The organism is Pseudomonas sp. TH39(2020) (genome assembly GCF_016650715.1).
Classification (GTDB): domain Bacteria; phylum Pseudomonadota; class Gammaproteobacteria; order Pseudomonadales; family Pseudomonadaceae; genus Aquipseudomonas; species Aquipseudomonas mandelii_C.
On record NZ_JAEKFF010000007.1, the window covers coordinates 231,867 to 288,622 of the forward strand.

Sequence of the window (56,756 nt, forward strand, 5' to 3'; positions counted from 1 at the left end):
TTTCGGTCAGTTCCAGCTCCAGGCACGCCGGCGGCAGGCCGGTTTCCTTGAGAATATTGGCGATTCGCGTGCCGAGCTGGCCGTCGGAGAATTGCCGGGCCGAAATATTCACCGACACCTTCGGCACCCGGACCTTGGCCTGATGCCAGGTCTTGAGCTGACGGCAGGCCTCGCTGATCACCCAGTCACCGACATCCACCACCAGGCCGAGCTCTTCGAGCACCGGAATGAAGTCTCCCGGCGGCACCAGACCGCGTCGCGGATGGCGCCAGCGCAGCAAGGCTTCGGCGCCGGTCAGGCGTTTGCCATCGCCGCTGAACTGCGGCTGGTAATACAGCACAAATTCGTCTTGCTCCAAGGCATGACGCAAGTCGCTTTCCAGCTCCAGACGCTCCAGGGCGCTGGCGTTCATGTCGGCCTGATAGAACTGGAAGTTGTTCTTGCCACGCTCCTTGGCGTGATACATCGCGGTGTCGGCGTTTTTCATCAGCTGGCTGAGTTCGTTACCGTCCTGAGGGCTCAGGGCGATGCCGATACTGGCGGTGACGAAGAACTCGCGGCCTTCAAGCACAAACGGTTTCACCAGGCTGGCGAGAATCTGTTCGGCCACATGAATCGCCCGGTTCAAGGCAATTTCACGGTTGGCCCGCGGTTGCAGCAGCAAGGTGAATTCATCGCCGCCCATGCGCGCCACAGTATCGTCATCATCGACACAATCGAGCAGGCGCGTGGCCATTTCCTTGAGCATGCGATCGCCGGCGGCGTGGCCCAGGGAGTCGTTGATCGGTTTGAAGCGGTCCAGGTCGAGGAACATCAGCACTACCCAGGACTTCTGCCGTTCGGCCGATTGCAGCGCCGAGTGCAGGCGATCCTGGAACAGCGTGCGGTTGGGCAAGTGGGTCAGCGCGTCGTAATAGGCGAGGCGGTGAATCCGCTGCTCACTGGCCTTGCGTTCGCTGATGTCGCTGAAGAAGCACACGTAGCTGGCCAGATCGCCTTCGTCATCCAGCACCGCCGTGATCCCGACCCAGGCCGGGTAATGCTCGCCATTGCGTCGTTTGAGCCAGACTTCGCCTTCCCACGTGCTGTGCTGATGCAATTGCTTGAGCACGTACCGCAGATGGGCTTCCTGCTGCTCGTCGACGGTCAGCATGTTCGGCAACTGGTCGAGCACCTGCTCCACCGCATAACCGCTGACACGGCTGAAGGCTTCGTTAGCCTGGACGATGTAGCCGGCCGGGTCGGTGATCAGGATCGCAGAAGTCGAGTGCTCGAATACTGTCGCGGCCATGCGCAGGTCTTTTTCGGCCCGGCGTTGCTGGCTGATGTCGCGACCGACGCCCAGCACGCCTTCGAATGCACCGTGTTCATCCCAGACCAGCACCAGTCGCAGTTCGATAGGAATCTTGCGCCCGTCGGCCCGCAGGCAGTCGAACAAAAACAGTTGGGTCTGCACCTGGCTGCGCAACAGCGCCAGTTGGTCGGGTTTATTCAGCGCTTTGCTGACCCGGTCCATCAGGTGGTAAATGCCGGTCAGCTGTTGCGGGTTGGCGATGGTCGACTGCCAGCCGTTCTGGAAAATCCAGTCGGCGTCGTAGCCCAGCACGGCTTGCACCGACGGGCTGACGTAGTTGAGCGCCATCTTGCTGTCAGTCGAGAAAATCACGTCGCTGATGCTTTCGGCAAGCATCCGGTAGCGCTGCTCGCTGTCGCGCAGGGACTCACTGGCTTCAATCTGTTCGGTGATGTCCTTGGCCACGCCGATGATTCGCGTGACCTGATCGTGCTTGTCCCGCGCCAGCGCCTGTTCGCGGATGTCGAAGCGCCGCCATTTGCCGTCCCGGTGGCGGAAGCGCAGCTGGCATTGCATCAATTGTCTGTAACCGGCCTGCCGCTGGGTCTGGCGTGAGCGGTGGTAGAAGTCGGCATCTTCGGGGTGCAGCAGAATTTCCCAGAAATACTCGCCCATCTGGTGCAGTTCGGTACGGTTGTAACCGAGCGTCTGGCCCAGGTGGTGGTTGCTGAAAATCATTCGCTGGCTGATCACGTCTTGCACGTACAGATGATCCGGCACGGTGCGTACCACGTCGGACCAGAATCCTTCACGTTCCAGCAGGGACAGTTCGACGAGCTTACGACTGGTGATGTCGGTGATGCTCAGGATCACCGCTTTATAGTCGTCCTGGTCTTCCGGCAGACGCAGGACCAGCCACAAGTGCTGGTCGCGGCCATTGGCGTCTTGCAGTTTGATTTCCAGTTCAAGCTGTTTCTGCTGGTTGAGCACCGCGTCGAGCACTTGATCGCCGATGGCGGTGCCGTCCTGCGGGTTGCCGTCGATCAGCAGTTTCCAGGCTTGATCGCACGTGTTGACGTTGAGCAGTTGCAGGGCGACCAGGTTGACTTCGGTGATGCGCAGTTCCTGCAGCAGGTGCTGGCGTTGTTCCGGTGTATCGAGCCAGGCCTTCAGGTGTTCGCTGCTGTGCAACTGAGCCTTGTCGAAGAAGCTTTTGAGCCCGGACACATCGAGCACACACAGGGCGACGCCAGTGCCTTCGAAAATATCCTGATAGCGTCGACGGCCTTCGTGCACCTGGCGTTGGCGGCGGCGCATGTTCAGCAGGGCGATGAACGGCAGCAGCGAGAAAGCCAGGCCCAGAAGGCATTTGCCGATGAGCGCCGGCAGCAAGTGTTCGATCACCCGTTGCCGGTCGAACAACCCGCGCAGTTGCCAGTCGCTGCTGCTCAGGGGCACGGTCAGCACGCTGTTGGCCAGTTCATCCGCTGTCATCAACGACGGAGTGGCCAAGGGCTGCGCATCGTCGCGGCTGACGATCTGGTGATTGACGCGGTTTTCCACCAGCCACAGCGGGCGAATACCGGTTTCGTTTTGTTTGGTCAGCGACGAGAAAAATGTCGGCGTCAGGCGTAGAACCCAGTAGCCGCGGGTGTTACCGCTGGCCTGATGCAGGAGCAGATGCACCACCGAACCGTCATTGGCGTTGCTGAAATAATGGGCCTGGGCGTGACTGCGCCGGACCAGTTCGCTCAGATACTCGGCGTCGTCGCTGTCGTCGCCACTGTCATTGAGAACTTTCCCGGAAGGGCTGAGCAGCGCGAGGCTGAGCAGGTCCGGCAAGGACTTTTGCAGTTTGCGCAACAGCGCCTGCTGTTCGTCGGCGCTTTGCGGTTGTTCGACGATCGGTAGCAGGTTGAGGGCGATCTGGGCGTTGAGCGCCATGTTCAGGCTGACTTGCGAGGCCAGATCGGCGGTGTAGTCGATGGTGTACTGACGCTGGTTTTTCTGGGTTTCGCGAAGCTGATCCAGCAACTGCCAAAACAGCAGCGCGAGCAGCAGCAGGACGAGCATCGCCAGCGCGCCCTTCAAGGAGCCACGCAGGGGTGAGCCAGTCGCAGGATTGAGTGCGCTCACGGAAGAAGGTGGGGAGACATTAGACAAACTGTAATCCTGCGGTTTGGCTGGACTGGCGCGACGTGCACTATAAGCCGGACGCCCGAAGGGCGGCTAGCATGCCCTGAGTTGTGGCAAAGTGCCAGTCCCGCTCGGCTGGACTGCCTTCCGTCAATCAGGTAGCTTTGCCGGTTACGCGGGAGCGTTCCAGCTCCTAGAATCAGGCTTTTTTAGCGCGCACGCATTGATACCTATCAATCGGACGACGCGCACGGCCTGGCCGGGCATCGCCCGCGCCCCAATCATTCATCGTTCACTGACCCTAGGTTCTCCATGGCTCAATACGTATTCACCATGCATCGGCTGGGTAAAGTTGTTCCGCCGAAGCGGGAAATCCTGAAAAACATTTCGCTGTCGTTCTTCCCGGGCGCCAAGATTGGCGTACTCGGCCTTAACGGTTCGGGTAAATCCACCCTGTTGAAAATCATGGCGGGCGTCGACACCGAGTTCGACGGCGAAGCCCGTCCGATGCCGGACCTGAACATCGGCTACCTGCCGCAAGAACCGATCCTGGACCCGACCAAGACCGTGCGTGAAGTGGTTGAGGAAGCGGTCAGCGTGATCAAGAACGCCCAGGCTCGCCTGGACGAGGTCTACGCGGCTTATGCTGATGAAGATGCCGACTTCGATAAACTGGCCGCCGAACAAGCCAAGCTCGAAGCCATTCTGCAAGCCAGCGACGGTCACAACCTGGATCGCCAACTGGAAGTCGCCGCCGATGCGCTGCGTCTGCCGGCCTGGGATGCCAAGATCGAATTCCTGTCCGGTGGTGAGAAGCGTCGTGTGGCACTGTGCCGCCTGCTGCTGTCTGCTCCGGACATGCTGCTGCTCGACGAACCAACCAACCACCTGGACGCCGATTCCGTCGCCTGGCTGGAGCACTTCCTGCACGATTTCCCGGGCACCGTGGTCGCGATCACGCACGACCGCTACTTCCTGGACAACGTTGCCGGCTGGATCCTCGAACTCGACCGCGGCGCAGGTATCCCGTACGAGGGCAACTATTCGGGTTGGCTCGAAGCCAAGTCCGATCGTCTGGCTGCCGAATCCAAGCAGCAGTCGGCTCACGAAAAAGCCATGAAGGAAGAACTGGAGTGGGTGCGTAAAGGCGCCAAGGCCCGCCAGTCCAAATCCAAGGCTCGTCTGCAACGCTTCGAAGAAATGCAATCGCAGGAATTCCAGAAGCGCAGCGAAACCAACGAGATCTACATCCCGGCCGGTCCACGCCTGGGCGACAAGGTCATCGAATTCAAAAACGTTTCCAAGGGTTATGGCGATCGCGTGCTGATCGACAACCTGTCGTTCTCCATGCCTAAAGGCGCCATCGTTGGCGTGATCGGCGGTAACGGTGCCGGTAAATCGACCCTGTTCCGCATGCTGATGGGCAAGGAAACACCGGATTCGGGCAGCATCGAAGTCGGCGAAACCGTGCAACTGGCGTGCGTCGATCAGAGTCGCGAAGACCTGGACGGCAGCAAGACAGTGTTCCAGCAAATCTCCGACGGTTCGGATCAGATCCGCATCGGCAACTACGAGATCCCGTCGCGCACCTACGTCGGTCGCTTCAACTTCAAGGGCGGCGATCAGCAGAAGTTCGTCAAGGACCTGTCCGGTGGTGAGCGCGGTCGCTTGCACCTGGCCCTGACCCTGAAAGAGGGCGGCAACGTCCTGCTGCTCGACGAACCGTCCAACGACCTCGACGTTGAAACCCTGCGTTCCCTGGAAGAAGCCCTGCTGGACTTCCCGGGCGCTGCCATTGTGATCTCTCACGATCGGTGGTTCCTTGACCGCGTCGCGACTCACATCCTGGCGTACGAAGACGACTCGCAAGCGGTGTTCTTCGAAGGTAACTACACCGAATACGAAGCCGATCGCCGCAAACGCCTGGGCGAAGCCGCAACTCAGCCGCATCGTGTACGGCACAAGAAACTGGCCTGAATCAGGTTGGTTGCATAAAAAAACGGAGCCCTCGGGGCTCCGTTTTTTTTGGGTTTTCCAGTGAGACCGCGGCGCGGCCTTCGCGAGCAGGCTCGCTCCCACAGGGGAATGCATTTCAAGTGTGGGAGCGAGCCTGCTCGCGAAGGCGGCCTAATGGTCACTCAATATCTATATTCAAAACCTCAATCACCAAATCCCCCACCGGCCGCTTCCAGACCACCTCATCTCCGACCTGCGCGCCCAACAGTGCCCGACCCAATGGCGAACCCCAGTTGATCAAACCAGTGGCGGCGTCCGCCTGATCCTCGCCCACCAACTGCACGCACTGTTCATTGCCCTGTTCATCGGCGAACGTCACCGAGCCGCCAATCTGTACCTTGTCGGTCGAGGAGGCCGGGACGACTAACTGGGCGCTTTGCAGTCGCTGATTGAAATACCGCCAGTCACGCTCAAGGTCGGCCTGGCGCTGTTTGTCAGCCAGTTCACCTTTTGCACTTTGTTCATTGAGCAGGTTTTGCACCTCGGCGAGTTTCGCTTGAAGCTGGGCGAGACCGGCCGGCGTGACGTAATTGGGCTGCGCACTGACTTGCCGTTCGACGGGCTGATCGGCTTGCGCGGCGGCGTTATCTTCATTGACGAAGGCACGACTCATGGTTTTCTCCCGTTATAGGGTTTGGGCCATGGTCGCAGGCTTTTAGTTTCGACAGATATCTGTCAGCGACTTATTGCGAGCGAAAAGCACGAGCGGCGTCCTGGTCCTTCTGCTGCTGCCAGGCTTTGTCCCGGTCGTCCCAATGGTGGCTGCGATAATCCTCACGGTCCTCGCTTTCGCGCATCGCCTGACACTGACGGAAGCCATCGCTCCAGCCCTCGGCGTACTGCTTGTCCTTGAGGTAACGCGCAACGTTTTTACGAAACTCTCCGGTGAATGCTCCCGCCGCTTGCCGGCCACTGCTGCAACCGTCATCGAAGCCATCGGCGAAGGCCGGTGGATAACCCTTGGCGATCAGATCCTCGTGGGTCGTCTGGCAACCCGCGATCAACATCAGCAAACCCACCACACCCACGCAACGCCACATCTCAGACTCCCAGACCGTCAACGGCCTATAGGAGAAGTCTAGGAGTGGATTCGTGAGGTGTTTGTGGAAGGTCTGTGAAAAATCTATTGATCACCACAAAACAACTGTGGGAGCGAGCCTGCTCGCGAAAGCGGTGGATCAGCCAGCGTTGATGTTGACTGACACTGCGCATTCGCGAGCAGGCCCGCTCCCACAAGGGAATAGCGGTGCTTATGGGTTAGTAGTGATACCACTTCACCTCAAGCATCACTTCGTTCTCGGGCGAAGCCAGGTGACTGAATTCTCGCTGGGCACTCAGGCGCAAACCCAGGTTGCGCGACAATTCCCATTGCTGATTCAGACTCACGCTACGGCGCACTTCGCCGTTGGTGAAAAAGTCGCCCTTGGCTTCCAGGCTGAGGTTGCCCAATGGGTTTTTCCACAGCAAACCGCTGTTGAAACCCGCCGCCGGGGCGATGAAGCCAGCAAAGTCGTTGTTGTGTTCAATGCGCACGGTGCCCAAAGCAAAGCCGAGCATGTCGTCGCCCAGTTGCCAGGTCCCGCCGCCACCGCCATTGACGTGGCTGACCAGGGTTTCGTCGTCATGCTTACCCGGCACGCGCTCCAGGCCGCCGGTGACTTGCCACGACAGTGGCTGCAGCAATTCATTGCGCGGGGTCAGGGAGCGGATGGTCGCCAAGTCCAATTGCTGCAACTGCCAATGATTGCCCTCGTACTGGCGCAGCTTCATTTGCAGGATTTCGATCTGCGCGCCGAGGGGGAAGCTCTCGGCGTTGTCGTTGAGGTCGTGATAAGCCATACGCAAGCCATACTCGCCAAACGCCTTGTCGCCTCGAGTGCCGATACCGGCCTGCCAGGTGCGCGATTCATGGCCGTCCTCGGGCAGGCCGGGTTGCGGGATGTCCAGTTCCGGTGCCGGGTTCTGGTTGATCGCCCGCAGCAGTTCGAAACTGCGCTGCGCCCGTTGCGGATCACGCTCCTGGCCGTTGGCGCGGTAGCGCTCCAGGCGATAGGCAGCGTCGATGATCAACGCCTGACGATCCTTGGGTTGAGCCTTGAACGCCGGCTCTTGCAGTTGCTTCTGGTCGGCGCTGACTTTCAGCACCCAATCCTGTTCCTCAGTGGTCAGCGGCTCGGCGCGGCTCAGCAGTTCACGTTCGCGAGACGGTCGGTACTGAATGGATTCCACCAGTCCGGCTTCTTTCACCGCTTTGACGGTGTCCGTAGGAATCGCGGTCAGCGGGAATTGTTCGGTCAGTCGCAGGCTCGGGCGGGCCACTTGCAGCAGTTCCAGCAGACGATAAGAGCAGTTTTCGTCGAAGAAAAAATAATCGAACTGGATCTGTTTGAGCTCCCAGACGTGCTCGACCATGCGCTCGGTTTCTGCCTGGGTCAGATTGAGGCGGTACTCCCATAGATCGCGGTTCTCGAGACTGCGGTATTCCGAGAGTTTTTCTTGATAGGGCACCAGCGCAAACAAACCGGGATAGCCGCCCATCAAGCCTTTCCAGGCATACAGGATGCTGTTGTCCGAGCCTTCGATGTACGCGCCGAAGTTGATCGCATAACTGAGCAGGGCGGTTTGATCGGTCTGCACATTGGCCTGGTCGATGCGCAGCAACGTATGGCCGAACATCGACGACGGACTGTTCAGATACGCTGCAGGGAAAATCATCACCGCACTGTGGGGCGAAACATCCTTGAACCATTGCTTGAATTCAGTGCAGTCGAGCGTCGGCAGATCGGTCAGGTTGAGCTGTGCCTTGAGCCAGCGGGCGCGAGCCGGGTAGACGCATTGCGCATGTTTTTCGCCAGCACTGGCCGGGGCGTACAGCGCTTGCACGGTCGCCGCCAGCTCGCGGTCAGGATGTTCATTGCCGTCGGCGGCGAGGAAGAATTTCTTGTCGCTGACATAGCTGCGCCAGCCGCCGAGTTTGGCGGTTTCGTAGTGGCCCAGGGAAATCCAGAAGGGGTCATTGGCCAATTGCTGCAAACGTTGATTGTCGATTTTTGGCGTGGCAGACAGCGGGGCGCAGACACAGAGCGCCAGCCAGGCAAGGCGTTTGAGCATAGTGGGCAACTTAAGTCGAAAGAAACAAAGACCCAAAGGGGCAGGCCAAAAGGGCCAGGTTCAAAAAACAAAACCCGCTCCCCGAAAGGAGCGGGCGGGTCGAGCTTAAGCTTGAGTGGCGTACTTGGCCAGACGCGGATCGCTCTTCAGAACGGCCAGGGTGTTGGTATGCACGTCGTCAGCGGTCACGTCAGCCTTGCTGAAGATCTGCTGGAAGTGCTCATGAGTGACGGCGGCGAAATGCGCACGGTCTTCCGGCGCCACGCCCAGTACCACAGCGTAAGTGGTCAGCGCTTCGCCCTGACCCTTGGCCATGTCTTCGGACAGCTCGTTCATCATGCCATTCATGGCAATCCAGGATTTGCCGCCATAGGTCAGCGACGCATTAGTCGCGCAACCGTTGGTACCGGAGGTCATACCGAACGTTGCGTTGCCGGAAGTGCCGTTGGTGGTGGATGCCAGGAAATGAGCCGGGGTGCCACGCTGACCTTCGAACAGCATGTTGCCCCAACCGCAATCCGGGCCGCCTGGCGCCTGAGCCATGGCGTTGATGGATACAGCGGTGAAGAGAGTACCGAGAAGAATCCGTTTCATAGCTTTGTTCTCTTTATGTGCATACCAATGGACAAGGGGTCTGGCCCAATCCGGCGCCAGTGGGCCAGTTATTAATCCAGCCGCGCAGTTTGGAGTTTAGGCACGATCCCGGGGTTCCGTGATTTTTTGCAAAACATTCATTGAAAACATTGATTTGGCCCCGGCCCGCCTGGGGATGTCGCTTTGTCTATGCTTTGGCTAGAGGCGCGCCTTGCAAGTGAGGTATGGGCAGCGCCAGAATGCCGCTATCTGCCCCGCCTGATGTAAGGAAGCCCGATGCCTGATCCTGTTGCTGCCAGCTTGCGTCTAGCGCCCGAAGCGCTGACCCGTCCGTTTTCCGCTGAACAGTTCAGCTTCTCTACCACCAATGATTTGGAGCCCTTCCGCGGTGTGCTTGGCCAGGAACGTGCGGTCGAAGCGCTGCAGTTCGGTGTGGCGATGCCACGCCCCGGTTACAACGTATTCGTCATGGGTGAGCCCGGCACCGGCCGGTTTTCGTTCGTCAAACGTTACCTGAAAGCCGAAGGCAAACGCCTGCAGACCCCGGCGGACTGGGTCTACGTCAACAATTTCGATGATCCTCGCGAACCTCGTACCCTGGAGTTGCCATCGGGTACCGCCGGTGCCTTTATCGATGACATCAACGGCTTGATCGACAACCTGCTGGCGACTTTTCCGGCGGTGTTCGAGCACCCGTCCTACCAGCAGAAGAAAAGCGCCATCGACCGCGCCTTCAACCAGCGTTACGACAAGGCGCTGGACGTGATCGAGCGCCTGGCGCTGGAGAAGGATGTTGCGCTGTACCGCGACAGCACCAATATCGCCTTTACGCCGATGAGCGAAGGCAAAGCGGTGGACGAAGCCGAATTTGCCCAGTTGCCGGAAGTCGATCGCGAGCGTTTTCACGACGACATTTCGTGGCTGGAAGAGCGGCTGAACGAAGAGCTCGCCAGCCTGCCGCAGTGGAAGCGTGAGTCGAGCAATCAAATGCGTCAGCTCAACGAAGAAACCATCACCCTGGCCTTGCAGCCCTTGCTCGCGCCGCTGTCGGAAAAGTACGCGGAAAACGCCGGCGTTTGCGGTTACCTGCAAGCGATGCAGGTATATCTGCTCAAGACCGTGGTCGAGCAACTGGTGGACGACAGCAAGACGGACGCCATCGCCCGCAAGCTGCTGGAAGAGCAATACGCACCGAGCCTGGTGGTCGGTCATCCGTTCAGCGGCGGTGCGCCAGTGGTCTTTGAGCCGCACCCGACTTACGAAAACCTGTTCGGCCGCATCGAGTACACCACCGACCAGGGCGCGCTCTACACCACGTATCGACAGTTGCGTCCGGGTGCGCTGCACCGCGCCAACGGCGGCTTCTTGATTCTTGAAGCAGAAAAAATGCTCAGCGAGCCGTTCGTGTGGGATGCGCTCAAACGCGCGCTGCAATCACGCAAATTGAAAATGGAATCGCCGCTGGGCGAGATGGGCCGTTTCGCCACCGTGACCCTGACACCGCAACACATTCCGCTGCAGGTCAAAGTCGTCATCATTGGCGCCCGGCAGTTGTACTACACGCTGCAGGACCTCGATCCGGACTTCCAGGAGATGTTCCGTGTACTGGTGGACTTCGATGAAGACATCCCGATGGTCGACGAAAGCCTGGAGCAATTCGCCCAGTTGCTCAAGACCCGCACTTCCGAAGAAGGCATGGCGCCGCTGACCGCCGATGCGGTGGCGCGTCTGGCGACTTACAGTGCTCGCCTGGCTGAGCACCAGGGGCGTTTGTCGGCGCGGATCGGTGATTTGTTCCAATTGGTCAGCGAGGCGGATTTCATTCGCCAACTGGCCAGTGACGAAATGACCGACGCCGGGCACATCGAACGTGCGCTCAAGGCCAAAGCCACGCGTACCGGGCGCGTCTCGGCGCGGATTCTCGATGACATGCTGGCCGGGATCATCCTGATCGACACCGCAGGTGCGGCGGTCGGCAAGTGCAACGGGCTGACAGTGCTGGAGGTCGGTGACTCGGCGTTCGGTATACCGGCGCGGATCTCCGCCACGGTCTACCCGGGTGGCAGCGGCATCGTCGACATCGAGCGCGAGGTCAACCTCGGCCAGCCGATTCACTCCAAAGGCGTGATGATCCTCACCGGGTACCTGGGCAGCCGATACGCCCAGGAATTCCCGCTGGCGATTTCCGCGAGTATCGCCCTGGAGCAGTCCTACGGTTACGTCGACGGTGATAGTGCATCGCTGGGCGAGGCTTGCACCTTGATTTCGGCGCTGTCGAAAACCCCGCTCAAGCAGTGTTTTGCGATCACCGGCTCGATCAACCAGTTCGGTGAAGTGCAGGCGGTGGGCGGGGTCAACGAGAAGATCGAAGGCTTCTTCCGACTCTGCGAAGCGCGCGGGCTGACCGGTGAGCAGGGAGCAATCATTCCCCACGCCAACGTTGCCACGCTGATGCTCGACGAGAAAGTGCTGACGGCGGTGCGCGCGGGGCAGTTCCACGTCTACGCCGTGCGCCAGGCTGATGAAGCCCTGAGCCTGTTGGTCGGCGAGCCGGCCGGTGCGCCGGACGCCGATGGCCAGTTCCCTGAAGGCAGCGTTAACGCGCGGGTGGTGGAACGCTTGCGGGTCATCGCAGAAATGATCAGCGAAGAGGACCTCAAGGAAGCCGAGAAAGAGATGGCGCAGGAAGCCTTGGTGGAAACCAAGCCCGCCTGATACAGAAACAATTTGAGGATCAGATAGATCCACTGTGGGAGCGAGCCTGCTCGCGAAGAGGGAGTGCCAGTTGACGTCAATGTCGCCTGACACACCGCTTTCGCGAGCAGGCTCGCTCCCACATTTGTATCCGGCGCACTCCGAAAAAGTGCCATCAGTCTGGCGTCAATATTCACACAATGACCATTCGGCGCCTTCTGGTCCCACTTGACGTGCTAGTCAGACTTTTCCTCTATTCTCAGGTCAAGGATATCGACAGTAATCACTGGATCGAGACAGCCCTCCCGTGGGGGCTGAATACCGGCTCTACCGAGGGTCGCCGCCATGTCGCGCAACCTCTGCCTCACCCGTCAATGCCTGGGCCTTGTGACCCGTATCGAGTGTGCCATCCGCCCATTGGCGGGGGATACGGGCATGTGGACCTTGCTCTTCGCCGCCGGAATGGCCGGCGAACAACCTTCTGCCATCAAAGCCCAGGGCCCGTTTCATGGTCCCTTTGTGGCTGAGTCGATCCTCGACACCATCGTTGAAAGCCTCACCCTGCACGGCTATGAACTGGCCGATGATCCGCAAATCTGGTGCCTGCACCTGCAAGCTCAGCTGCGGGAAATCAATGGTGGCCGCTGCCGCAACCCTGGAGGTTTCGAGTTTCGGCCCGAGCACTGAACAGGCTATTGAGCAAGGTTGGACGTGTCCGCCTTGTCGAGTTTGACCTCGAAGCCATATTGCACGGTGGAGAGATCGGTTCGTTGATAGGTTTCCAGGCGGGCAGGCTGCCCGTAGAAGTAATGCACCCCCAATAATGCCGGGCCTTCTGCGCTCGCATCGTGGCTGACCGAAAGAATCTCCTTCAGATAATTGCCGCTATCGTCCTTGGCGAAGAAACGCCAGTCCTGGGCGGGAAACTGCTTCAGATCAACCACCAGCGCATTGCCTTTGAGCGCCAGGCCTTTGGGCAACTGGTGGGCGTCGATGGTTTTCTTTTCGACGGTGGCGAGAAACAGCGGCATGGAGCCCACCGCGAAAGCCGGGGTTTCCGGAAACAGGTTCAAGTCGTAGGTGATGATGCCGCGCAGGGGATCGACCTGATGAGCCTCTGGCGGCAATTCGATCGGCCCATCGCGTTTGCCGTTACCGTCCTCAGTAAAGAAACTGACCGGGCTGTCACCGGGGGTGAAGGAGGTGCCGAGCAGCTCATCATTGAAGCTTTTGGGGTGATCGAACTCGATACGCGCGGCGCTGGGGTCTTCGACCGACTGACTGATGCTGACGCTCTTTTTCAGTTGTTCCTCGCCAAGTGTGGCGCCCTTGAGCCAGGTCGGGGCCTGATCGTCGTACACCACCACCGGCAGCGTCAGTGGCTGGATGGTCTTTTGCGTGGTGTGTGAGTCGAAGCGAAGTACCGGCAGGTTCAGGTCCTTGCGGGTCACCGTGACGGTTGAAAAGTCCAGTACGCTGACCTCAAGAGTTTCGATCGGCCCGTTGAAGTACACCTTTGAATAATGGTGGCTCTGCTGCTGCTCAAAGGCGCGCTGCTCTTCATCGATCTGTTTCTCGAAGCTCTCGCTCCAGGCTTTCTGCTGTTGCATTTTCGCCAGTTGCTTTTGATAGAAGGCTATTTGTGTGGCGGTTTCGTTGATCGAGCCTGAGCGCGAGAGAAATTGCCCGGTGCTGTCCTTGGCCTGGACGATCAGCGGGTTCAGCGGTGTTTCGCCGACCTCGGGGGCCAGTGGTGCGCTGTTGTTGAATTCGATTTCGGCGAAGTTGTTTGCAAGGTTCAACAGGTTGACGCTGAGGTTGTCGTTGGTGCGGGTCTGGCCAACATCCTTTTTCGTCAGGTCGAAGCTGTAGAGCCGGCGCGGCGCGATGACTTCCACCTTGCCTTGCAGACTCACCGGTTGTGGCTGGTTCTTTTTGTCCACGTCCAGGCCGTCGATGAATGGATAGGTCACCGTCAGGTCTTCGGGGTTGGTCAGGTTTGAGCTCGATGGGCTCAGTTGAATTCCAGGATCGGTTTCTGACCATTCCGGCTGAAACGGGATGACGCGTTTGTTGCTCAAGGTCACCGATTGCCATTCAAGATTATGGGGAAAGAGAAACGCGACTGGAATGTTGAAGTTGAAGGGGAACACCGGTTGCAGATCGGTCAGGTAGTCGGAACTGGAATCTTTGTGCAGCACGAACAAGCCGTTGATGTACGTGTCGACCAAGGCCTGGGGCGTCGGATAGTGCTTGAGGACGGCGAGGGCGTCTTCGCCATATTCTGTTTCCACCGGTTTGCTGTCGAGCTTGAGTTGCGCACGCTCGAGCAACAACAGTGAGCCGCCGAGTTCAGCCACGGCATCCTTGAGTTTTGGGTCCTGAATCGCATCCAGAGACTTCTCGAACTGCGCCGTCTTTTCCTCGAGGCTGACCTGGCGCTTCTCATCGCTGGGTGAGCAGGCGCTCATCAGCAAAGCCAAGCAAATTCCGGCGCTCGTCAAAGGCAATCGCACATCCATTTCCCGTCTTCCTGTCCGATGTCGCTGAGCTGTCAATGCTTTGGACACTAGCAGAAAAACCTTGTCACACACGCGCAGGTTGCGGATTTCCCAACGGTTTCTGGGTGTAACAGGTGGCTGATATACTCGCGGCCATTTCCAGGCCTTGTGTGAGATTTAATGGAACGCTTTATCGAAAATGCAATGTACGCCAGCCGCTGGCTGCTGGCGCCGATCTACTTCGGTCTGTCCCTTGGGCTACTGGCCCTGGCGCTGAAATTCTTCCAGGAAGTCTTCCACGTCATCCCTAACGTGTTCTCGATGGCCGAGTCGGATCTGATTCTGGTGCTGCTCTCGCTGATCGACATGGCGCTGGTAGGCGGTTTGCTGGTGATGGTGATGATTTCCGGTTACGAGAACTTCGTTTCCCAACTGGACATCGACGACGACAAGGAAAAGCTCAACTGGCTAGGCACCATGGATTCCTCTTCATTGAAGATGAAGGTGGCCGCTTCCATCGTGGCCATTTCGTCCATCCACCTGCTGCGGATTTTCATGGACGCCAAGAACGTCGATCCCGAGCATTTGAAGTGGTACGTGATCATCCACATGACCTTCGTGATTTCGGCGTTTGCCATGGGTTATCTGGATAAGCTGACCAAGCACTGATCGCTTTTTATCGCTCTACCCAACCGCCCGCCTGTTGCGAAACAGACGGGCGGTGTTGTTTGTGGCTTGTACTTTGATGCGCCGAGGCCTATGCCTGTAAGGATCTTGGCTCGCCACTGTGTGAGGTGTGTTCATGAACCTGCAAGAGTTGAATGCTTATGCCATCGCCGGGAAGGTCGATGAGCTCAATCTGATTTCAATGGAAGGTGGGATCTACCTGTTGGAAGCGCGGATGCATGGCGCGGCGTACCCATTGAGTGATGCCCGCGGCCAGATGTTTCATTTGCGGTCGGTCGAGCATGCACGTGAAGTGCTTCATGCCTTTCCCAGCTTGCCGTTCAACCTTGTACACGTTTCGGTGCATGACGAGATGTGTGGACTCGGTGTTAGCTCCGAGGGAAGCCTGAAGGTACCAATCGCGTGGCAGCACTGACGGCTCTCATCAACCCAATGACATCTGTGCTAGTCTGCTGGCCCTTTTGGTTCCGGGCGCTCCGGGACGCGCTGTGTACGCACGGCAAGTTCCAGGGCCGTCCGCACAGCGGAGCAGTGTCATGTCCGAAGTAAATCTGTCCACCGACGAAACCCGCGTCAGCTACGGTATTGGCCGTCAGCTGGGCGATCAACTGCGCGACAACCCGCCACCAGGTGTTAGCCTGGACGCGATCCTGGCGGGTCTGACCGACGCTTTCGCCGGCAAGGAAAGCCGTGTGGGTCAGGAAGAAATGTCCGCGAGCTTCAAGGTTATTCGCGAAATCATGCAAGCTGAAGCCGCTGCCAAAGCTGAAGCCGCTGCTGGCGAAGGCCTGGCATTCCTGGCTGAAAACGCCAAGCGTGATGGCATCACCACCCTGGCTTCCGGCCTGCAATTCGAAGTGCTGACTCAGGGTGAAGGCGCCAAGCCAACCCGTGAAGATCAAGTGCGCACTCACTACCACGGCACCCTGATCGACGGCACTGTGTTCGACAGCTCCTACGATCGTGGTCAGCCTGCAGAATTCCCGGTTGGCGGCGTGATCGCTGGCTGGACCGAAGCCCTGCAACTGATGAACGCCGGCAGCAAGTGGCGTCTGTACGTGCCGAGCGAACTGGCTTACGGCGCTCAAGGCGTTGGCAGCATTCCGCCGCACAGCGTACTGGTATTCGACGTCGAACTGCTCGACGTTCTGTAAGACCCGGCTCGATATCACATCGGGCTAATGTGGGGGCGAGCCTGCTCGCGAATTCGGTCTGACATTCAACACTGATGTTGTCTGACACACCGCCTTCGCGAGCAGGCTCGCTCCCACAATTTTTTTGCGCTGATTTTCATATTTCGATCTTGTGGTGCAGTTCGCTTGTCGGGCGCAATGCCCGGGCATAGCAGAACAGAAACAGATTGCGCACCAGTTCCTTGAGCACCACCGGCTCGCTGGAACTCAAGCCGTTGACGTCCAGATCACCCTGATCCTGCAGCTCGCTCAAGGCTTCTTCTTCAAGCACCGCACAGACTTCCCCGGTTTCCCGATGCAGGATCCTGAGGTAAGGGTGTGGGCGGTCCAGCCAGGCATCGATCAAATAAGTCATGGGTCTCATCTCCATTGATTGGTTTCAATGAGAATAATTCTTATTCATCAAATAGCAAGGACCTATTGGCGGTTTGTGTTTTTTTAAGGGCGAAGGTTGCGTAAGGTCAAAACGGCTGGCGTTTGGCTATTGCGAGGGATTGTTGGGCGAAGCGGGGGAGGGTGAAGCACCATCCCACGCCGGGCGCGGGATGGAAGACAGCAGGCTCAGACTTTTCTGACGAACTCGGATTTGAGCTTCATCGGGCCGATGCCGTCAATCTTGCAGTCGATGTCGTGATCACCATCGCACAGGCGGATGTTCTTGACCTTGGTCCCGACCTTGACCACCAGCGACGTGCCTTTGACCTTGAGGTCCTTGATCACGGTGATGGTGTCGCCGTCCTGCAGGACGTTGCCGACCGAATCCTTTTTCACGGTGTCATCGGACACCGCTTCGGCTTCGCCGCCGGCGGACCACTCGTGGGCGCACTCCGGGCAGATCAGCTGAGCGCCGTCTTCATAGGTGTATTCGGAATTACATTTTGGGCAGGGTGGCAACGTGCTCACTAAAGCTCCTTGGATTCAGGATCGCTAAAAAGCGCACATTGTATAGGGTTTTAGGCCGGAGAGGGCCGGACGCTGATAAACCTGTGGGAGCGAGCCTGCTCGCGAAAGCGATACGTCAGTCAACATCGATGCTGACTGGCAGATTGCATTCGCGAGCAGGCTCGCTCCCACAGGGTATTGCGGTGCAGTTAGTGCGTGCGTGCGACCGCAAACTCGCTCAACTCGACCAGTGCATCGCGGTATTCGCTGGCAGGCAGCGCGTCGAGGCATTTGATCGCGCGGGCCACGTAGTCACGGGCCAGCTGGGCGGTGTAATCCAGCGAACCAGACGCTTCCACGGCTTCGCGGATGCTTTCCAGGTCTTCGATGCCGCCTTTCTGGATCGCCTTGCGCACCAGTGCAGCCTGCTCCGGCGTGCCTTCGCGCATGGTGTAGATCAGCGGCAGGGTCGGTTTGCCTTCGGCCAGATCGTCGCCGACGTTCTTGCCCAGGGTTTCGGCGTCGCCTTTGTAGTCCAGCAAGTCGTCGACCAGTTGGAAAGCCACACCCAGGTGATCACCAAACGTACGCAGAGCTTCTGCCTGTTCCGATGTAGCTTCGCAGAGCGCTGCAGCACTGTGGGTCGACGCTTCGAAGAGCATCGCGGTCTTGCCGCGGATGACTTCCATGTAGGTTTCTTCGGTGGTGCTGGCGTCACGAACCTTGGACAGCTGCAACACTTCGCCTTCGGCGATGATGCGCGTGGCTTGCGAAAGGATTTTCATCACCGGCATGGAGCCCAGTTCGACCATCATTTCGAAGGACCGCGAATACAGGAAGTCACCCACCAGCACGCTAGGGGCGTTGCCCCACATGGCGTTGGCGGTCGAGCGGCCACGGCGCATGCCGGACATGTCGACCACGTCGTCATGCAGCAGGGTCGCGGTGTGCAGGAACTCGATGGTCGCGGCCAGCAGGCGCAGGTCATCGCCTTCGCGACCCAGTGCCTTGCCACACAGCAAAACTAATAGAGGGCGCAGGCGTTTACCGCCAGCCGAGGTAATGTAATCGCCGATTTTCGATACCAGCGGCACTCGGGAAGTCAGCTGCTTCTTGATGATGCCGTCGACGGCGCTAAAATCGTCCGCCACCGCGCGGTAGAAAGCTTGGGGTTGCATCAGCGACAGTTGCTCCAGAAGGGTTGCGCGGCATGCTAGGACCCGCGTCGACGGGTGTCAAGGTACGATGGACGGCCTCTTGCATAGCCTCGGTAGCTTGCGTACAATCGCGCACCCTGAACTTCCTGGGCAGCACCTGCCTTACGCAATTGCAAACAGGCCTTCCAGCCTTATGCAGCCATGCCAGCCAATACCTCTTCTTATAAAGAGCTGGGTGAGCAGGATTATCGGAGAAATACCATGTCGTACGCAGTAATTGTTACTGGTGGCAAGCAATACAAGGTCGCCCCAGGTGAATACCTGAAGATCGAAAAACTGGAAATCGCTACCGGCGAATCCGTTACTTTTGATCGCGTTCTGTTGGTCGCCAATGGCGATGACGTGAACATCGGCGCTCCAGTTGTTGCAGGCGCTACCGTTGTGGCTGAAGTGATCTCCCAAGGTCGTCACGATAAAGTCCGCATCATCAAGTTCCGTCGTCGTAAGCACCACATGAAGCGTATGGGCCACCGCCAGTGGTACACCGAGATCAAAATCACCGGTATTCAGGCTTAATTTCAGCCTAATTCCTCACTAGGAGAATTGACTCATGGCACACAAAAAAGCTGGTGGTAGTACCCGTAACGGTCGCGACTCAGAAGCCAAACGCCTTGGCGTGAAGATGTATGGCGGCCAGGTTATCATTCCGGGCAACATCATCGTGCGTCAGCGCGGCACCCAATTCCACGCCGGTTACGGTGTCGGCATGGGTAAAGATCACACTCTGTTCGCTAAAATCGACGGCGTGATCAAGTTTGAAGTAAAAGGCGCTTTCAACCGCCGTTACGTGAGCATTGTCCCGAAGACTGAAGTCGTCGCGGCATAATTACGTAGTTGCTGGAAAAGCCCTGTCTCGCGACGGGGCTTTTTCGTTTGTGGGGTGAGTCTCTTGCAAAGCTGTTTGTGATGGGCTCCAGCGCTGGATTTGCGGTCGTTGATTGAGGTCGCTGCGCTCATTTTTGCAAGAGTCTTATGTCTTAGTTTTTTCGGCTCGTCCGTATGACGAGAGGCGTTTTGTTATGAAGTTTGTTGATGAAGTATCGATTCGAGTAAAGGCCGGTGACGGCGGCAACGGTTGCATGAGCTTCCGTCGCGAGAAATTCATTGAAAACGGCGGCCCGAACGGCGGTGATGGTGGTGATGGCGGCTCGGTCTACATGATCGCCGACGAAAACCTCAACACCCTGGTGGACTACCGTTACACCCGGCACTTTGATGCCGAGCGTGGTTCCAACGGCGGCAGCACTGACTGCACCGGCAAGAAAGGTGAAGAGCTGGTCCTGCGTGTTCCGGTCGGTACTACCGTCATCGACTCCGCCACTCAGGAAGTGATCGGCGACCTGACCAAGGCTGGCCAGAAACTGCTGGTGGCTCACGGCGGCTGGCACGGTCTGGGTAACACCCGTTTCAAATCCAGTACCAACCGTGCTCCGCGTCAGACCACTCCGGGTAAGCCGGGTGAGGCGCGTGATCTGAAGCTGGAAATGAAGGTGTTGGCTGACGTCGGCCTGCTGGGCTTGCCGAACGCTGGCAAAAGTACCTTCATTCGTTCGGTGTCGGCCGCCAAGCCGAAAGTCGCCGACTACCCGTTCACCACGCTGGTGCCGAACCTGGGTGTGGTCAGTGTCGATCGCTGGAAAAGCTTCGTGGTTGCGGACATTCCGGGTCTGATCGAAGGTGCTTCCGATGGCGCAGGCCTGGGGATTCGCTTCCTCAAGCACTTGTCGCGTACGCGTCTGCTGCTGCACCTCGTGGACATGGCGCCGCTCGATGATGCCAGCGCCCCGGATGCTGCGGAAGTGATCGTCAGCGAGCTGACCAAGTTCAGCCCGTCCCTGGCTGAGCGTGATCGTTGGTTGGTGCTGAACAAGTGCGACCAGATCCTTGAAGAAGAGCACGATGAGCGCGTCAAGGAGATCGTTGATCGCCTGGAGTGGACTGGTCCGGTCTACGTGATCTCGGCCATCTCCAAGCTGGGCACCGAGCGTCTTTGCCACGACATCATGCGTTACATGGAAGATCGTGCTGATCGCCTGGCTAACGACCCGGTTTACAAAGAAGAGTTGGCCGAACTCGATCAGCGCATCGAAGACGAAGCCCGTGCTCAGCTGCAGGCCCTGGATGACCAGCGTGCCCTGCGCCGTAGCGGCGTGAAGTCGGTCCACGACATCGGCGACGATGATTGGGACGAAGAAGATGTGGATGACGAAGACGGTCCGGAAATCATTTACGTGCGTGACTGATTCGTTGCAGTAAACTTAAGCGCCGCTCAATCGAGCGGCGTTTTAGTATCTGGAAATCGATCGTTGGTCAGCAATAACCACGATTAACGTCACGGGCAGTGCCAGGTCGCGCTGTCCTCAAGCTAAGGTTGAAGATGATGCGGAGCAAGGTGACAGGTGCGCAGCGTTGGGTCGTGAAGATCGGCAGCGCTTTGCTGACGGCGGACGGCAAGGGCCTGGATCGCGCGGCAATGAGTGTTTGGGTCGAGCAGATGGTGGCTTTGCATGAGGCTGGCGTCGAGCTGGTGCTGGTGTCCTCCGGGGCGGTGGCGGCCGGCATGAGCCGCTTGGGCTGGACCGTACGACCCAGTGCGATGCACGAGTTGCAGGCCGCTGCCGCCATCGGTCAGATGGGGTTGGTGCAGGCTTGGGAGTCGAGCTTTGCCGAGCATGGCCGGCATACCGCGCAGATTCTCCTGACCCACGACGACTTGTCCGACCGCAAGCGCTACCTGAACGCCCGCAGCACCTTGCGCGCGCTGGTCGAGCTGAAAGTTATTCCGGTGATCAACGAGAACGACACCGTGGTCACTGATGAAATACGTTTCGGCGACAACGACACCCTGGCGGCGCTGGTGGCCAACCTGGTCGAAGCTGACTTGCTGGTGATCCTTACCGATCGCGATGGCATGTTTGACGCCGATCCGCGCAACAACCCCAACGCCAATCTGATTTACGAAGCGCGCGCCGATGATCCGGCGCTGGATGCGGTGGCGGGCGGTACGGGTGGTGCGCTGGGTCGTGGCGGTATGCAGACCAAATTGCGTGCTGCGCGACTGGCGGCTCGCTCCGGTGCGCATACCATCATCGTTGGCGGGCGTATTGACCGTGTGCTGGATCGTCTCAAGGCGGGCGAGCGCATCGGCACCTTGCTGTCGCCTGAGCGCGGCATGTTGGCAGCGCGCAAGCAATGGCTGGCCGGGCACCTGCAAACCCGCGGCACGCTCGTGCTGGATGCCGGTGCGGTGACGGCGCTGTCCCAAGGCAACAAAAGTTTGCTGCCCGTGGGTGTCAAGCTGGTCCAGGGCAGCTTCCGTCGTGGCGAGATGGTGGTTTGCGTGGCGCCGGATGGTCGTGAAATCGCCCGAGGCCTGGCCAATTACAGCGCGCTGGAGGCACAAAAAATCATCGGTCAGTCGTCTGAGGCGATTGTCGGTCTGTTGGGTTACATGGCGGAGCCGGAACTGGTTCACCGCGATAACCTGATCCTGGTCTGAGGGAATACCTGAATGCGCGTGGCAAAAGGATTGTTGGGTCTGCTGTTGGCGATGCCGCTGCTGGCCTCGGCCGAGGAGATTGGTCAGGTGTCGACGGTGTTCAAGTTTGTCGGTCCGAACGACCGCATCGTCGTCGAAGCGTTTGATGATCCAAAGGTTGAGGGTGTGACTTGCTACCTGTCGCGAGCCAAGACGGGTGGCGTGAAGGGTGGTTTGGGATTGGCTGAGGATCGCGCGGAAGCGTCTATCGCTTGTCGTCAGGTCGGGCCGATCAGCTTCAAAGGCGAGTTGAAGGATGGTGACGAGGTGTTCAAGGAGCGCACGTCGCTGGTGTTCAAGACCATGCAGGTAGTGCGATTCCTCGACAAGAAGCGCAATACGCTGGTGTACCTGGTCTATAGCGATCGTGTGATCGAGGGTAGTCCGCAGAATGCGGTCACCGCCATCCCTATCCTGCCGTGGGCGAACGCTCAATAAGCTAGCGAAGATCCAAATTGTGGGATCGAGCCTGCTCGCGAAGAGGGAGTGTCAGTCGGCATTAATGTCGTCTGACACGCCGCTTTCGCGAGCAGGCTCGCTCCCACATTTTTTTTGCGGTGCTTTTGCCAAATCGCAGGCAATAAAAAACCGACCCTGAGGTCGGTTTTTTAACAAGCTTATCGCTTATGCGGCAACAGCAAGGTTCAGAGCCTTGACGTGACCGTTCAGGCGGCTCTTATGACGAGCAGCCTTGTTCTTGTGGATGATGCCTTTATCGGCCATACGGTCGATAACTGGCACGGCCAGAACGTAAGCAGCTTGAGCTTTTTCAGCGTCTTTTGCGTCGATGGCTTTAACTACATTCTTGATGTAGGTACGAACCATGGAACGCAGGCTGGCGTTGTGGCTGCGACGCTTCTCAGCCTGTTTTGCACGTTTTTTGGCGGAAGGTGTGTTGGCCACCGTCGAGCTCCTCGAAAGACTTTTTAGGAAATAGCAAACAAAATAGGCCGCGAATCATGCCGATGAGTTGATGTCTTGTCAAGGGCGGTTGAGACGTTCCGCTAAGTGGTAGGTATAAAGAGGCGGGATATTTATTTCCGGCGCTTGACCTGTAAACTCGCGAGCTTTGGCTCTGTGCTGCTGCGGCGCGGAGTATCGCATAAGTAGGCGCTTTGTTCGCCTGCTGTTTATCGACAGGCACAAACTCTTTCAATGAATCTGCTCAAATCGTTGGCCGCCGTCAGCTCTATCACGATGCTTTCCCGGATTCTGGGGTTCGTTCGTGACACCCTTATTGCACGTACATTTGGTGCGGGGATGGCGACCGACGCCTTCTTTATCGCCTTCAAATTGCCCAATCTGCTGCGACGGATCTTCGCCGAGGGGGCTTTTTCCCAGGCATTCGTGCCGATTCTTGCTGAATACAAAAGCCAGAAGGGCGAGGAGGCGACGCGAACCTTCGTTGCCTATGTCTCGGGCCTGCTGACGCTGGTTCTGGCGTTGGTCACCGCTTTGGGCATGATCGCTGCGCCGTGGGTCATTTGGGCGACCGCGCCGGGCTTCACCGATACGCCGGAAAAATTCGAGCTGACGGCCAGCCTGTTGCGCGTGACCTTTCCTTATATATTGCTGATCTCCCTGTCTTCATTGGCCGGGGCGATCCTCAACACGTATAACCGCTTCTCGGTGCCGGCCTTCGTGCCGACCCTGCTCAACGTCAGCATGATCATCTTTTCGGTGTTCCTGACGCCGTACTTCGATCCGCCGGTCATGGCGCTGGGTTGGGCGGTTCTGGCGGGCGGTCTGGCGCAATTGCTCTATCAGCTGCCGCACCTGAAAAAGATCGGCATGTTGGTGCTGCCGCGCCTGAACCTGCGTGACAGCGGCGTCTGGCGGGTCATGAAACAAATGCTGCCGGCGATTCTCGGCGTGTCCGTGAGCCAGATTTCTCTGATCATCAATACCATTTTCGCCTCTTATCTGGTCGCCGGTTCCGTGTCCTGGATGTACTACGCCGACCGTTTGATGGAGTTGCCGTCCGGTGTTCTGGGTGTGGCGCTGGGTACGATACTTCTGCCGACCCTGGCCAAGACCTACGCCAGCAAGGATCGCCAGGAATACTCGCGAATCCTCGATTGGGGGCTGCGCCTGTGCTTCATGCTGGTGTTACCGTGCTCCCTGGCGCTGGGGATTCTCGCCGAGCCGCTGACGGTTTCTTTATTCCAGTACGGCCAGTTCAGCGCGTTTGACGCCTCCATGACCCAGCGGGCGCTGATCGCTTATTCTGTCGGTTTGCTCGGGATAATCGTGATCAAAGTGCTGGCGCCGGGCTTTTATGCGCAACAAAACATCCGCACGCCGGTAAAAATCGCGATTTTCACGCTGATCGTTACCCAATTGTTCAACTTGGCGTTGATCGGCCCGCTGGCTCACGCCGGCCTAGCACTGGCCATCAGCATCGGTGCGTGCATTAACGCCGGCCTGCTGTTCTATCAACTGCGCAAGCAGCAGATGTATGAGCCGCAACCGGGTTGGGCGAAGTTCGGCTTCAAGCTAGTGATTGCAGTGTTGGTGATGTCTGCTGTGTTACTGGGCGGGATGCATTTCATGCCAGCCTGGGATCAGGGGCATATGCTGGAGAGGTTCCTGCGTCTGGGCGCATTGGTCGTTGCCGGTGTGGTGGCTTATTTCGGCATGTTGCTGTTGATGGGCTTCCGTTTGCGCGACTTCAATCGCAAAACGCTGAGCTGAGGTCACGACCTTGATAAACACGGGCGAATCGACGGTTTTGTCGGCTCGATCACTTTGGGTTACGGTGTTGCCTGTCGTCGGCCGCCGGGTGTGGTTATAATCGACCACTTTATGAGCAAGAAGCGCGTTATGCAGCTGGTTCGAGGCCTCCACAACCTGCGCCCCCAGCATCGGGGCTGTGTCGCCACTATTGGCAACTTTGACGGTGTTCACCGTGGCCACCAGGCTATCCTGGCGAGGCTCCGTGAGCGTGCGCTTGAGTTGGGCGTGCCCAGCTGCGTGGTGATTTTTGAGCCGCAGCCGCGAGAGTTCTTCGCGCCGGACACGGCGCCGGCCCGTCTGGCCCGGCTGCGGGACAAACTGCAGCTGCTGGCCGAGGAAGGTGTCGACCGGGTCCTGTGCCTGGCCTTCAACCAGCGCTTGAGCAAGCTCAGCGCCAGCGAATTCGTCGATACCATTCTGGTGGACGGCCTCGGTGTGCAACATCTTGAGGTCGGCGACGATTTCCGTTTTGGTTGCGACCGGGTAGGGGATTTCGATTTCCTGCAACAGGCCGGCGTTCTGCAAGGCTTTACCGTCGAAGCGGCGCAAACCGTGGAGCTGGACGGTATTCGCGTCAGCAGCACCCAGGTCCGCAATGCATTGGCCGCTGCCGATTTTGCCTTGGCCGAACGACTGCTCGGTCGTCCGTTCCGGATTGCCGGGCGGGTCCTGCATGGTCAGAAGCTGGCGCGCCAATTGGGTACGCCCACGGCCAACATACAACTCAAGCGTCGTCGCGTGCCGCTGACCGGGGTTTACCTGGTCAACGTCGATATCGACGGCAAGACCTGGCCAGGCGTCGCCAATATCGGCGTGCGGCCAACGGTCCAAGGGGATGGCAAAGCCCACCTCGAAGTGCATCTTTTAGATTTTGCCGGCGATCTGTATGACCGGCGTTTGACGGTGGTTTTCCACCACAAGCTGCGTGAAGAGCAGCGTTTCGCCTCTCTGGAGGCGCTTAAGACGGCGATCAATGCGGATGTTGCCGCCGCCCGTGCCCTGTCGCACCTAGCGCCAATCGCTAATGAAGAGCCTTAAATGACCGACTATAAAGCCACGCTAAACCTTCCGGACACCGCCTTCCCAATGAAGGCCGGCCTGCCTCAGCGCGAACCGCAGATTCTGCAGCGCTGGGACAGCATTGGCCTGTACGGTAAGTTGCGCGAGATTGGCAAGGATCGTCCGAAGTTCGTACTTCACGACGGTCCTCCGTACGCCAACGGCACGATTCACATCGGTCATGCGCTGAACAAGATTCTCAAGGACATGATCATCCGCTCGAAAACCCTGTCGGGTTTCGATGCGCCTTATGTTCCGGGCTGGGACTGCCACGGTCTGCCGATCGAGCACAAAGTCGAAGTGACCCACGGTAAAAACCTGGGCGCGGACAAAACCCGCGAACTGTGCCGTGCCTACGCCACCGAGCAGATCGAAGGCCAGAAGTCCGAATTCATCCGTCTGGGCGTGTTAGGCGACTTTGCCAACCCGTACAAGACCATGGACTTCAAAAACGAGGCCGGCGAAATCCGTGCCCTGGCTGAAATCGTCAAGGGCGGTTTCGTGTTCAAGGGCCTGAAGCCTGTGAACTGGTGCTTTGACTGCGGTTCGGCCCTGGCTGAAGCGGAAGTCGAGTACGAAAACAAAAAGTCCTCGACCATCGACGTGGCGTTCCCGATTGCCGACGAAGCCAAGCTGGCTGCCGCTTTCGGTCTGGCGTCGCTGGCCAAGCCTGCTTCGATCGTGATCTGGACCACTACCCCGTGGACCATCCCGGCCAACCAGGCGTTGAACGTTCACCCGGAATTCAACTACGCCCTGGTCGACGTTGGCGACAAACTGCTGGTGCTGGCTGAAGAGCTGGTCGAGTCGTGCCTGGCCCGTTACAGCCTGGAAGGCTCGGTCGTTGCGACCACCACCGGTAAAGAGCTGGAACTGATTAACTTCCGTCACCCGTTCTACGATCGTCTGTCGCCGGTTTACCTGGCCGACTACGTTGAGCTGGGCGCCGGCACGGGCGTGGTTCACTCCTCGCCAGCCTACGGCGTGGACGACTTCGTGACCTGCAAGAAGTACGGCATGGTCAACGATGACATCATCAATCCGGTACAAAGCAACGGCGTTTACGTACCGTCGCTGGAGTTCTTTGGCGGCCAGTTCATCTGGAAGGCCAACCCGGCCATCGTCGACAAGTTGACCGAAGTGGGTGCGCTGCTGCACACCAGCATCATCGAACACAGCTACATGCACTGCTGGCGTCACAAGACCCCGCTGATCTACCGCGCCACCGCGCAGTGGTTCATCGGCATGGACAAAGAACCTGTGACCGGCGACACCCTGCGCAAGCGCGCGATCAAAGCCATCGAAGAGACCAAGTTCGTCCCGGCCTGGGGCCAGGCGCGCCTGCACTCGATGATCGCCAACCGTCCGGACTGGTGCATCTCCCGTCAGCGTAACTGGGGCGTGCCGATTCCGTTCTTCCTGAACAAGGAAAGCGGCGAGCTGCACCCACGTACCGCCGAGCTGATGGAAGAAGTCGCCAAGCGCGTCGAAGTCGAAGGCATCGAAGCCTGGTTCAAGATGGACGCCGCCGAGCTGCTCGGTGACGAAGCGCCACAGTACGACAAGATCAGCGACACCCTGGACGTCTGGTTCGATTCGGGCACCACGCACTGGCATGTTCTGCGCGGTTCGCACCCGATGGGCCACGAGACCGGTCCACGTGCCGACCTGTACCTGGAAGGTTCGGACCAACACCGTGGCTGGTTCCATTCGTCGTTGCTGACCGGTTGCGCCATCGACAACCACGCGCCGTACCGCGAGCTGCTGACTCACGGCTTCACCGTCGACGAGTCTGGTCGCAAGATGTCCAAGTCCCTGGGCAACGTGATCGCGCCGCAAAAGGTCAACGACACCTTGGGCGCCGACATCATGCGTCTGTGGGTGGCTTCCACCGATTACTCGGGTGAAATGGCGGTTTCCGAGCAGATCCTGCAGCGCAGTGCGGACGCCTACCGGCGGATCCGTAACACCGCGCGCTTCCTGCTCTCGAACCTGACCGGCTTCAACCCGGCCACCGACATCCTGCCCGCCGAAGAAATGCTGGCGCTGGACCGTTGGGCCGTGGACCGCACCTTGCTGCTGCAACGCGAGCTGCAAGAACACTACGGCGAATACCGCTTCTGGAACGTCTACTCCAAGATCCACAACTTCTGCGTGCAGGAGCTGGGCGGTTTCTATCTCGACATCATCAAGGACCGTCAGTACACCACTGGCGCCAACAGCAAGGCCCGCCGTTCGGCGCAAACCGCGCTGTACCACATCTCCGAAGCGCTGGTGCGCTGGATCGCGCCGATCCTGGCATTCACCGCTGACGAACTGTGGGAATACCTGCCGGGCGAGCGTAACGAATCGGTAATGCTCAACACCTGGTACGAAGGCCTGACCGAGCTGCCGGAAAACGTCGAGCTGGACCGCGCCTACTGGGAGCGGATCATGGCGGTGAAGGTTGCGGTCAACAAGGAAATGGAAATCCAGCGCGCGGCCAAGGCCGTCGGTGGCAACCTGCAAGCCGAAGTGACGCTGTTCGCCGAAGAGGCGCTGAGCGCCGACCTGGCCAAGCTGAGCAACGAACTGCGCTTCGTATTGATCACCTCGACCGCCACCGTTGCACCGTTCGTTCAGGCGCCGGCCGATGCCGTGGTCACCGAAGTCACCGGTCTGAAACTGCAAGTGGTCAAGTCGAGCCACGCCAAGTGCGCCCGTTGCTGGCACTGCCGTGAAGACGTCGGCGTGAACCCGGAGCATCCGGAAATCTGCGGTCGTTGCGTCGACAACATCAGCGGCGCTGGCGAGGTTCGTCACTATGCCTAATGCGGCTGGCCGTTTCGGACGGCTGAGCTGGCTCTGGTTGAGTTTGCTGGTCCTGGTCATCGACCAGGCCAGCAAGTTCTACTTCGAAGGCAAGCTCGAGATGTACCAGCAAATCGTGGTGATCCCCGATTTGTTCAGCTGGACCCTGGCCTACAACACAGGCGCGGCGTTCAGCTTCCTGGCCGACAGCTCCGGCTGGCAGCGCTGGCTGTTTGCCCTGATCGCGGTCGTGGTCAGTGCGGTGCTGGTCGTGTGGCTCAAACGTCTGGGGCGCAACGAAACCTGGCTGGCCGTCGCTCTGGCGCTGGTGCTGGGTGGCGCGCTGGGTAATCTGTATGACCGCATTGCCCTGGGCCATGTGATCGACTTCATTCTGGTGCATTGGCAGAACCGCTGGTATTTCCCGGCGTTCAACTTTGCCGACAGTGCAATCACTGTCGGTGCCGTAATGCTTGCACTGGACATGTTCAAAAGTAAGAAAACCGGAGAAGCCGTTCATGACTGAACAGGTATTGGCTGAGCAACGCATCCGCCAGAACACGGAAGTCACCTTGCACTTTGCACTGCGCCTGGAGAACGGCGACACCGTCGACAGCACCTTCGACAAAGCCCCGGCGACCTTCAAGGTCGGTGACGGCAACCTGTTGCCAGGGTTCGAAGCAGCGCTGTTCGGCTTCAAGGCTGGCGACAAGCGTACGCTGACGATTCAGCCGGAAAACGCTTTTGGCCAACCCAACCCGCAGAACGTACAGATCATCCCGCGCTCGCAGTTCAAGGACATGGAACTGTCGCCTGGCTTGCTGGTGATCTTCAACGATGCGGCCAATACTGAGTTGCCCGGCGTGGTGAAGGTATTCGATGACGAGCAAGTGACCATCGACTTCAACCACCCGTTGGCCGGCAAGACATTGACCTTTGACGTCGAGATCATCAACGTCAAATCGCTATAACTGACCGGACTCGGTTAGAAATGTGGGAGCGAGCCTGCTCGCGAAGGCAGCCTGATATTCGACATTGATGTCGTCTGACACACCGCTTTCGCGAGCAGGCTCGCTCCCACAGTGGTTATTCGCTATTTCTTGCGCGCAAGACACGAGGCACAGCATGCAAATCAAACTCGCCAACCCCCGTGGCTTCTGCGCCGGTGTGGACCGGGCGATCGAAATCGTCAACCGCGCCCTGGAAGTCTTCGGGCCGCCGATCTACGTGCGCCACGAAGTGGTCCACAACAAATTTGTCGTCGAAGACCTGCGTGCTCGCGGGGCGATCTTCGTCGAAGAGCTGGATCAGGTGCCGGACGACGTCATCGTGATCTTCAGTGCCCACGGTGTTTCCCAGGCCGTGCGCACCGAAGCTGCCGGCCGTGGCTTGAAGGTGTTCGATGCCACCTGTCCGCTGGTGACCAAGGTACACATCGAAGTGGCACGCTACAGCCGCGACGGCCGTGAATGCATTCTCATCGGCCACGCCGGTCATCCGGAAGTCGAAGGCACCATGGGGCAGTACGATGGCAGCAATGGTGGCGCGATCTATCTGGTCGAAGACGAGAAAGACGTCGCCGCCTTGCAGGTGAACAACCCTGAAAAACTGGCGTTCGTGACCCAGACCACCCTGTCCATGGACGATACCAGCCGCGTCATCGACGCACTGCGTACACGCTTCCCGGCGATCGGTGGCCCGCGCAAGGACGACATCTGCTACGCCACGCAAAACCGTCAGGATGCGGTCAAGCAACTCGCCGACGAATGCGATGTGGTCCTGGTTGTCGGTAGCCCGAATAGCTCCAACTCCAATCGCCTGCGTGAACTGGCCGAGCGCATGGCTACCCCGGCCTACCTGATCGACGGTGCCGAAGACCTGCAAAAGAGCTGGTTCGACGGTGTCGAGCGAATCGGCATCACCGCTGGCGCCTCCGCCCCGGAAGTCCTGGTGCGTGGCGTGATCCAGCAGTTGCAGGCTTGGGGCGCTACCGGTGCCGATGAACTTGCCGGTCGCGAGGAGAACATCACCTTCTCCATGCCTAAAGAGTTGCGCGTCCGCTCCCTGCTTTAACGCTTTTGCCCCCTGGGCACAGCGCCTGCTCAGCCTTATGGCTGCGCAGGCTGACGCGGCCGGTCGCGGCCAGCACCACTTGGAGCTGAGTGACCGGTTCGCGGGCTGCGCAAATGTGCAGTGTCCCCGCTTGAAAGGCCCGTCCGGGCATCTGTGGCTCGCCGATACTGTTGAAACGTATGTATCGCCTGACCGGCCAATTGCCGACAATCGGCACCTGAGTGCCACTCGTGCGTTCAACCAACAGCGGATTGCTGGCGTCCTCCGCCCCTTTACCACTGATATCCAGAATAATCCGCCAGCCCTGGCTCCAGTCGCCGTTGATAGCGTGAATCACGACGCTCTGGTTGCCTGTGATGGCAACGGTTCTGGCGTTGCGTATACCGCTGATAAGCGACTCGGCCACTTGCTCGCGATGGTTCGATTCAGTCAGTGCAGCAAACGCCGGACTGACCAACAGCAGAACAATCCCGACAATTGTCAGTCCCATGAGCAGTTCGATCAGGCTGAAACCTCGCTGATGCATGTCATCTCCCTCCCTGGAGTGCTGCGGCCCGCGCGATCCCTGCGCGAGTAATGGCAAAACAACCGTACATCCGCCGGTCGAATGTTCTAGCGTGTAGAAGCAGGTATAGCCGACGGCAACGGAGGGCACCGATGGATCATCGTACAAAAGGTTTCACGCTGATCGAGTTGCTGATCGCGCTCGCGGTTTTTCTGGTCCTGATCACTCTGGCCGTACCGGCGTTTACCCGTTCGGTGCAAATCACCAAGGCCGACACCGAAATCGGTGATCTGCAACGGGGTCTGAATTTCGCCCGGCTTGAGGCGATCGACCGGGGGATCACCATCCGGGTTCGTCCGACAGCGGGCGGCAGTGTCTGGACCGGGGACCTGGCGGTCTATGAAGGTACTGGCAATCCGGCCAATGTATTGCGGGTTGTTCCAGCGATGAGCAGCGGAGCGACTCTGACGCTACCCTCAGGAGTGACCGCCATTGATTTCAACAATCTGGGCGGGTTGTCGGCACCGTCCACGGCGTTAGTGATCAGCTATGTACTGGGGGCGCAAAGCAGGACGCTGAATGTGTGTTTGAACGGACGAATTCTATTGGGTGGAAATTGCGGATGAGGGGATGGAGCAAGCGTGCACAGGAGGGCATGACGCTGATCGAAGTTTTGGTTGCGTTGTTGATTCTGGGTGTTGGGCTTTTGGGGGCGGCGGCGATTCAGCTCAATGCGCTGAAGTACACTGACAGCTCGCGGATGACCAGCCAGGCCAGTTTTATCGCCTACGACATGATGGACCGCATTCGCGCCAACTCAGGTGCCGACTACACCGTCACGCCACCTACCTCGGGCAACTTGAACGTCGCCCGGGATCAGGACCTCTTCGACTTTACCACCAACATTGTCAGTTCACTCGGCACTACCGCGACAGGCAGCGTCACGCTCAACCAGCGGATTTACACCATCACCATCACCTGGGATGACTCGCGGGCCGCCAACACCGCCAATTCGCGACGCAGCTTCGTCTTGACCAGTCGCGCCACTGCCGACCTGAAGGTTCCGCAATGAACCGGTCCAATCGAGGTTTTGGCCTGATCGAGTTGCTGATCGCCTTGGCGTTGAGCCTGGTCGTGGTGTTGGGCGTGGTGCAGATTTTCATCGCGGCCAAGGACACCTATGTCAGCCAGAACACCGCCGCCGGAATGCAGGAAGATGCACGGTTCGTGTTGAGCAAGTTGATTCAGGAAATTCGTATGGTCGGCATGTTCGGTTGTCTGGAGGCGATCACTGATTCAAGCTTGGTTGGTGATTTCGCTGCTGCCTGGGCAACGCCCATCAGTTGGGACAACGCGAACGGCAAGCTGACCCTGGTGACTGCGGATGTCGGCAGTAGTAGTGTGCCGACCTGGACGGTGGTTTCCGAGTGTCGAGCCAGCCTCCCCGCCAGCCCCACCCCATCCCCCAGTTCCACTGCCTACACTGGCGCGCGGCCCCTGACGCAGGAACAAGTGGCATCGGGGCAACTAGCGTTTCCGATACGGCGGCTGATCTACAGTTTCAGCAACAATCAGCTGTTGATGGGCACTGGCGCGGGTACGCCGGCTCAGGCTGTGTTGGTGGATAACGTCAGTGCATTCGATGTGAGCTTCGGCCTCGCCACGGCCGACGAATTTGCCGCCTCCAGTTACAGCAGCAACCCCACCCCTTCCGATCTGAAGTTAATCCGTAGTGTGCGCCTGACCCTGACCCTCACGGACCCGAAAAAGCGGGTGCGCGATCAAACCTTCAACGTGGTTGCTGCCTTGCGCAACCGGCTGCGATGAGGAGAGGAGCGATGTTTTCAATGAACTCTCACTCCCAGCGTGGCATGGCGTTGCTGGTGAGCCTTGTGTTTCTTCTGCTGCTGACGCTGATCGGCCTTTCAGCGATGCAGAACGCCACTTTGCAGGAAAAAATGGCTGGCAGCGTGTCCTTGCGCAACCAGTCATTCCAGAGCGCCGAAGCGGCGTTACGCGCCGGCGAAAGTGAGGTGGAACTGAAGACCTACTCGTTGAAGTTATGCATCGATGTCCCCCCTCAGTGCGCGCCGCCGGCTGAGTCGTCGCTAATCACCGCCGCAGGGGTTAATTCAACCTCAGGCGTGACCTGGAAAGCCTCCGGCAGTGGCTTTTACGGGGTACAGAATATTGGAGTTACCAACGCTGGGGTGAACATGAACGGCGACTACGTGACGCTGTACCGCGTAACTGCCGTGGGCATCGCGGGCAACTCGCGCAGTGTGTTGGAGAGCATTTATGCGAAGTACTGAAAGGCGCGTCGGGTTGTGGCAGTTGTTATGTGGCGCGCTGTTGGGCTTTTATCTCTCGGCTCCAGCCTATGCCTTCACTCCGTCCGATTCACCGCTATTGAGCGCCGCAGCGGTCGCGCCAAACGTGATGCTGCTGATTGACGATTCGGGGAGCATGAACAACATCATTTGGGCGCCGGGTTTCGATCCGACTGTCAGCCGCGCGCGAATTGCGAACTGCAATTCAAACGGCTCATGTTTGAACGGAAATAACCTGGATATGGAAGATACCAATATCGCCTTATCGAGTCTTAACCGCGGCAACTGCTCCAACAACGGCAACTGGTACGGTTTTTATCGGGGTTTTTTGGGATTGTCATCGATATGCCTGAAGCTACCCGACCCTGTGGGTAATGAAAACACGCGTTATACGGCTAACTATCTGTCTTATCTGGTGGGCCTGGCGAACGGCTCGAACCGGGATTTCACCACTGGAACCGGGGCGATTCCCAACGAATACCGAATGAACGTTGCGAAGGATGTTTCCACCGACCTGGTCACCAGTAATCGTGAGCTGCGTATAGGGCTGGCGACGTTCAACCCGCCCACGGGCAGTAACTCTGGTCCCGGCGGGTTTATTGCCCGCGCTGTCAGTGATCTGATTCCTGTCGGCAGCGTCACCCAAAGCCAGGCGCAAACTAACTTCAACAACCTTATTTCATCGATCGATGGTTTGAACGCAATCGCTAATACTCCGTTGGCAGAAACTTACTATGAGATCACCCGGTACATGCGTGGCTTGGCGCCGTACTACAACTCAACACCTACCACTTACACCAGCCCGATCCAATATCGCTGTCAGAAAAACTACGGCGTGGTGATCACCGATGGTTTACCAACCTTTGATCGGACTTTTCCGACCTCCGATCCATTGGGTGGTACTCGTTTGCCCAACTGGGATGGCGTGAATAACGATGGCGACAACCTGAACGGTGACACTGAAGGCGACACCCTGTACCTCGACGACATCGCCAAATTTGCCTTCGACATCGACATGCGCACAACCGGTACCGATGCCGCCGGCAAAGGCTGGAACGCCGTGGACTTTCCCAAACAGAACATGAATACCTACACCGTAGGTTTCACCGCCGCGAACCAGATGTTGTCGGACGCCGGCATTTATGGTCAGGGCAAATACTATCAGGCCAGCGATAGCGTCGGCCTCAATTCCGCGTTGTCGTCTGCACTGAGCGACATCACCTCCAAGGCCGGCTCTGGAGGTGGTGGCGTCGCCAGCGCCACCACACTGCTCAGCGGTACGAGCTACTTCCAGACCACTTATGATCCCAAGGACTGGCGTGGCACGATCAAGTCTTATGGTTTTACTTCCAGCGGTACGGTCAACACCGCTTCTGTGCTGTGGACTACCGACACCGCCATCGTACCCGGTGCCACGGCCCCGACCTATCAATCCTGGAACACCCTGACCAACGCCCCGGTGACTCTGGCCTACAGCAGTTTCTCCCCTGCCCAGCAGACATCCCTCAGTCAGAGTTTGCCTACGGGCATCATCGGCAGCGATCTGGTGGAGTGGAGCAAGGGCACCAACAAGGCCGGCCTGAAAGTGCGCAGTGTGCTACTTGGCGACATCATCAATTCGCCGTTGGCCCTGGCATCACCCACGGATAAAACCGCGTCCGATCTGGCGGCCGACACCACATACAGCACCTATTTGGCAACCAAAGCGGTAACCATGAACCCCAGCCTGGTAGTGAACGCCAACGACGGTTTTGTAAGCGTCATCAATACGACCAACGGTGCCAGGCGTTATGCCTACATGCCTTCCAGTGTGTTGCCTTCGCTGCGTTTGATAGCCGACACCAACTACATCAACGGCGTCAGCCACAAGTTTTTGGTCGACGGTCAGGTTGCGGTATTCGACGCGCAACTCAACGGAGCCTGGAAAACCTTGGCATTGGGTGGAACAGGGGCGGGGGGCAGGACCTTCTACGCGTTGCAGTTGTTTGACGTCTCGGCAGGTAATGTGGCGAAGGCTTTGTGGGAAATCAGCGCACCTGCCACAGCAAACACGGCGAACGTTTTCAATGATCTGGGTTATGCCTACGCCCGACCGGAAGTGGCACGCTTGGCCGACGGTCGATGGGCCGCATTTATTTCCAACGGCTATGGCAGCAATTCGGGGGTGGCGGCGTTGTACGTGGTGGACATCCGTGACGGTTCCCTGATCAAGAAAATTGTTGTCGACAGCAGCGAAACCACTAATGGCTTGTCTTCGGTGGAACTCAAGGTCAACTCGCAGAATGTGGTGCAGGCGGCCTATGGCGGCGACTTGAAAGGGCGGTTATGGAAGTTTGATTTGAGCGGTACCTCCACAGACACCTGGCGCCTGGCTTTTTCCGGCAAACCGTTGTTTACCACCGCTGGCGGGCCTAGCCAGCCAATCACCGCGCAGCCAGTGCTGGCAGACAACGCCTTGGGCGGCAAGGAAGTGTTTTTCGGTACCGGAAAATTCAACGAGACCGCCGACAAAGCCAATAAAGATCTGCAGGCGTTCTACGCCGTATGGGATGCGGACGGTGGCGCCGGGCAGATCACCACGTCCAGTTTGCAGGCTCAGGCGGTAACTGGCGTGTTTTCTGGCAGCAGCGGGCAGTTCATTACAACCAGCCAGAATGAGGTGACCTACCCGACCGAGAAGGGCTGGTACCTACCGCTGGTGTACAACAATGTGCTGACCGGTGAGCGGGTGATCAATCAGGCCAATCTGCTGGCCGACCGGATCTTGTTCACCACCGCCAGCGTGGACACCACCGACCCTTGCGCCAGTTTCGGTACCGGCAAACTGGTCGAACTGGATGCATTCAGCGGTAAGATGCTCAACTACTCGGTGCTCGACACCAATGGCGACGCAGTGGTCGACAGCGCGGATTCGATTTCCAGCGGAGTCATTTTCACCGGCGGTATTCCGACCCTGAACGCGATCGTCAACAATGGAGCTCGCCTGATCGTGAACGACTCCAGCGGTAACGCCAGCTCCCTGGCGGGGAGACCCGTCGGTAGCGTCAATCGTCGCATCATGTGGCGACAAATACAGTAAGTGAGAGTTGAGGCTATGCGCAGATCCAACCGAGGTTTTACCCTGATCGAAATCATGATCGTGATAGCGATCATCGGGATCGTTATCACCATTGGCTACCCGAGCCTCACCGAGTACGTAAAAAAAGGCCGTCGAGCGGAGGTGGCCGGGCTGCTCTCCGAGCAGGCACAGATCCTCGAACGTTTCTATTCGAAGAGCAATGTCTACACCGGCGTCGCTGGCCTGAGTGCTGGCAATGACTTTTACACCATTACCCAGACCCTGACCGATCAGACCTTCCTGCTGACGGCAGTTCGCAAGGCTGGCAAAGCCATGGAAACTGACAAGTGCGGTGATTTCACCATCACCAACACTGGCGTCAGAAGCATGGTCAACGCCACGGCCGGGTTGGTTGCCAAAGATTGCTGGGGTCGCTGAGTTTCTTTTTCGGGTGCCTTTTGTGCCCTCTGTCTATTTAACGGTTGGATCAGAACATGACCAGGCAACAGCAAGTGGTGATTGTCGGCGGCGGGGTGATTGGTCTGCTGACGGCGTTCAATCTCGCGTCCGAAGTGCAAAGCGTTGTGCTGCTGGATCGTTCGAACGTCGGTCAGGAGTCGTCCTGGGCCGGCGGCGGCATCGTCTCGCCGCTCTACCCGTGGCGCTACAGCCCGGCGGTCACCGCGTTGGCGCATTGGTCCCAGGATTTTTATCCACAGCTGGGCGAGCGACTGTTTGCAGCCACCGGTGTCGATCCCGAGGTGCATACCACCGGGTTGTACTGGCTGGACCTCGATGACGAGGCCGAGGCGCTGGCATGGGCCGAGCGGGAAAACCGTCCGTTGCGGGCTGTGGATATCTCGGCGGCTCACGACGCGGTGCCGGTGTTGGGGAGCGGTTTTTCCCGGGCGATCTACATGGCCAATGTGGCCAATGTGCGTAATCCGCGGCTGGTGAAGTCCCTCAAGGCTGCGTTGCTCGCCCTGCCGAACGTGACGATTCATGAGCAGTGTGAAGTCAGCGGGTTTATCCGTGAAGGCGCTACGGTGGTCGGGGTGCAGACCTCGGCAGGAGCGATTCATGGCGATCAGGTGGTTCTGACCGCGGGTGCCTGGAGCGGTGATTTACTCAAGAGCCTGGATCTGGAACTGCCGGTCGAGCCGGTGAAAGGGCAGATGATTCTCTACAAATGCGCAGCGGATTTCCTGCCGAGCATGGTTCTGGCCAAGGGGCGTTATGCGATTCCTCGGCGCGACGGCCACATTCTGATCGGCAGTACGCTGGAGCATGAAGGCTTCGACAAGACACCAACCGAATCTGCCCTGGAGAGCCTGAAGGCATCGGCGGTGGAGTTGATTCCTGCACTGGCGGATGCCGAGGTCGTGGGACACTGGGCCGGGTTGCGACCGGGCTCGCCGGAAGGCATTCCTTACATCGGTCGGGTGCCAGGGTTCGAAGGGCTTTGGCTCAATTGCGGGCATTACCGTAATGGCTTGGTGCTGGCGCCAGCGTCGTGTCAGTTGTTTGCGGATGTGATGCTGGGGCGTGAGCCGATCATTGATCCGGCGCCGTATGCGCCGGCTGGACGGATCTGAGACTCAATCGAGTCCCAGTTTCTTGAGCCTGTAGCGCATCGATCTGAATGAAAGATTCAACCGCTGAGCCGCCGCCGTGCGGTTCCAGCGGGTTTCTTCCAGGGCCTGGAGGATAAGGTTGCGTTCGACGTTTTCCAGGTAGTCTTCCAGGTTGTCGATCTGCGTCAGGTCCGGCACACCGCCTTCCGGGTTGCAGTTGCCTTCGGCCAGTCGCAGGTCGCTGGCTTCAATTTGTTTGTTTTCGCACAACGTGTGCGCCCGTTCGAGCACGTTCTCCAGTTCCCGCACATTGCCGGGGAAGCGATAGCTTTTCAGCGCGTCGAGGGCTTGGGGATGGAGTTTTGCGGCGGGTTGGCCGGTGCTGATGGCCAGGCGTTTGAGTACATGGCTGGCGAGGGATTCGATGTCGTCACGGCGTTCGCGCAAGGGCGGCACCCGTAGTTCGATCACGTTCAACCGGTAGTACAAGTCCTGGCGAAAGCGTTCGGCGGCGACTTCGGCGTCGAGGTCTTTGTGAGTGGCGCACAGGATACGCACATCGACCACGGTTTCCTGTTGCTCGCCGACACCACGAACGGCTTTTTCCTGTATGGCTCGTAGCAGTTTGACCTGCATCGCCAGCGGCAAATCAGCCACTTCGTCGAGGAACAGGGTGCCGCCATGGGCAGCCTGGAACAGTCCGGGTTTGTCTTCGATGGCACCGCTGAAGCTGCCTTTGCGATGACCGAAAAATTCGCTCTCCATCAATTCTGACGGAATCGCCCCGCAATTGACCGGGATAAAGGGTTGGCTGGCGCGCGGTCCTTGCTCATGGATCAGTCGCGCGACCAATTCCTTGCCGCTGCCGGATTCGCCGCTGATATACACCGGCGCCTGGCTGCGGGCCAGTTTGTCGATGTGTTTGCGCAAGGCGCGCATGGGCGGCGAATCACCCAGTAGCCGGCGATCGATGGCGATGCCAGTGCCGCCCGGCGCAGGCAACCGAAGCGCGCTGCTGACCAGTTCCCGCAGGCGCGTGAGGTCCACCGGTTTGGTCAGGAAGTCGAAGGCGCCGGCCTTGAGGGCGTTGATCGCCGTTTCCAGGCTGCCATAAGCGGTGATCATTGCCACCGGTACGTTTGGGTGGCGTTGCTGGATGTGTTGCACCAGCTCAAGGCCGGTGCCGTCCGGCAGGCGCATATCGGTCAGGCACAGGCCGAACGTCTCTCGCGACAGCAGGGCCTGGGCTTCGCCGAGGTTGCGGGCACTGAAGGTGTCGAGTTTCATCCGTCCCAGGGTGATTTCCAGGAGTTCGCGGATATCCGGTTCGTCGTCGACGATCAGGACTTTTTGCCGTGGGCTCATCTTCAACTTTGTTTCCGTCCGTGAGCAAAAGTGATGCGAAAGCAGCCGCCGCCTTGGCGTGGTTTGAAGTCTAGGCGGGCCTGGTTGCTTTCGCACAGCTCACGGGACAGATAAAGCCCCAGGCCGGTGCCTTGGGTGCTCGTAGTGAAGAACGGTTCGAACAAGTGCACGTGGTGCTCCGGTGCCACTCCGGGGCCATCGTCCAGGATCTCGAGGACCGGCAGTTGGCTGTCCGGGTCGACAAACAACTCGAGCCAGACCTGTGCCAAGTCGTGATTCAAGGCGCTATGGCGCCAGGCGTTACGCAACAGATTGTCGAGAATCTGGGTCAGTTGGTCTGGATCCATCAGGGTCTTGAAGTCCCCTGAGCCGATGCGCAGGTGAATTTTATGACGCTCGGTCGCCCCTTCGCGGGTTTCGTTGACGAACTGTTCCAGCCACGGCTTCAGATCAAGCCGTTGCGCTACGGTTTGCTGGCGGCGGGACAGTTGCAGGACGTTTTCGATTACCCGATTCATTCGCTGAGAGTGGTCTTGAATAATCTGTGTCAGACGTCGATCCGCGCGGTTCAGTTCCTCTGATTCCTGCAATAGCTGCGCGGCATGACTAACGGCGCCCAGTGGATTGCGGATTTCATGGGCGATACCGGCGGTCAGGCGACCGAGGGCGGCGAGCTTCAATTGCTGGGCTTGTTGAGCGATTTGCGCGAGGTCTTCGAGAAAGACCAGGGTCTGGTGGTATGGACTTTGGTCCAGGGCAATGAAGCTCGGTTGCAGCTCCAGACCACTACTGGCGACTTTCAGGCTCTGGGGGCGCAGCGTCGGATTGTTGAGCCACAGTTGCAGGCGTTCGACCAGGCTGGGTAAGTAGTCGTCGATCAGCTGGCCTGCAAGATTTTCCCTGCCTAACAGGTTCAAGGCGCTGTGGTTGGCCAGTTGAACCCGCCGTTTGTCGTCGAGTACCAGGATGCCGGTACGCATGCGTTGCAGGATCAGTGCGTTGAGGGCTTCGAGGCCAACGACTTCGCTGGCCCGCTGTTCGGCGAGGGTTTCGCTGACCTCCAGGCGTCGGATCAGCCCTTGCACCAGCAATGCCGCAGCAAAACACAAGGCGCCGAGCGTGCCGACTTGCAGGTAATCATTGGGGGTGGCGCGATGGCTGAAACTCAGGAGGAAGCTCAGCCCGACGATGCCGAGCGCGCCAACGGCGGCAATCAGCAGGCCGATGCGCCCTCGCAACAAGGTATTACTGATGGCTACCGATACGATCAGCAAGTTGCCGATGGCGCTGGCCACACCGCCGGCGGCGTAGAACAGACCACACAGCAGCAGGACGTCGGTCAGCGCCAGGCTGAACAGTTGCGCCGGGCGCCGGGTGTTCCCGAGGAATACCACCAGCAGGATATTCAGCACCAGGTAAAACCAGCTGCCACTGCGCAGCAGGTCGTCATTGCTGAACGTCAGCAGCTGGTTGTCCATGTTGCTAGAGATCAACAGCACCAGGGTGATGCCGATGCTCAAACGGTAAAGGTGATAGAGGCGCAGCAGTCGCTGGGTCTGTTTGCTGCCGGGACTGGAGGTCTCAGCGATCACTGGAGCCCGGGCCTTGCTCAAGATGAGCCTGGCTGCAATACCACTGTTGTTGAAGGCTCAGCGCGCGGTCACGTGGCAGGTGTACGCCGCAATGGGCGCAGCGGACCATGGGCGCGGCTTCCAGCTCGGCAGAGGACTTGGGCACAGAAGCCTGGCCCTTGAACTTGCGCCAGAACCATACCGCAGCGGCAATCAGGGCGATCCAGAACAGTAAACGAAGCATGATGAGCTGCTATTTGACGAGTGATGAGCCAGTTTAGCCAAGGACATGACCAGCGCACAGCGTAATCATCGAGCCCATAAAAAAGGAGCCTCGAAAGGCTCCTTTTTGTACAACCCGACGTGTCAGTCGAACACGCCAAAGGTCATGTAGCTGAACCACGAGCGGTCGCTGTTATTGGCTTCGGACTCGTGTTGCTCTTCTTCGATCACGTCGCCATTTTCATTTTTAGGCTTGAGATCGTTCGGAATCGCGTCCTTGGCGTCCTGGAACTGCTTCTGCACGTCCTGGTTGGCGCGGGTTTCGCCCGGCGGCAGCGGTGGACGGGATTCGATCAGGCCCAAGGTCGCCTTGCTCAACCACGAACGGTTATCGGCTTCGGCCACCGATGGCACGAACTGACCGTCCACCAGGCTTGGATGATTCGGGTAGTTGAGCTTCAGGGTTTCGAGGCTGGTGGCAGCCAGGTCGTCCAGGTGCAGACGCTGGTAGGCTTCTGTCATCACCGCCAGGCCGTCACCGACCGAAGGGGTTTCCTGGAAGTTTTCTACCACGTAGCGACCACGGTTCGCGGCGGCGACATAGGCCTGACGGGTCAGGTAGTAGTCGGCAACGTGAATCTCGTAGGCCGCCAGCAGGTTGCGCAGGTAGATCATGCGCTGCTTGGCGTCCGGCGAGTAGCGGCTGTTGGGGAAGCGGCTGGTCAGCTGGGCGAACTCGTTGTAGGAGTCGCGAGCGGCGCCCGGGTCACGCTTGGTCATGTCCAACGGCAGGAAGCGCGACAACAGGCCGACGTCCTGGTCGAAAGAAGTCAGACCCTTGAGGTAATACGCGTAATCCACGTTCGGGTGCTGCGGGTGCAGGCGAATGAAGCGCTCGGCGGCGGACTTGGCAGCTTCAGGCTCGGTGTTCTTGTAGTTGGCGTAGATGAGCTCGAGTTGAGCCTGATCGGCGTAGCGACCGAACGGATAACGCGACTCCAGCGCCTTCAGCTTGGCTGTGGCGGCGGTGTAGCTATTGTTGTCCAGATCGTGCTGAGCCTGCTGGTACAGCTCGACCTCGCTCAGGTTTTCGTCTACGACTTCCTTCGATGAGCAAGCAGCGGTCAATGCGAGGATGGCGATCAGCAGCAGGTGTTTCACTTGCATGGCGGCTTGCGTCCCTATGACGGCCGCTGTCTTGGGCGGGGCCGTCCTGTTATGATGAGCGCCCCGTTGAATAGCCTCGGGGCAAAAGACGCCGTATTTAACCACAAGCGCGCAGCCGAAACCAAAGGCTGTGCCGACGCCTAGTCTGAGCATGTCCGATAAAATTGAACTTCGCGCAGAGGTGCCGTCCGAATTGGGCGGCCAACGCCTCGATCAAGTCGCCGCACAATTATTCGCTGAGCACTCGCGCTCGCGCCTTTCCGCCTGGATCAAAGACGGCCGCCTGACTGTGGATGGGGCGGTTATCCGCCCGCGAGACATTGTTCATGGTGGTGCCATTCTTGAACTCACTGCCGAGCAGGAAGCTCAGGGCGAATGGATCGCTCAGGACATCGAGCTGGACATCGTCTATGAAGACGACGACATCCTGGTGATCAACAAACCTGCGGGTCTGGTGGTGCATCCGGCTGCCGGCCACGCTGATGGCACCTTGCTCAACGCCTTGCTGCACCACGTGCCGGACATCATCAATGTGCCCCGCGCCGGTATCGTGCATCGCCTGGACAAGGACACCACCGGTCTGATGGTGGTGGCCAAGACCATTCAGGCGCAGACACAGCTTGTCACGCAATTGCAGAGCCGCAGCGTAAGCCGGATCTACGAGTGCATCGTGATCGGTGTGGTGACTGCCGGCGGCAAGATCAACGCGCCGATCGGTCGTCACGGTCAGCAACGCCAGCGCATGGCCGTGATGGAAGGTGGCAAGCAGGCCGTCAGCCATTATCGCGTGCTCGAGCGTTTCCGCTCCCACACTCACGTGCGGGTGAAGCTGGAAACCGGTCGTACGCACCAGATTCGTGTGCACATGGCCCACATCAACTACCCGTTGGTCGGAGATCCTGCCTACGGCGGTCGTTTCCGCATCCCGCCGGCAGCCAGTGTGACCATGGTCGAATCGTTGAAGGCGTTCCCGCGTCAGGCGCTGCATGCGCGGTTCCTGGAGCTGGATCACCCGACCACCGGTAAACGCATGAGCTGGGAATCGCCACTGCCGGACGATTTCGTCTGGTTGCTGACGCTGCTCAAGCAAGACCGCGAGGCGTTCATCGGATGAGTGACTGGCTGATTCCCGACTGGCCTGCGCCTGCCGGGGTGAAAGCCTGCGTTACCACCCGTGCGGGCGGCGTCAGTCTGGCGCCGTTCGACAGCCTCAACCTCGGCGATCACGTCGATGACAGCCCCGAAGCTGTTGTCGAAAACCGCCGTCGCCTCACCGATCATTTCTCTATTCAACCGGCCTGGTTAAAGCAGGTTCACGGCATTGCCGTGGCCCACGCAGACCCAAGCCTTACGGCCACTGCCGATGCCAGCTGGACGGCAACGCCCGGTATTGCCTGCACGGCGATGACCGCGGATTGCCTGCCGGCGCTATTCTGTGACCGTGCCGGTACTCGCGTAGCGGCGGCTCATGCCGGATGGCGCGGGTTGGCGGCCGGTGTGCTGGAAGCAACCCTCGACAGTCTGGCCGTGCCGCCAGAAGAGGTGTTGGTCTGGCTCGGTCCGGCCATTGGTCCGCAAGCCTTTGAAGTCGGCCCTGAGGTGCGCGAAACCTTCGTCCAGCAATTGCCCGAAGCAGCCAAAGCCTTCGTGCCGAGTCAAAATGCTGGCAAATTCATGGCTGACATCTATGAACTGGCGCGTTTGCGCCTGGCCGCTCGCGGCGTCACTGCGGTCTACGGTGGCGGTTTCTGCACCGTCACCGATCCGCGCTTCTTTTCTTACCGCCGCAGTCCACGCACTGGCCGGTTTGCCTCCCTTATCTGGCTATAGTGTCCGGCCTCACAGATGCTGTTCCTTTTTGACGGTGTCAAAAGAGGAGCATTCGTAAGACAGGGCACAAACGCTAGACTTCTCTGATCTACATCAACTCTACCGCGCTTGAAACTCCCAGAATCGACCACATCTAGTCAGGTATCTGGCAGGTTTCTTCATTCAGGATGTTTATAGGTCCGGCCTGCTCAAAAGGAAGGTGACCCATGCGTATAGACCGTTTAACCAGCAAGTTGCAGTTAGCCTTGTCCGACGCCCAATCCCTGGCCGTCGGCCTCGATCATCCGGGCATTGAGCCAGCGCATTTGATGCAAGCCATGCTTGAGCAGCAGGGTGGCTCGATCAAACCCCTGTTGATGCAAGTAGGTTTTGACGTCAACAGCTTGCGCAAAGAGCTGACCAAAGAGCTCGACCAACTGCCGAAAATCCAGAACCCGACCGGTGACGTCAACATGTCGCAGGATTTGGCGCGCCTGCTCAACCAGGCCGATCGACTGGCCCAGCAGAAGGGCGACCAGTTCATCTCCAGTGAACTGGTGTTGCTCGCCGCCATGGACGAGAACAGCAAGCTTGGCAAATTGTTGCTCGGCCAGGGCGTCAGCAAGAAAGCCCTGGAAAACGCGATCAACAACCTGCGCGGTGGTGAAGCCGTCAATGACGCCAACCACGAAGAGTCGCGCCAGGCGCTGGATAAATACACTGTCGACCTGACCAAGCGTGCCGAAGAAGGCAAGCTCGATCCGGTGATCGGCCGTGACGACGAAATTCGCCGGACCATTCAGGTCCTGCAACGTCGCACCAAGAACAACCCGGTGCTGATCGGTGAGCCTGGCGTGGGTAAAACCGCCATCGCCGAAGGCCTGGCCCAGCGTATCATCAACGGCGAAGTCCCGGATGGACTGAAAGGCAAGCGCCTGCTGTCCCTGGACATGGGGTCGCTGATTGCCGGCGCCAAGTACCGTGGCGAGTTCGAAGAACGCCTAAAATCCCTGCTCAACGAACTGTCGAAGCAGGAAGGGCAGATCATTCTGTTCATCGACGAACTGCACACCATGGTCGGCGCCGGTAAAGGCGAAGGCTCGATGGACGCGGGCAATATGCTCAAGCCTGCGTTGGCCCGTGGTGAACTGCACTGCGTCGGCGCGACCACGCTCAACGAATACCGCCAATATATAGAGAAGGACGCAGCCCTCGAGCGGCGCTTCCAGAAAGTGCTGGTGGACGAACCGAGCGAAGAAGACACCATCGCGATTCTGCGTGGCCTGAAAGAGCGCTACGAGGTTCACCACAAAGTGGCGATCACCGACGGCGCGATCATCGCCGCGGCCAAGCTCAGTCATCGCTATATCACGGACCGTCAGTTGCCGGACAAGGCCATCGACCTGATCGACGAAGCGGCTAGCCGCATCCGCATGGAGATCGACTCCAAGCCGGAAGTGCTTGATCGTCTGGAGCGTCGTCTGATTCAGCTGAAGGTGGAATCCCAGGCGCTGAAGAAAGAAAGCGACGAGGCCGCGATAAAACGTCTGGAAAAACTCCAGGAAGAAATCGTCCGCCTCGAACGTGAGTACTCGGACCTGGAGGAAATCTGGAACGCGGAAAAAGCCGAAGTTCAGGGTTCTGCGCAGATCCAGCAGAAAATCGAACAGTCCCGTCAGGAACTGGAAGCTGCCCGCCGCAAAGGCGACTTGAACCGTATGGCCGAGTTGCAGTACGGGATCATCCCGGACCTGGAACGCAGCCTGCAAATGGTCGACCAGCACGGTAAAACTGAAAACCAGTTACTGCGCAGCAAGGTGACCGAAGAAGAAATCGCTGAGGTCGTGTCCAAGTGGACGGGCATTCCGGTGTCGAAAATGCTCGAAGGCGAGCGCGACAAGCTGATGAAGATGGAAAGCCTGTTGCACCAACGTGTGATCGGCCAGGACGAAGCGGTGATTGCCGTTTCCAACGCCGTGCGACGTTCCCGTGCCGGGTTGTCCGATCCGAATCGCCCGAGCGGCTCGTTCATGTTCCTCGGCCCTACCGGTGTCGGTAAAACCGAGCTGTGCAAGGCACTGGCCGAGTTCCTCTTTGATACGGAAGAGGCGATGGTGCGGATCGACATGTCCGAGTTCATGGAGAAACATTCCGTGGCTCGTCTGATCGGTGCGCCACCAGGCTACGTAGGCTATGAAGAGGGCGGTTACCTGACCGAGGCGGTGCGTCGCAAGCCTTATTCGGTGATCCTCCTGGACGAGGTCGAGAAGGCCCACCCGGACGTCTTCAACATCTTGCTGCAAGTGCTGGAAGATGGCCGACTGACCGACAGTCATGGCCGCACGGTGGATTTCAAAAATACCGTGATTGTCATGACCTCCAACCTCGGTTCGGTGCAGATCCAGGAATTGGTCGGTGATCGTGAGGCTCAGCGTGCGGCAGTGATGGATGCGATTTCCACGCACTTCCGGCCGGAGTTCATCAACCGGGTCGACGAAGTGGTGATCTTTGAGCCGTTGGCTCGGGATCAGATCGCGGGCATTACCGAGATCCAGTTGGGTCGCCTGCGCAGTCGCCTGACCGAGCGCGAGCTGAAGCTTGATCTCAGCCCTGAGGCCATGGATAAGCTGATAGCGGTGGGTTACGACCCGGTTTACGGCGCACGGCCGCTCAAACGAGCTATCCAGCGCTGGATCGAGAACCCGCTGGCGCAGCTGATTCTGTCCGGTCGTTTCATGCCGGGCGATACCGCCAAGGGTGTCGTGGAGAACGACGAAATCGTATTCGTCTGATCCACGGCGGCAGCAAAATTGAAGAGGCCTCGCATTGCGAGGCCTTTTTTTCGCCAGGCTGTTGAACTCTAAGGAAAAGGCTTGTAAAGTGCGCCCCGCAGTAAGTCGCCCTGAAGGGTTCCTGCTTCCCAAGCAGGAATCTGAAATAAGTTGCAAATCATTAACTTGAAGGCAATTTAGGGGGTTGACAGAGGTGCTTAAGATTGTAGAATAGCGCGCCTCAGACACACGAACGCAGCGATGCGAACGGGTCGAAGAGGTGAAGCAAGCTTCACCGTTGTAAATTGAAATATGTAGTTCCGTGATAGCTCAGTCGGTAGAGCAAATGACTGTTAATCATTGGGTCCCAGGTTCGAGTCCTGGTCACGGAGCCAATTTCAAACCGGGGTATAGCGCAGTCCGGTAGCGCGCCTGCTTTGGGAGCAGGATGTCAGGAGTTCGAATCCCCTTACCCCGACCATTTTTGGGTCGTTAGCTCAGTTGGTAGAGCAGTTGGCTTTTAACCAATTGGTCGTAGGTTCGAATCCCACACGACCCACCATTTTTGAAACCAGTTCACGCTGGGATCAGATCTTAAGATCAGAGGCCAAAAGCACTGATCGAAGAAGGCGACTTTTAAAAGGTCGCCTTTTTATTACCGGGGTATAGCGCAGTCCGGTAGCGCGCCTGCTTTGGGAGCAGGATGTCAGGAGTTCGAATCCCCTTACCCCGACCATATTAAAAATCCTCGTATCGAAAGATACGGGGATTTTTTTTGTCTTCGATTTTTTATCTTTGAGAAATAACACTTCAGTCATCGTACAACTTGCCGATAACGAGGCGACGGGGTACTGCCGAAACAACGCCCCTTATCTAAGCCACTACAAGAAAAGGGCGTTCGTTATGGTGCTTCGACAGTTAAATATCGCTCCTCGGGCAGCCTTGGGGTTTGCCTTGATTGCCGTATTGGTCGCGTTGCTCGGGATTTTTGCCCTGGGGCAGATGTCGAGCATTCGCGACAGCGAGGTGGCGGTGGAGAAACAATGGTTGCCGAGCATTCGCGGCGGTGACGAGATCCGCGAAATCATGCTGCGCATCCGTACCATTTCCCTGCGCATGGCCCTGGATCAGGATCCGAAGAACATCCCTGTCTACCGCGGCCAGATGGACACTCGCGACAAAGAGTTGAGCGAGAAGATTGCGGCTTATGACAGGTTGGTCAACACAGTCGAAGGCAAAGCCTTGTATGACCAGTTCAAAACCACCTTCGCGGCTTATCGTTCCGGTATTGCTCAATCGTTCTCCCTGGCCGAACAGGGTCGTCGTGACGAACTGACCCAACTGCTGCTGATCGATATGAAAACCGTGGTTGATGGCTCGGGCAAACAGCTCACCGACCTGGCGGATCTGTTCGCCAAACAAGTTGCCGCCGAGAGCCAGAAATCTGCAGCGCATTACGAAACATCGCGGATGATCGTCAGCCTGTTTATCGCATTGGCGGCATTGGCCACCGTCGGCCTGGCGATGCTGCTGACCCGCAGCATCGTCAAACCTTTGAGCGAAGCGTTGCATGCCGCAGAAAACGTGGCACGAGGCGACCTGACGCGCCCCATCGAAACCCATGGCAACGATGAAGTGAGTCGCTTGCTCAAGGCGTTGGCGACCATGCAGCGCAACCTGCGCGAGACCTTGCAAGGTATCAGCGGCTCGGCCGCGCAATTGGCGACAGCGGCTGACGAGTTGAATGCGGTCACCCTCGACAGCACTCAGAACCTGCAACAGCAGAACAATGAGATCGAACAAGCGGCGACGGCTGTCACTGAAATGACCACCGCGGTGGAGGAGGTCGCTCGCAACGCGGTGTCGACCTCCGACGCCACGCGCCAATCCAGTGAGTCCGCGCACGCCGGTCAGGAGCGGGTCAGCGAAACAGTCACGGCCATCGGCGCCCTTGCCAGCGATGTACAGATCACGGGCGGGTTGGTGCAGTCCCTGGCCAACCAGTCTCAGGACATCGGCAAGGTACTGGACGTGATTCGTGCGATTGCCGAGCAAACCAACTTGCTGGCCCTCAATGCTGCCATTGAAGCGGCGCGGGCCGGGGAAAGCGGTCGCGGTTTCGCGGTGGTTGCCGACGAAGTTCGCGCTTTGGCCTATCGCACGCAGCAATCGACTCAGGAAATCGAACAAATGGTTCAGGGCATGCGCAACGGCTCGACTCAGGCACTGGATTCCATGCAGGCCAGCTCAACCCGTGCGGCCAGCACATTGGCCTTGGCCGAGCGTGCTGGTGAAGCGTTGCAGACCATAACCGCGTCGGTGCATCAGATCCATGAACGCAACCTGGTGATCGCCAGTGCTGCCGAAGAACAGGCGCAGGTGGCGCGGGAAGTGGATCGCAACCTGGTGAATATTCGCGACCTTTCGGTGCGATCTGCCGCCGGGGCGGATCAGACCAGCGCGTCCAGCCATGAGCTGTCTCAGCTGGCCAATGCCTTGCAGGGCATGGTGCGGCGCTTCCAGATTTAAATGTTCCAGACGCAAAAAAGCCGCGCTTCTCGACGGAAAAGCGCGGTTTGTTTCTCGGAAGCTTAGGCGCCGTCTTGGTCTTTCAAGTGCTCGAACAGGCCTTTTGGCATTTTCTTGCCATTGGCTTCGTAGTTGGCCTTCACGTTATCGAAAGCCTCTTGCTCGTCGATGAAGCCGTCATGGTTGGTGTCGATCTTGTCGAAATTGGACTTCGGCGCGACTTTCTGGAATTCGGCACGGGATACCTTGCCGTCGCCATCGGTGTCGGTTTTTGCCATCGACGCATCGCCACACTTGCCTTCGCCACATTTACCTTCAGGCGTCTTCACGACCTGTTCGGCCGAGGCCAGCAGGTAGCCCTGAGTCAGAGGTTGCGAGGCGAACACCGCGCCGGACAACATCATGCCGCCGGCCAAAACAGCGCCGAGCAAACCGATAGTGTTTTTGGTGGTACGGGACATTTCAATACTCCTGGGTTGCACGACACAACCGTTCGATAAAGGACGCCACGTAAGTGCGGCGATAACCGTAGCTGGCGGGGTGCCTTGCTCGGATGTGGCCATTTAGCGGGCGTGGTGTATCGCTACTGTGTCGCGCAAGGGGGGAGTTTGTAAGCGAAGGGGCGAAACGACGGGGGAGATACAGTGAGACACAGATCTCCAAATCAATGGAGATCAACTGTGGGAGTGAGCCGGCTCCGGGCGGCGTTCCGACGATAGCGCCTGAACAGTCGACATCAATGTCGCCTGACACACCGCCATCGCGAGCAGGCTCGCTCCCACAGTGGTTTGTGTTTTGTTAGTGAAGTTTGAGTCGCGGCTCAGTCCCGCGCCCGATCTTGCTGCCCAACATCAACATCGCCGTACGAAACGCGCCATACAGCGCCATCTGGTGCATGCGATACAGCGACACGTAAAACATCCGCGCCAGCCAGCCTTCCAGCATCACGCTGCCGGTGAGGTTGCCCATCAAGTTACCCACAGCCGAAAAACGCGACAGCGAGATCAGCGAGCCGTAGTCGGTGTATTTGTACGCAGGCAGAGGCTTGCCTTCGATCCGCAGTTTCAGCGATTTGGCCAGCAACGAAGCTTGCTGATGCGCAGCCTGGGCGCGCGGCGGCACATTGCGATCGGTGCCCGGCTGCGGGCAGGCCGCGCAGTCACCGAAGGCAAAGATGTTCTCGTCGCGGGTGGTTTGCAGGGTCGGCAGCACTTGCAGCTGATTGATCCGGTTAGTCTCCAGGCCATCGATGTCCTTGAGGAAACCTGGTGCACGAATCCCGGCCGCCCAGACTTTCAGGCTGGCGTTGATGACATTGCCATCGGCGGTAATCAGGCTGTCGGCTGTCACTTCGCTGACGGCGGCATTGGTCATCACGTTGACCCCGAGTTTCTCCAGGGTTTTATGCACCGGCCCGCCGATACGTTCCGGCAGCGCTGGCAGCACCCGTGGTCCGGCTTCGATCAAGGTGATGTGCATGTTTTCCGGTTTGATCCGGTCCAGGCCGTAAGCCGCCAGTTCATGGGCGGCGTTGTGCAGTTCGGCAGCCAATTCGACCCCGGTGGCACCGGCGCCGACGATGGCTACGCTGATCTGCTCGACCTTGTCGGTTTGCCCGGCGTGCGCTCGCAGGTAGTGGTTGAGCAATTGCTGATGGAAGCGCTCGGCCTGTTTGCGGGTGTCGAGGAACAGGCAGTGTTGCGCCGCGCCCTGAGTCCCGAAATCGTTGGTGGTGCTGCCGACCGCGATCACCAGCGAGTCGTAACCCACTTCGCGCGCCGGGACCAGTTCAATGCCGGCTTCGTCGTAGGTGGCGGCCAGCTGGATTTTTTTCTGTGCGCGATCAAGCCCGCTCATGCGCCCCAGCTGGAACTCGAAGTGGTTCCATTTTGCCTGGGCAACATAGTTGAGTTCGTCTTCGGAAGAGTTCAGGGAACCTGCCGCCACTTCGTGCAACAACGGTTTCCAGATGTGGGTCAGGTTCGCGTCGACCAGCATCACACTGGCCGTGCCGCGCTTGCCCAGAGTCTTACCCAGACGGGTAGCCAACTCCAGACCGCCGGCGCCGCCGCCAACGATGACAATACGATGAGTCATGGGGATATCTCGCAAGGCTAAAAGAAATCGGTGCAATTACCCGAGCGAGCGCGATGCTGCTCATAGCGTCAGGTAACTGATAAGTCGGCTCAACAGGCCCAGACCAATGGTCACTGCCAACACCACCACCAGGAGCATCCACGGCCGGAAAGGCCGGCGCTCGACTTGGTGCTGGGACAGTTGCAGGTACTCTTCGACATGCTTTTGGTCGTCTGGGTTCAGGCGGCTGGTCATATTGGGCCTCGTCAGGGGTAGACGTTGCTGAATGTATAGAAGCTACAGGCTGATTTAACGAACGTTGAACGGAGCATAGCCGCTGTCCGGAACAGGCTCGACGCTCACCGTATCGTCCAGGCGAATGATTCCACTTTGTATCACCCGGGCGGTGATTCCGCCATGTCCGCGAACGGCCTGAAAGGTCCCGGGGCCTAGGTTGTTCTCGAGGCGGGCGCAGGGTTGGCACCAGCCGGTGGTTTCGAAAATCGCCTGGCCAATCCTGAAGCGTCGGCCCTTGAGACTGAATAAATTGATCCCGCTGACGACGATGTTGCGCCGCAAATCCTGCGCTAACACCGGTTGAGCTGCCGGGCGGCCCATCAGCGAATTGATCACCGCCAGATGCTCCCATTGCATCAACGTTACCTGCCGAGCATTGCGCACGCCGGGACGGGCGTGATCACCGGTCAAACCGGCTTCAAGCCGCGCCTCCACGGCATCGAGTTCGAGCATCTGAGAACGTGACTGCGGCCGCACGCCGATCCAGCGGACCCGGCCCTGTTGCGGCACTTCGGCAATCAGTTCCTGCAATGGACTCACAAGCTGATCCCGACGTCGAAAACAATGCTGCGACCCAGGTTGCTGCGCAGGAAGTCCGGCGCATCCGGGTGTGCGAACAGCACGCGGGCGAAGGTCGGACCGACCAGCGACAACGAGCGCCAGCCTTGGCGCAAGTATTCGGTCGGTGGCGGGAAATGGCTGTTGAGGTCCAGCACTTCGCGCTTGAGACTGGCGAAGGCGATGATGTCCAGTTCACCCAGGTCCATGCCGCGTTCTTTATAGTTGTGCGCTTTTTTGCGCAAGGTCGGCGCCAGTCTCAGCAGAAACTCATTGGCCGGAATGCGCCGGGGTTTGGCCTCGCGGCGCACCAACGAACTCAGAGAAAACGCGCTGCGCCGGCGTTGCAGCTCATCGCGCCATTCGTCGTTGAGGCGTCGGCCTTCATCAAGCACGAAAAACACTTCGAAACTGGCGTCACGAAACAGCACGTCCGGCGGCTCCCCGGCCGGGGCGAATTCGTCGGCGCGATAGGGAATGTTCAGGCCTTGCAGCAGGCGCTGACAGACCCAACGCTCACGCTCCCATTTGCGGGCATTGGACAGGAACGCGTTGGCTTGCTCGGCCGCGATGGTCAGCAGGCGTAAGTAATCTGAGTCATCCATAAGCCCAAGCTTAGCGTTCATTTGCGACAAGCAGAAAGCGTGAAACGGTAAACAGGGGCACTGGGCACTCGGAACGGGCGGTGTAGACTGATGGCCATTACGCATACGCGCTCGAACGAGGAGTAGAACGTGAAATATTGGCCGGTGTTGTTGCTCAGTCTTCTGCCTTTTTGGGCTCAGGCGCTGGAGGTGGGTGAGCGGCTGGCGCCGTGGACCTTGCTTGATCAGTTCGATCAGGCCTTCACGCTCGATAACCAGACTCAGACGCTGCTGGTGGCGCGCAGCATGGACGCCGCCAAACTGGTCGGCGCCGCTCTGCAGGACCAGCCCAAGGGCTACCTGGAGGCTCGGCACGCGGTATTTGTCGCGGACATCCAGCGCATGCCCCGACTGATCGCGAAAATGTTCGCTGTACCGGCCATGCGCGATTATTCCTACCGAGTGATGCTTGACCGTGATGGTCGCGTGGCGCCGCGCTACCCCGGGGCCGTGGATAAAGTGCTGTGGCTGCAGCTCAAGGACGGTCAATTGGTGGATCAGCACGAATACACCACGGCTGCGCAATTGCGTGAGGCGCTGGAGAAGGCCCTGCCCTGATTGGCGCAAAGCGCCTGTGACCGCAGACGCTGACATCTTGGTCATCCATCAACCCGCGCTTAGCATTCAAATGTGATCGCAATGAAGGCAGTTCATCGGAGAGGTTCCGATCTGCCGGATTTGCGACCCGCCATCCCCGCAACACGCCTCATACCACGCCCGGTTCAGGGCCATGCACAAAACGGATAGCGATCTGCGCAAAGCGGATATTGCCCCGTGCCTGTCGCCTTTACCCTCGGCTGTACGGACGTTAGCCGTGTTGCCGACGCTCTTAAAAAAATAACAACAAGAGATAAATGCCATGCGCAAGATCGACGTACATGAGGTTATCGACAACGCACGATTCAACCGCTTCCACTGGATGGTGCTGTTCTGGTGCGCCCTGATCATCATTTTCGACGGTTACGATTTGGTGATCTACGGCGTGGTGCTGCCGATGCTGATGAAAGAGTGGGGGCTCAGTCCCTTGCAAGCGGGCGCACTGGGCAGTTATGCACTGTTCGGGATGATGTTCGGCGCGCTGTTTTTCGGCCCGCTGTCGGACAAAATCGGCCGCAAAAAAGCCATCACGATCTGCGTGATGCTGTTTAGCGGTTTTACCGTGCTCAATGGTTTTGCCCGCAACCCTACCGAGTTTGGCCTCTGCCGGTTCATTGCCGGGCTTGGCATTGGCGGGGTGATGCCCAACGTCGTGGCGCTGATGAACGAGTACGCGCCAAAGAAAATCCGCAGCACGCTGGTAGCGATCATGTTCAGCGGCTACTCGGTGGGCGGCATGCTCTCGGCGGGGCTCGGTATCGTGCTGATCCCGAGTTTTGGCTGGCAATCGGTGTTTTACGTGGCCGTGCTGCCGTTGCTGTTGTTGCCGTTGATCATGTACTTCCTGCCCGAGTCGGTGGGTTTCATGCTGCGCCAGGGGCGCAATGAAGAGGCGCGCAACATCCTGCAGCGGATTGACCCGGCGTACGTCGCGCAAACCAGCGATCAGCTGCACATGAGCGAAGTGAAGGGCACTGGCACCCCGGTGTTGCAACTGTTTCGCGAAGGTCGTGCGCTGCGCACGCTGATGTTGTGGCTGGCGTTTTTCTGCTGCTTGCTGATGGTCTACGCCTTGAGTTCCTGGCTGCCAAAACTGATGGCCAACGCCGGTTACAGCCTGGGCTCGAGTCTGTCGTTCCTGCTGGTGCTCAACTTCGGTGCCATTTTCGGCGCGGTCGGCGGCGGCGTGCTGGGTGACAAGCTCAACCTGCCGCGGGTGTTGGCGGTGTTCTTCGCCGTGGCTGCGGTGTCGATCACCTTGCTGGGCTTCAACAGCCCGATGCCGCTGTTGTACCTGCTGATCGCCATCGCCGGCGCCACCACCATCGGCTCGCAGATTCTGTTGTACGCCTGCGCCGCGCAGTTCTACTCCATGACCATTCGCTCCACCGGTTTGGGCTGGGCGTCAGGTATCGGGCGCAATGGTGCCATCGTCGGACCGCTGCTGGGCGGTGCGTTGCTCGGGATTAGCCTGCCGCTGCAACTGAACTTCATGGCCTTTGCCTTGCCCGGTGCGGTGGCCGCGATTGCCATGACCGTGTTCGCCATCAGCAGTCGGCGCAGTGCTAGACAAGCGCTGTCGGGCCTGCGCCACAGTTCGCCCGACGGGGCTGTTGGCGACGTTTCATGAGAGCGTTAGTCCGGGACTTTTCCCTGTCTGCGGCCGTCGCCGGATTTATCGCCACGGTGATTTCCTATGCAGGCCCGTTGGTGATCATCTTCCAGGCCGCCGAGACCGCGCACCTCTCGCGGGAGGTGTTGTCGTCCTGGATCTGGGCGATTTCCATCGGCAGCGCCGTGCTCGGCATCGGTCTGAGCCTGCGTTACCGCGTCCCGGTGATCATCGCGTGGTCGGCGCCGGGGTCGGCGTTGCTGGTGGCGCTGTTGCCGGGGATCTCCATGCCGGAGGCGGTGGGTGCTTACTTGGTCAGCAGCCTGATTATCTTTCTGGTCGGGGTCTCGGGGGCGTTTGACCGGATCATCGGCAAACTGCCCGCGGCGATTGCGGCAGCGATGCTGGCGGGAATTTTGTTCAGCTTCGGCACTGGCTTATTCGTCTCGTTGCAGGGCAAGCCGTTGCTGGTGCTGGCGATGTTCGCCACGTACCTGATCTGCAAACGGCTGATGCCGCGGTATGCGGTGTTGATGGTGCTGCTGGTGGGCTGCTCGATGGCTTTTCTCGCCGGTGATTTGCACAGCGAGGCGTTGCTGATCGGGTTGGCCACGCCGGTGTGGATCACGCCCGCGTTCAGCCTGAGCGCGACCCTGAATATCGCCTTGCCGCTGGTGATGGTGGCGCTGACCGGCCAGTTCGTTCCCGGCATGGCGGTGCTGCGCGCCAGCGGTTACCCAACGCCGGCCGGCCCGATCATCGCCAGCAGTGCGGTGGGTACGGCGCTGTTGGCGCCGTTCGGTTGCCATGGGCTGAATCTGGCAGCCATCACCGCGGCGATTTGTACCGGGCGCGAGGCTCATGAAAATCCCGGCAAGCGCTATGTGGCCGGGGTTGTGGGCGGGCTGTGTTACCTGGTGCTGGGGATCTTCGGCGCCACCCTGGTTTCACTGTTTTCGGCGTTCCCCAAAGAGCTGATCGCGGCCTTGGCCGGGCTGGCGCTGTTTGCTGCGATTGCCGGGGCATTGGCTGGCGCAATGGCCGTGCCGGGTGATCGCGAAGCCGCGTTGGTGACCTTTCTGACCACCGCGTCGGGCATGTCGTTGTTGGGTTTGTCCGCCGCCTTTTGGGGGCTGATTTTCGGCATGGTCACGCACTTGTTGTTAAACGCCCGTCGTCCCGTTCCCCGCCGCGAGTCCGCGGCGGCTGAAGCACTTCAACCTGTCGATCAATAAAAATAAGAGAAAAACGATGAAACAGATTCTTCCAGCAACCGGTTCCGTGTTGTCCATGGCTGTCGTCTCGAGTTTCTCCGCCGGTGCGATGGCGGCCGAGGGCGGCTTCATCGAAGACACCACCGCCACCTTGCAAGCACGCAATTACTATTTCAGCCGGGACTTTTCCGACATCGTCGGGGCCAACCAACAGTCGAAGGCTGAAGAGTGGGCGCAGGGCTTCATCCTCAACGTCAAATCCGGTTACACCCAGGGCCCCGTCGGTTTTGGTGTGGATGTCATCGGCCTGCTCGGCCTCAAACTCGACAGCAGCCC

52 protein-coding genes and 4 tRNA genes (2 of these 56 cut by a window edge) are annotated in these 56,756 nt (G+C 58.8%); 36 read left to right on the forward strand and 20 right to left on the reverse strand.

Annotation, left to right across the window (positions count from 1 at the left end):
* On the reverse strand, nt 1-3,457 hold the 5' portion of the coding sequence (locus JFU47_RS21450; RefSeq protein ID WP_201185510.1) for a sensor domain-containing protein. Its footprint begins 392 nt before the window's first position; the window shows 3,457 of its 3,849 coding nt (coding positions 1-3,457); its start codon is at nt 3,455-3,457; the stop codon falls past the left edge of the window.
* Between the two features lie 285 nt (nt 3,458-3,742).
* On the opposite strand from JFU47_RS21450, the gene ettA reads away from it, so the two are divergent.
* Complete coding sequence (gene ettA / locus JFU47_RS21455) at nt 3,743-5,407, forward strand: energy-dependent translational throttle protein EttA (protein WP_140681007.1); 1,665 nt, start codon at nt 3,743-3,745, stop codon at nt 5,405-5,407.
* A gap of 157 nt (nt 5,408-5,564) precedes the next feature.
* Here ettA and JFU47_RS21460 read toward each other — a convergent pair whose 3' ends face one another.
* The 4 genes from JFU47_RS21460 to JFU47_RS21475 form a co-directional block, all read right to left on the reverse strand.
* Nucleotides 5,565-6,059, reverse strand: coding sequence for a GreA/GreB family elongation factor (locus JFU47_RS21460; protein WP_140893757.1), 495 nt, complete (start codon nt 6,057-6,059; stop codon nt 5,565-5,567).
* 70 nt (nt 6,060-6,129) lie between these two features.
* Complete coding sequence (locus JFU47_RS21465; RefSeq protein WP_201185512.1) at nt 6,130-6,486, reverse strand: hypothetical protein; 357 nt, start codon at nt 6,484-6,486, stop codon at nt 6,130-6,132.
* Between the two features lie 217 nt (nt 6,487-6,703).
* Nucleotides 6,704-8,557, reverse strand: coding sequence for an Lnb N-terminal periplasmic domain-containing protein (locus tag JFU47_RS21470; protein ID WP_201185514.1), 1,854 nt, complete (start codon nt 8,555-8,557; stop codon nt 6,704-6,706).
* Between the two features lie 105 nt (nt 8,558-8,662).
* Nucleotides 8,663-9,151, reverse strand: a complete 489-nt coding sequence (locus JFU47_RS21475) for a DUF3015 domain-containing protein (protein WP_046048781.1) — start codon at nt 9,149-9,151, stop codon at nt 8,663-8,665.
* A 276-nt stretch (nt 9,152-9,427) separates the two neighbouring features.
* Here JFU47_RS21475 and JFU47_RS21480 point away from each other — a divergent pair, with 276 nt between their 5' ends.
* Nucleotides 9,428-11,866, forward strand: a complete 2,439-nt coding sequence (locus tag JFU47_RS21480) for a Lon protease family protein (protein ID WP_201185516.1) — start codon at nt 9,428-9,430, stop codon at nt 11,864-11,866.
* 324 nt (nt 11,867-12,190) lie between these two features.
* On the forward strand, nt 12,191-12,532 hold the full coding sequence (locus JFU47_RS21485; RefSeq protein ID WP_046048783.1) for a PA4575 family protein: 342 nt from the start codon (nt 12,191-12,193) through the stop codon (nt 12,530-12,532).
* Between the two features lie 5 nt (nt 12,533-12,537).
* On the opposite strand, the gene JFU47_RS21490 is transcribed toward JFU47_RS21485, so the two are convergent.
* Nucleotides 12,538-14,367: a hypothetical protein gene (locus tag JFU47_RS21490; RefSeq protein WP_201185518.1), complete on the reverse strand. Its 1,830-nt coding sequence runs from the start codon at nt 14,365-14,367 to the stop codon at nt 12,538-12,540.
* Between the two features lie 159 nt (nt 14,368-14,526).
* Between JFU47_RS21490 and JFU47_RS21495 the strand changes: the two genes are divergently transcribed.
* From JFU47_RS21495 to JFU47_RS21505, 3 genes are all read left to right on the forward strand, one after another.
* The gene (locus JFU47_RS21495; RefSeq protein WP_033054284.1) at nt 14,527-15,015 is read left to right on the forward strand and encodes a TIGR00645 family protein; all 489 of its coding nucleotides are present in this window, start codon (nt 14,527-14,529) and stop codon (nt 15,013-15,015) included.
* Between the two features lie 133 nt (nt 15,016-15,148).
* Complete coding sequence (locus JFU47_RS21500) at nt 15,149-15,448, forward strand: DUF6482 family protein (RefSeq protein ID WP_201185520.1); 300 nt, start codon at nt 15,149-15,151, stop codon at nt 15,446-15,448.
* A gap of 121 nt (nt 15,449-15,569) precedes the next feature.
* Nucleotides 15,570-16,187, forward strand: a complete 618-nt coding sequence (locus JFU47_RS21505; RefSeq protein WP_046048787.1) for an FKBP-type peptidyl-prolyl cis-trans isomerase — start codon at nt 15,570-15,572, stop codon at nt 16,185-16,187.
* A 136-nt stretch (nt 16,188-16,323) separates the two neighbouring features.
* Here JFU47_RS21505 and JFU47_RS21510 read toward each other — a convergent pair whose 3' ends face one another.
* The 3 genes from JFU47_RS21510 to JFU47_RS21520 all read right to left on the reverse strand — a co-directional run bounded on the left by JFU47_RS21510 (nt 16,324) and on the right by JFU47_RS21520 (nt 18,286).
* A complete protein-coding gene (locus tag JFU47_RS21510) occupies nt 16,324-16,581 on the reverse strand; it encodes a PA4570 family protein (protein ID WP_140681021.1) in 258 nt (85 codons plus the stop codon).
* A gap of 206 nt (nt 16,582-16,787) precedes the next feature.
* On the reverse strand, nt 16,788-17,129 hold the full coding sequence (locus JFU47_RS21515; RefSeq protein WP_123367772.1) for a zinc ribbon domain-containing protein YjdM: 342 nt from the start codon (nt 17,127-17,129) through the stop codon (nt 16,788-16,790).
* 188 nt (nt 17,130-17,317) lie between these two features.
* A complete protein-coding gene (locus JFU47_RS21520; RefSeq protein ID WP_123367773.1) occupies nt 17,318-18,286 on the reverse strand; it encodes a polyprenyl synthetase family protein in 969 nt (322 codons plus the stop codon).
* A gap of 240 nt (nt 18,287-18,526) precedes the next feature.
* Here JFU47_RS21520 and rplU point away from each other — a divergent pair, with 240 nt between their 5' ends.
* The 5 genes from rplU (at nt 18,527) to JFU47_RS21545 (ending at nt 22,301) form a co-directional block, all read left to right on the forward strand.
* Nucleotides 18,527-18,841, forward strand: coding sequence for a 50S ribosomal protein L21 (rplU, locus tag JFU47_RS21525; protein WP_003176051.1), 315 nt, complete (start codon nt 18,527-18,529; stop codon nt 18,839-18,841).
* A 34-nt stretch (nt 18,842-18,875) separates the two neighbouring features.
* Nucleotides 18,876-19,151: a 50S ribosomal protein L27 gene (rpmA, locus tag JFU47_RS21530; RefSeq protein ID WP_003215862.1), complete on the forward strand. Its 276-nt coding sequence runs from the start codon at nt 18,876-18,878 to the stop codon at nt 19,149-19,151.
* 193 nt (nt 19,152-19,344) lie between these two features.
* On the forward strand, nt 19,345-20,568 hold the full coding sequence (cgtA, locus tag JFU47_RS21535) for an Obg family GTPase CgtA (RefSeq protein WP_123367774.1): 1,224 nt from the start codon (nt 19,345-19,347) through the stop codon (nt 20,566-20,568).
* Nucleotides 20,569-20,705: 137 nt separating this feature from the next.
* On the forward strand, nt 20,706-21,824 hold the full coding sequence (gene proB, locus JFU47_RS21540) for a glutamate 5-kinase (RefSeq protein ID WP_123367775.1): 1,119 nt from the start codon (nt 20,706-20,708) through the stop codon (nt 21,822-21,824).
* 12 nt (nt 21,825-21,836) lie between these two features.
* A complete protein-coding gene (locus tag JFU47_RS21545; RefSeq protein WP_046052761.1) occupies nt 21,837-22,301 on the forward strand; it encodes a CreA family protein in 465 nt (154 codons plus the stop codon).
* 186 nt (nt 22,302-22,487) lie between these two features.
* On the opposite strand, the gene rpsT is transcribed toward JFU47_RS21545, so the two are convergent.
* Nucleotides 22,488-22,766, reverse strand: a complete 279-nt coding sequence (rpsT, locus tag JFU47_RS21550) for a 30S ribosomal protein S20 (protein ID WP_008154937.1) — start codon at nt 22,764-22,766, stop codon at nt 22,488-22,490.
* A 252-nt stretch (nt 22,767-23,018) separates the two neighbouring features.
* On the opposite strand from rpsT, the gene murJ reads away from it, so the two are divergent.
* From murJ to ispH, 6 genes are all read left to right on the forward strand, one after another.
* Nucleotides 23,019-24,557 (forward strand): murein biosynthesis integral membrane protein MurJ, encoded by a 1,539-nt coding sequence (murJ, locus tag JFU47_RS21555; protein ID WP_140681027.1) that lies wholly within the window; start codon nt 23,019-23,021, stop codon nt 24,555-24,557.
* Between the two features lie 129 nt (nt 24,558-24,686).
* Entirely contained in the window at nt 24,687-25,637 is a 951-nt protein-coding gene (ribF, locus tag JFU47_RS21560; protein ID WP_056742826.1) for a bifunctional riboflavin kinase/FAD synthetase, read from the forward strand.
* Entirely contained in the window at nt 25,638-28,469 is a 2,832-nt protein-coding gene (ileS, locus tag JFU47_RS21565) for an isoleucine--tRNA ligase (RefSeq protein WP_140681029.1), read from the forward strand.
* Nucleotides 28,462-28,974 carry a signal peptidase II gene (lspA, locus tag JFU47_RS21570; protein ID WP_033054294.1) on the forward strand — a complete coding sequence of 171 codons (513 nt, stop codon included), beginning with the start codon at nt 28,462-28,464 and terminating at the stop codon, nt 28,972-28,974. Before ileS ends, lspA begins: the two co-directional genes overlap by 8 nt.
* A gap of 7 nt (nt 28,975-28,981) precedes the next feature.
* Entirely contained in the window at nt 28,982-29,419 is a 438-nt protein-coding gene (gene fkpB / locus JFU47_RS21575) for an FKBP-type peptidyl-prolyl cis-trans isomerase (RefSeq protein WP_176471593.1), read from the forward strand.
* Between the two features lie 154 nt (nt 29,420-29,573).
* Entirely contained in the window at nt 29,574-30,521 is a 948-nt protein-coding gene (ispH, locus tag JFU47_RS21580) for a 4-hydroxy-3-methylbut-2-enyl diphosphate reductase (RefSeq protein WP_033054296.1), read from the forward strand.
* Here ispH and JFU47_RS21585 read toward each other — a convergent pair.
* Entirely contained in the window at nt 30,490-31,047 is a 558-nt protein-coding gene (locus JFU47_RS21585; RefSeq protein ID WP_140893766.1) for a GspH/FimT family pseudopilin, read from the reverse strand. The genes ispH and JFU47_RS21585 overlap by 32 nt on opposite strands.
* Nucleotides 31,048-31,178: 131 nt before the next feature.
* On the opposite strand from JFU47_RS21585, the gene JFU47_RS21590 reads away from it, so the two are divergent.
* From JFU47_RS21590 to thiO, 7 genes are read left to right on the forward strand one after another with little or no spacing between them, the layout of a single operon-like run.
* Nucleotides 31,179-31,652 (forward strand): GspH/FimT family pseudopilin, encoded by a 474-nt coding sequence (locus JFU47_RS21590; RefSeq protein ID WP_201185522.1) that lies wholly within the window; start codon nt 31,179-31,181, stop codon nt 31,650-31,652.
* Entirely contained in the window at nt 31,649-32,098 is a 450-nt protein-coding gene (gene pilV, locus JFU47_RS21595) for a type IV pilus modification protein PilV (protein ID WP_201185524.1), read from the forward strand. The genes JFU47_RS21590 and pilV overlap by 4 nt, the downstream gene beginning before the upstream one ends.
* Entirely contained in the window at nt 32,095-32,853 is a 759-nt protein-coding gene (locus JFU47_RS21600; RefSeq protein WP_201185526.1) for a prepilin-type N-terminal cleavage/methylation domain-containing protein, read from the forward strand. The genes pilV and JFU47_RS21600 overlap by 4 nt, the downstream gene beginning before the upstream one ends.
* Before the next feature lie 20 nt (nt 32,854-32,873).
* Nucleotides 32,874-33,338, forward strand: a complete 465-nt coding sequence (locus tag JFU47_RS21605; RefSeq protein WP_201185528.1) for a pilus assembly PilX family protein — start codon at nt 32,874-32,876, stop codon at nt 33,336-33,338.
* On the forward strand, nt 33,325-36,435 hold the full coding sequence (locus tag JFU47_RS21610) for a pilus assembly protein (protein ID WP_201185530.1): 3,111 nt from the start codon (nt 33,325-33,327) through the stop codon (nt 36,433-36,435). The genes JFU47_RS21605 and JFU47_RS21610 overlap by 14 nt, the downstream gene beginning before the upstream one ends.
* A gap of 15 nt (nt 36,436-36,450) precedes the next feature.
* Complete coding sequence (locus JFU47_RS21615; protein ID WP_123367784.1) at nt 36,451-36,852, forward strand: type IV pilin protein; 402 nt, start codon at nt 36,451-36,453, stop codon at nt 36,850-36,852.
* Nucleotides 36,853-36,908: 56 nt separating this feature from the next.
* A complete protein-coding gene (gene thiO, locus JFU47_RS21620) occupies nt 36,909-38,009 on the forward strand; it encodes a glycine oxidase ThiO (protein WP_201185532.1) in 1,101 nt (366 codons plus the stop codon).
* A gap of 3 nt (nt 38,010-38,012) precedes the next feature.
* Here thiO and JFU47_RS21625 read toward each other — a convergent pair whose 3' ends face one another.
* From JFU47_RS21625 to JFU47_RS21640, 4 genes are all read right to left on the reverse strand, one after another.
* Nucleotides 38,013-39,353 (reverse strand): sigma-54-dependent transcriptional regulator, encoded by a 1,341-nt coding sequence (locus JFU47_RS21625; RefSeq protein WP_201185534.1) that lies wholly within the window; start codon nt 39,351-39,353, stop codon nt 38,013-38,015.
* A 2-nt stretch (nt 39,354-39,355) separates the two neighbouring features.
* On the reverse strand, nt 39,356-40,945 hold the full coding sequence (locus JFU47_RS21630; protein WP_201185536.1) for an ATP-binding protein: 1,590 nt from the start codon (nt 40,943-40,945) through the stop codon (nt 39,356-39,358).
* On the reverse strand, nt 40,935-41,168 hold the full coding sequence (locus JFU47_RS21635; RefSeq protein ID WP_008154904.1) for a PP0621 family protein: 234 nt from the start codon (nt 41,166-41,168) through the stop codon (nt 40,935-40,937). The genes JFU47_RS21630 and JFU47_RS21635 overlap by 11 nt, the downstream gene beginning before the upstream one ends.
* A gap of 122 nt (nt 41,169-41,290) precedes the next feature.
* On the reverse strand, nt 41,291-42,313 hold the full coding sequence (locus JFU47_RS21640) for an outer membrane protein assembly factor BamD (protein WP_201185538.1): 1,023 nt from the start codon (nt 42,311-42,313) through the stop codon (nt 41,291-41,293).
* 151 nt (nt 42,314-42,464) lie between these two features.
* On the opposite strand from JFU47_RS21640, the gene rluD reads away from it, so the two are divergent.
* From rluD to JFU47_RS21680, 8 genes are all read left to right on the forward strand, one after another.
* Nucleotides 42,465-43,427 (forward strand): 23S rRNA pseudouridine(1911/1915/1917) synthase RluD, encoded by a 963-nt coding sequence (gene rluD / locus JFU47_RS21645; protein WP_007942311.1) that lies wholly within the window; start codon nt 42,465-42,467, stop codon nt 43,425-43,427.
* The gene (pgeF, locus tag JFU47_RS21650; protein WP_201185540.1) at nt 43,424-44,143 is read left to right on the forward strand and encodes a peptidoglycan editing factor PgeF; all 720 of its coding nucleotides are present in this window, start codon (nt 43,424-43,426) and stop codon (nt 44,141-44,143) included. The genes rluD and pgeF overlap by 4 nt, the downstream gene beginning before the upstream one ends.
* A gap of 206 nt (nt 44,144-44,349) precedes the next feature.
* Nucleotides 44,350-46,914, forward strand: coding sequence for an ATP-dependent chaperone ClpB (clpB, locus tag JFU47_RS21655; protein WP_095130594.1), 2,565 nt, complete (start codon nt 44,350-44,352; stop codon nt 46,912-46,914).
* Between the two features lie 298 nt (nt 46,915-47,212).
* Nucleotides 47,213-47,288 (forward strand) — tRNA-Asn (locus JFU47_RS21660).
* Nucleotides 47,289-47,297: 9 nt separating this feature from the next.
* A tRNA-Pro gene (locus tag JFU47_RS21665) sits at nt 47,298-47,374 on the forward strand.
* Between the two features lie 5 nt (nt 47,375-47,379).
* Nucleotides 47,380-47,455, forward strand: a tRNA-Lys gene (locus tag JFU47_RS21670).
* A gap of 97 nt (nt 47,456-47,552) precedes the next feature.
* A tRNA-Pro gene (locus tag JFU47_RS21675) sits at nt 47,553-47,629 on the forward strand.
* A 167-nt stretch (nt 47,630-47,796) separates the two neighbouring features.
* A complete protein-coding gene (locus JFU47_RS21680) occupies nt 47,797-49,422 on the forward strand; it encodes a methyl-accepting chemotaxis protein (RefSeq protein WP_201185542.1) in 1,626 nt (541 codons plus the stop codon).
* Between the two features lie 62 nt (nt 49,423-49,484).
* Here JFU47_RS21680 and JFU47_RS21685 read toward each other — a convergent pair whose 3' ends face one another.
* The 5 genes from JFU47_RS21685 to JFU47_RS21705 form a co-directional block, all read right to left on the reverse strand.
* On the reverse strand, nt 49,485-49,883 hold the full coding sequence (locus JFU47_RS21685) for an HvfA family oxazolone/thioamide-modified RiPP metallophore (protein ID WP_123367792.1): 399 nt from the start codon (nt 49,881-49,883) through the stop codon (nt 49,485-49,487).
* Nucleotides 49,884-50,220: 337 nt separating this feature from the next.
* Nucleotides 50,221-51,519 carry an NAD(P)/FAD-dependent oxidoreductase gene (locus JFU47_RS21690; RefSeq protein WP_140681061.1) on the reverse strand — a complete coding sequence of 433 codons (1,299 nt, stop codon included), beginning with the start codon at nt 51,517-51,519 and terminating at the stop codon, nt 50,221-50,223.
* Nucleotides 51,520-51,579: 60 nt separating this feature from the next.
* Nucleotides 51,580-51,753 carry a DUF3094 domain-containing protein gene (locus JFU47_RS21695; RefSeq protein WP_008154890.1) on the reverse strand — a complete coding sequence of 58 codons (174 nt, stop codon included), beginning with the start codon at nt 51,751-51,753 and terminating at the stop codon, nt 51,580-51,582.
* A gap of 54 nt (nt 51,754-51,807) precedes the next feature.
* Nucleotides 51,808-52,335 (reverse strand): MOSC domain-containing protein, encoded by a 528-nt coding sequence (locus JFU47_RS21700; RefSeq protein WP_201185544.1) that lies wholly within the window; start codon nt 52,333-52,335, stop codon nt 51,808-51,810.
* Nucleotides 52,332-52,958, reverse strand: coding sequence for a DUF1780 domain-containing protein (locus JFU47_RS21705; protein WP_008154887.1), 627 nt, complete (start codon nt 52,956-52,958; stop codon nt 52,332-52,334). The genes JFU47_RS21700 and JFU47_RS21705 overlap by 4 nt, the downstream gene beginning before the upstream one ends.
* A 129-nt stretch (nt 52,959-53,087) precedes the next feature.
* Between JFU47_RS21705 and JFU47_RS21710 the strand changes: the two genes are divergently transcribed.
* The 4 genes from JFU47_RS21710 to JFU47_RS21725 all read left to right on the forward strand — a co-directional run.
* Entirely contained in the window at nt 53,088-53,555 is a 468-nt protein-coding gene (locus JFU47_RS21710) for an FAD/FMN-containing dehydrogenase (protein ID WP_201185546.1), read from the forward strand.
* Nucleotides 53,556-53,856: 301 nt separating this feature from the next.
* Nucleotides 53,857-55,224 (forward strand): aromatic acid/H+ symport family MFS transporter, encoded by a 1,368-nt coding sequence (locus JFU47_RS21715; protein WP_201185548.1) that lies wholly within the window; start codon nt 53,857-53,859, stop codon nt 55,222-55,224.
* Nucleotides 55,221-56,441, forward strand: a complete 1,221-nt coding sequence (locus tag JFU47_RS21720) for a benzoate/H(+) symporter BenE family transporter (RefSeq protein WP_201185550.1) — start codon at nt 55,221-55,223, stop codon at nt 56,439-56,441. The genes JFU47_RS21715 and JFU47_RS21720 overlap by 4 nt, the downstream gene beginning before the upstream one ends.
* A 16-nt stretch (nt 56,442-56,457) precedes the next feature.
* Nucleotides 56,458-56,756 carry the beginning of an OprD family porin gene (locus JFU47_RS21725; RefSeq protein ID WP_201185552.1) on the forward strand. It continues 970 nt past the right edge of the window, so the window shows 299 of its 1,269 coding nt (coding positions 1-299); the start codon lies at nt 56,458-56,460; its stop codon lies beyond the right edge, outside the window.

Bases quoted from the DNA above. Each gene is read 5' to 3' on its own strand.
- JFU47_RS21610 (WP_201185530.1), top strand. From the start codon at position 33,325: ATGCGAAGTACTGAAAGGCGCGTCGGGTTGTGGCAGTTGTTATGTGGC.
- JFU47_RS21500 (WP_201185520.1), top strand. From the start codon at position 15,149: ATGAACCTGCAAGAGTTGAATGCTTATGCCATCGCCGGGAAGGTCGAT.
- JFU47_RS21590 (WP_201185522.1), top strand. From the start codon at position 31,179: ATGGATCATCGTACAAAAGGTTTCACGCTGATCGAGTTGCTGATCGCG.
- JFU47_RS21460 (WP_140893757.1), bottom strand. From the start codon at position 6,059: ATGAGTCGTGCCTTCGTCAATGAAGATAACGCCGCCGCGCAAGCCGAT.
- JFU47_RS21690 (WP_140681061.1), bottom strand. From the start codon at position 51,519: ATGACTCATCGTATTGTCATCGTTGGCGGCGGCGCCGGCGGTCTGGAG.
- thiO (WP_201185532.1), top strand. From the start codon at position 36,909: ATGACCAGGCAACAGCAAGTGGTGATTGTCGGCGGCGGGGTGATTGGT.
- proB (WP_123367775.1), top strand. From the start codon at position 20,706: ATGCGGAGCAAGGTGACAGGTGCGCAGCGTTGGGTCGTGAAGATCGGC.
- JFU47_RS21585 (WP_140893766.1), bottom strand. From the start codon at position 31,047: ATGCATCAGCGAGGTTTCAGCCTGATCGAACTGCTCATGGGACTGACA.
- pilV (WP_201185524.1), top strand. From the start codon at position 31,649: ATGAGGGGATGGAGCAAGCGTGCACAGGAGGGCATGACGCTGATCGAA.
- rpmA (WP_003215862.1), top strand. From the start codon at position 18,876: ATGGCACACAAAAAAGCTGGTGGTAGTACCCGTAACGGTCGCGACTCA.
- JFU47_RS21705 (WP_008154887.1), bottom strand. From the start codon at position 52,958: ATGGATGACTCAGATTACTTACGCCTGCTGACCATCGCGGCCGAGCAA.
- JFU47_RS21685 (WP_123367792.1), bottom strand. From the start codon at position 49,883: ATGTCCCGTACCACCAAAAACACTATCGGTTTGCTCGGCGCTGTTTTG.
- JFU47_RS21505 (WP_046048787.1), top strand. From the start codon at position 15,570: ATGTCCGAAGTAAATCTGTCCACCGACGAAACCCGCGTCAGCTACGGT.
- JFU47_RS21545 (WP_046052761.1), top strand. From the start codon at position 21,837: ATGCGCGTGGCAAAAGGATTGTTGGGTCTGCTGTTGGCGATGCCGCTG.
- JFU47_RS21490 (WP_201185518.1), bottom strand. From the start codon at position 14,367: ATGGATGTGCGATTGCCTTTGACGAGCGCCGGAATTTGCTTGGCTTTG.
- JFU47_RS21715 (WP_201185548.1), top strand. From the start codon at position 53,857: ATGCGCAAGATCGACGTACATGAGGTTATCGACAACGCACGATTCAAC.
- JFU47_RS21475 (WP_046048781.1), bottom strand. From the start codon at position 9,151: ATGAAACGGATTCTTCTCGGTACTCTCTTCACCGCTGTATCCATCAAC.
- JFU47_RS21465 (WP_201185512.1), bottom strand. From the start codon at position 6,486: ATGTGGCGTTGCGTGGGTGTGGTGGGTTTGCTGATGTTGATCGCGGGT.
- JFU47_RS21680 (WP_201185542.1), top strand. From the start codon at position 47,797: ATGGTGCTTCGACAGTTAAATATCGCTCCTCGGGCAGCCTTGGGGTTT.
- ettA (WP_140681007.1), top strand. From the start codon at position 3,743: ATGGCTCAATACGTATTCACCATGCATCGGCTGGGTAAAGTTGTTCCG.
- lspA (WP_033054294.1), top strand. From the start codon at position 28,462: ATGCCTAATGCGGCTGGCCGTTTCGGACGGCTGAGCTGGCTCTGGTTG.
- ileS (WP_140681029.1), top strand. From the start codon at position 25,638: ATGACCGACTATAAAGCCACGCTAAACCTTCCGGACACCGCCTTCCCA.
- JFU47_RS21615 (WP_123367784.1), top strand. From the start codon at position 36,451: ATGCGCAGATCCAACCGAGGTTTTACCCTGATCGAAATCATGATCGTG.
- JFU47_RS21605 (WP_201185528.1), top strand. From the start codon at position 32,874: ATGAACTCTCACTCCCAGCGTGGCATGGCGTTGCTGGTGAGCCTTGTG.
- JFU47_RS21640 (WP_201185538.1), bottom strand. From the start codon at position 42,313: ATGCAAGTGAAACACCTGCTGCTGATCGCCATCCTCGCATTGACCGCT.
- rluD (WP_007942311.1), top strand. From the start codon at position 42,465: ATGTCCGATAAAATTGAACTTCGCGCAGAGGTGCCGTCCGAATTGGGC.
- JFU47_RS21510 (WP_140681021.1), bottom strand. From the start codon at position 16,581: ATGACTTATTTGATCGATGCCTGGCTGGACCGCCCACACCCTTACCTC.
- JFU47_RS21495 (WP_033054284.1), top strand. From the start codon at position 14,527: ATGGAACGCTTTATCGAAAATGCAATGTACGCCAGCCGCTGGCTGCTG.
- JFU47_RS21480 (WP_201185516.1), top strand. From the start codon at position 9,428: ATGCCTGATCCTGTTGCTGCCAGCTTGCGTCTAGCGCCCGAAGCGCTG.
- murJ (WP_140681027.1), top strand. From the start codon at position 23,019: ATGAATCTGCTCAAATCGTTGGCCGCCGTCAGCTCTATCACGATGCTT.
- JFU47_RS21520 (WP_123367773.1), bottom strand. From the start codon at position 18,286: ATGCAACCCCAAGCTTTCTACCGCGCGGTGGCGGACGATTTTAGCGCC.
- pgeF (WP_201185540.1), top strand. From the start codon at position 43,424: ATGAGTGACTGGCTGATTCCCGACTGGCCTGCGCCTGCCGGGGTGAAA.
- JFU47_RS21695 (WP_008154890.1), bottom strand. From the start codon at position 51,753: ATGACCAGCCGCCTGAACCCAGACGACCAAAAGCATGTCGAAGAGTAC.
- JFU47_RS21625 (WP_201185534.1), bottom strand. From the start codon at position 39,353: ATGAGCCCACGGCAAAAAGTCCTGATCGTCGACGACGAACCGGATATC.
- JFU47_RS21600 (WP_201185526.1), top strand. From the start codon at position 32,095: ATGAACCGGTCCAATCGAGGTTTTGGCCTGATCGAGTTGCTGATCGCC.
- JFU47_RS21635 (WP_008154904.1), bottom strand. From the start codon at position 41,168: ATGCTTCGTTTACTGTTCTGGATCGCCCTGATTGCCGCTGCGGTATGG.
- JFU47_RS21470 (WP_201185514.1), bottom strand. From the start codon at position 8,557: ATGCTCAAACGCCTTGCCTGGCTGGCGCTCTGTGTCTGCGCCCCGCTG.
- JFU47_RS21720 (WP_201185550.1), top strand. From the start codon at position 55,221: ATGAGAGCGTTAGTCCGGGACTTTTCCCTGTCTGCGGCCGTCGCCGGA.
- ispH (WP_033054296.1), top strand. From the start codon at position 29,574: ATGCAAATCAAACTCGCCAACCCCCGTGGCTTCTGCGCCGGTGTGGAC.
- ribF (WP_056742826.1), top strand. From the start codon at position 24,687: ATGCAGCTGGTTCGAGGCCTCCACAACCTGCGCCCCCAGCATCGGGGC.
- cgtA (WP_123367774.1), top strand. From the start codon at position 19,345: ATGAAGTTTGTTGATGAAGTATCGATTCGAGTAAAGGCCGGTGACGGC.
- rplU (WP_003176051.1), top strand. From the start codon at position 18,527: ATGTCGTACGCAGTAATTGTTACTGGTGGCAAGCAATACAAGGTCGCC.
- JFU47_RS21485 (WP_046048783.1), top strand. From the start codon at position 12,191: ATGTCGCGCAACCTCTGCCTCACCCGTCAATGCCTGGGCCTTGTGACC.
- clpB (WP_095130594.1), top strand. From the start codon at position 44,350: ATGCGTATAGACCGTTTAACCAGCAAGTTGCAGTTAGCCTTGTCCGAC.